The following is a 57,263-nucleotide window of genomic DNA, read 5'->3' as shown; positions in this document are numbered from 1 at the left end:
GACGGTGGCCATGGTCAGGGCGAGGCCGGCGGCGGGCAGGCTGAACGGCACCTCGGAGCCCACGAGCAGTCCGACGCCCGCGGCGAGCGCGGCACCGGCCGCGGTCCCGGCGACGACGACCAGCGCGGCCTGGGCCAGGGTGTGCGCCAGCAGCCGGGGCCGGGAGGCGCCCAGCGCGCGCAGCAGGGCCAGTTCGGGCAGCCGCTGCACGGTCCACACCGCGAAGAAGGCGCCGACGACGAGCGGGGCGATGGCGTACAGGAAGACCTGGATGGAGGTCATGGTCACGCGTTCGCCGGTGTAGCCGGGCGCGGCGGCGTAGGCCCCGGCGGTGGTCAGGGTGCGGGTGCCCAGTGCCGCGTCCCCGGCGGCGAGGTCCGCGCCGGGACCGGCCCGCAGGGCGACGGCGCTGTACTGCCGGGGCGGCGGCGCGGTGGCAGGACCCGCTCCCGGGGTGGCGAAGCGGATCCGCTGCCAGGTCTCGACGGGCAGGTAGGCGACGGCCACATGGCCGTAGGAGGCGCGGCCGGTGGTCCCCCGGACCTTCAGGGTGATGCCGAGGCGGTCCACGGTGAGGGTGTCGCCGACGCGTACACCGTCCTTCACCAGCCGCTGCGAGACGACGATGCCAGCCGGTTCGGCGTCCGACAGCGGGGCGCCGGTGGTGCTGCCGGGGTCGAGGAAGGAGCGGGGTTCGACGCCGAACGCGGCGAAGTCCACCTCCGCCTTCCGGTCGGTGGTGCCGCGCGCGATGGAGACGCCGAGACCGGTGGCCTCGACGCCCCGGCGGGCGCGCCAGCCGTCCAGTTCCGGCGCGCCGACCAGGCTGCGGGCGAACTGGTCGGAGTCGGCGCCGCGGGGCGAAGGCGAGGTGGGTGGCGGGCAGGGCGCGCAGCGCGGAGACGGTGTCGTCGCCGAGTCCGGTGGTGAATCCGCCGACGATGCCGACGAGCGCGGCGACGAGGACCACCACGCTCCCCATGAGGAGGAAGCGGCCGCGGGCCGCCTTCAGTTCGAGCAGGGCCAGGTACACGGGGGGTGCCTTCCAGCGTTCTTCTGTCTTAGGGACACGGTGTCCCCAAGATAGAAGATGGGGACACGGTGTCCCTAAGCGGGGGGGTGGTCAAGTGGGGGGCGGGCGACCAGGGGCCGGGGAGGGACGAGCGGGGGGTGCGGGAGGGGGGCGGCCGGGCGCGGGCTCCTACACTGGCGTCCGTGCCCAAGATCCGTGCCGCCTCCGTCGCCGACCACCGGGCCCAGCAGCGCTCGGCCCTGGTCGCCGCCGCGCGCGAACTGCTCCAGGAGGGCGACGCGGCCGCCGTGACGTTCGCGGCGGTGGCCGCGCGCACGGGCCTGGCCCGCAACAGCGTCTACAAGTACTTCGCCGACCGTCGCGAGCTGCTCGCCGCGGTGGTGCGCGAGACGGCACCCCGCTGGACGGCGCGGATCCGGGCGGAGATGGCGCACGCGCGCTCGCCCGAGGAGCAGGTGGCGGCCTATGTGCGGGCGCAGCTGGCGCTGGTGCGGGACGGCGAGCACCGGATCGCCCAGGCGCTGGCCGCCGACCGGGACGCCGCGGTGCTCCGGGAGGGGCGCCGCCGAGGCGCACGCGGAGATCCTCCAGCCGCTGGTCGCCGCGCTCACCGCGCTCGGCGACGACGCCCCGCGCGTCACCGCGCGCCTGTTGCAGGGGTTCGTCAACGCGGCGACCACGGCCGTCGAGGCGGGCGACGACTTCGAGGCGGTCACCGAACGGGCGGTGCGCCTGGCCACGGCGGCGGTGGGGTCCCTGTCCGGCGGGTGACCGGGGACCGGTTCAGGGCAGGGGTTCAGGGTGTGCCGTGCTGGCGGCGGAGCCGGGCGGCGACCTCGTTGTCCTCGGTCTCCCACCAGGGGCGTACGCGCTCGGTTTCCCGCGGGGCCGCCGTCCCGGACGGCGGCCCGGCCGGGGCCCCCGCAGCACCCGCACCCGCCGCTGCCGCGTCGAGCCGCCGGTCGAGCACCGCGTTGCGCAGGCGCTCGGCGCGGGCCCACTGCGCCAGGACGGCCAGCAGGAAGGGCAGGGCGACCAGTTCGGCGATGGTGAGCATGGCGCCGCCGCCGCCGATCTGCTGGTCGCGGTGGACGTCCGGGGCCCAGGCGGGGGCGTGGTGCAGGTACCAGGCGCCCGCGATCAGGGTGCCGTGGGTCATCACCACGACGCCCGGCACCGCGTCCACCAGCCCGTCCAGGAAGACCAGCGCCGCGCGCACCGGGTGCGAGCACCAGGCGGGCAGCGCCTGTTCGCGGGTGAGCACCGGCACCACGAACAGGCACCCGGCCGCCAGCAGGTGCAGATACATCAGCTCGTGCAGCCAGCCCACACGCAGGGCGGTGGCGAAGTACGGCGTGAAGTAGACGACCAGTTCCGTGGTGAGCACCAGCACCGTGCTGACCAGCGGGAAGGTCAGCACGCGCACCATCGGGCCGGTGACCGCCCGCCGGAGCCGCGCCGCCCGCTCGCCGGGCAGCGCCTCGACGGCCAGCCGCAGCGGGTCGCCGAGGGCGAGGCCGAGCGGCGCGAGCAGGTCGAGCAGGACGTTCTGCACCGCGGCCGGCCAGAACAGGGCGTGGTCGTAGACGGCCAGCGCCGACATCGTGGCCACCACCAGCGCGCCCAGCCCGAGCACCACGAACGCGGCGAGGCGGGCGACCGGCCAGGACCGGCCGGCGCGGCGCAGCCGCAGCACGCCCCAGCCGTACAGGCCGCCCAGGACCGCCACCAGCACCAGCGCGGGGACGTCCGGCTGCCACGAGGTCAGAAGCCGGCCCACGGTCGGTGCGGCGGGGCCGCCCGCGGCCAGTGCCGGGCCGGTCATCGCGTCTGCGCTCACACCCATCGGCTCTCCTCGCCCATCGGCCTATCGGACCCATCGGGTCCATCGGGTCCAACGGACCCATCGGTTGCCGTCACCCACCGGTCTTCTCCACCCAGTGGGGGACGTTTCGGTACAGCTCCCCTGCGGGACGGTAGCGCCCGGCGGAGGCGGGGTCGGCGGCGGGGTGGCAGGTCGGGGAACCGGTGGGGTGCTGACCGGGGAGCCGGTCGGGGCGCGGCGGCCGGCGGCGGTCGGGGCGCGGCGGAGAAGCCACGGCTCCCGGCCGCGGGCGTCTCCCGCAGCCCGTGTCAGGGCGGCGTCTCGCGGCGGGCCGGGCCGTCGCCTCGGCGGGGCGCCGCCCTCGGCCGGGTCCCGGCCGGGACGCGACCCGGCCGCGGTGCGCCGTCGTCCGGCGGGACGCGGCGGCGGCAGCGGAGGGCGAGGCAGAGCGGGGCGGTCCGTCGCCGCCGCGCGCGCCGTGCGATCGGGTCCCGGCTACGGGAGGCCGGCGTCGCCGAGGAGGCGGGTGGTCTGCTCGTGGACGAGGTCCCACGCTTCGGCGGGCAGGTCGCCGAAGGCGGCCGTGGCGCGCAGCGCGTCCAGGGCGGTCGCGGCACCGGTGCCGCAGTCGGCACCGGCGTCGCGTACGTCGTAGCCGTCGCGGACGGCGACATGGAGCTGGTGGTGTCCGGCGCCGTCGGTGTGCAGCGCGGAGGCGACGACCAGGGGCGGCGGGCCGCCCGCGGCGCCGGGCAGCTTGCGGTAGGCGCTCGCGACGGGTGCGTTCCAGCGCAGGGAGAGCAGGACGGCCCCCTTGGCCTCCATCGCCTCCGCCAGGCCGGTCTCCTGGACCCCGTCGGCGTCCAGGACCGTCGCGCGGGCCCGCAGGACCAGGGCGGCGGGCAGCAGGCACCGCAGGCTGCTGCCCACGAGGTTGCCGCCGACCGACGCCGTCCGGCGCACGGCTCCGGTGCCTATCGTGGCGGCGGCCGCGCGCAGCACCTCCGGTACGCGGTCGTCCATCCGGTGCAGCACCACCGCGGCGCCGAGCGTCTCCCGGCCGATGACGTTGGCCTCGGGCAACTCGCGCAGGGACATGGCCTGTTCGGGGAAGCCGTCCCGCTGCCAGGTGGCCCACAGCAGGGTGGCACCGCCTATCGGGACGATCCCTTCGGCCACGCATTCCCGCGCTTCGGACACGGAGGTGGGCAGACGCAACAGCACAGCGGCAGACCTGCTTTCCTGTCGGGGACGGGCGGGACGGGCGGAGGGCGGTCGGGTTTCGGCCGTCCACCCGTCCGGCACGGCGCATTCTCGCCGTACGGAAGGGGGCGCGTACAGGGCTCACACGGACATCGTGCGAGCCGCCGTCCGCCCCCGCTCCGCTGTTCGTTCCGGGTGGTCCGGGACGTCAGGGGCGGGCGCGCGGGACGACGACGGGCGCGGCGTCGCCGGGTGCGCGCAGGATGTCCGCCTCCACCTGGTACAGCTCCTTGACCAGCGCCTCGTCCACCGTCTCGTGGGGCGGGCCCTGGGCGACGACCCGGCCGTCGTGCATGGCGATCAGGGTGTCGGCGTAGCGCGCGGCGGAGGCCAGGTCGTGCTGGACCATGACGACGGTCCGGCCGGCCGCCGCCACCTCGCGGACCAGTTCGAGGACGTCGACGACATGGCCGAGGTCGAGGGCGCTGGTGGGTTCGTCGAGCAGCACGACCGGGGTGTGCTGGGCGAGCACCATGGCGAGCCAGCAGCGCTGGCGCTGGCCGCCGGAGAGGCGGTCCAGCCGTTCGCCCGCCAGCTCCGTGGTGCCGGTGGCCTCCAGCGCGTCGCGTACGGCCCGTTCGTCGTCCCGGGACCACTGGCGCAGCAGCCCCTGGTGCGGGTGGCGGCCGTAGCGGACGAGCCCGGCGACGGTGACGGCCTCCGGGGCGCGCGGCGACTGGGGCAGCAGGGCCACCCGGTGCGCGGCCTGGCGCTGGGTCAGCCGCCAGATGTCGGCACCGTCGGCGTGCACGCTGCCCGCGGTGGGCCGGTGCAGCCGGGCGATGGTGCGCAGCAGGGTGGACTTGCCGCAGCCGTTGGGGCCGACGATCGCGGCCACCTGCCCGGCGGGGACGGTCAGTTCGACGTCCCGGACGACGGGACGGCCGGGGTATCCGGCGTGCAGGCCGGACACGTGCAGGCCGGGGTGGGCGTCGGTCATGGGGGTGGTCATGCCTTTCCGGTGGTCGAGTCCGTACGGAAGAGGGCCCACAGGAGGAAGGGGCCGCCGAGGACACTGGTGACGACGCCGACGGGCAGTTCGACGGGGGCGATGACGCGGCCCAGGGCGTCGGCCGCGGTGATGAGGGCCGCGCCGACCAGCGCGGAGCCCAGCACCGGCACCCGGGTGGGGCCGCTCAGGCGTCCGGCGAGGATCGGTGAGGCGAGCGCGACGAAGGCGATGGGGCCGCCGACGCCGACGGCGAGTCCGGCCAGGGCGACGGCGAGCGCGAGCGCGGCGGCGCGCAGCCGGCGCAGGTCGACGCCGAGGCAGGCGGCCGTGTCGTCGTCGAAGCGCAGCAGTTGCAGCCGGTGCCCGGCGGCGAGCGCGAGCGGCAGCAGGAACAGCAGCGCGATCAGCAGCGGTGTCCCCACGTGCCAGTCGCGGCCGTTGAGGCTGCCGACCGCCCAGAGGAACACGCCGCCCGCCGTGTTGTCGTTCTCCCGGGACATGACGAGGTCGCCGACCGCGCCGACCACGGTGGACACGCCGATCCCGACGACGAGGAGGCGGTAGCCGGCACTGCCCGCGCCGCCCGCGCACAGCACGACGAGGACGGCGGCGGCGACGGCGCCGACCGGGCCGAGCCACCAGTCGCCGACCATGCCGGTGGAGGATCCGGCGGCGGAGGCCACGACCGCCGCGGTGGCGCCCTCGTTGACGCCGATCAGGTCGGGGGTGGCGAGCCGGTTCCCGGCCAGGGTCTGGGTGAGGCAGCCGGCGACGCCGAGGGCGGCGCCGACCATGAGGCCGACGAAGACGCGCGGCAGCCGGAAGTCCCGCACGATCATGACCGTGCCGGGGTCGCCGTTCCCGAGCAGTCCGGACACGGTGTCGTGCAGGCTCATCCCGGTCGAACTGGCCATCACCGCCAGCGCGATGAGCAGGGCGACAAGCGGCAGGAGCAGCGCGGCGGCGAGGGCGCTGCGGCGCGGGAAGAGCCAGGAGAGCGTGCCGGCGCGCAGCACGACGCTGTCCGGCGGGGCGATGCGGGCGGCGGGCGGGCCGGGCGCGCCCGCGTCGCCGTCCGCGGGGGCGGAACCGGTCTCCCGGGCGGAGGACGTCACTCCGCCGTGCACCGCCGTTGCGGGCCCGGCGGCCCCCGCGCCCTCCGGAGCCTCCAGCGCCTCACCGCCCCCCGCCGCGCGGTCCGGTGGGAGGGCGGGCGAGGCGGTCATGAGGCGGCTCCGGCGGTGGAGAGGCGGGAGGAGCGGGCGATCCAGACGAGCAGGGGTCCGCCGACGAAGGCGAGCAGGACGCTCACCGGGGTCTCCCAGGGGCGGATGACCACCCGGGCGAGCAGGTCGGCGAAGATCATCACATCGGCGGCGACGAGTGCCGACAGCAGGAGTTGGGCGGCCATGCGGGCTCCGGCCAGGGCGCGGGCGGCGTAGGGGGCGAGCAGGCCGAGGAAGGCGATCGGCCCGGCGACGGCGACCGCGCAGCCGGCCAGCAGGGAGACGGCCGCCGCGACCACCAGGCGGATCCGGCCGGGGTGGTGGCCGAGCGAGCGGGCGCTGTCGTCGCCGAGGCCGAGCGCGGCCAGCGGCCGGGCGCAGCCGAAGGCGACCAGCACCCCGGCGGCCGCCAGGGGCAGCAGCGGCAGCAGGTCGGCGGTGCGCACCCCGGCGAGCGAGCCGATCGTCCAGTAGCGGTAGACGTCGAAGGTGGACTGCGTGCCCAGCAGGACGTAGGAGGTGAGGCCGTGGAAGGTGGCGCCGAGCGCGGAGCCGGCCAGGACCAGGCGCAGCGGGGAGCCCGCCGCGCGTCCGCCCGCCGCCAGCAGCAGGACCACGGCGCTGGCGGCCATGCCGCCGAGCAGCGCCCACACCAGCAGAGCGGTCGCCGAGGAGGCGCCGAAGAAGGTGAGTCCGACGACGACGGCGAAGGCGGCACCGGAGTTGACGCCGAGCAGTCCGGTCTCGGCGAGCGGATTGCGGGTGGCGGCCTGGAGCAGGCAGCCCGCGGTGCCCAGGCAGACGCCGACGAGAACGGCCGCCAGGGTGCGCGGCAGCCGTACGTCCACGACGGCCAGGCGGAGTTGGGGATCGGCGCGGGCGGTACGGTCGCCCAGGAGGTAGTCCCAGGCGCGACCCGGCGAGCTGGAGCCGGTGCCGATGAGCAGCGACGCCACGCACAGGGCCAGCAGCAGGACGAGAAGGACGGCGGCCACGGGGGCGACGGGACGTTCTCCGGCCGGGTGTTCGTTCCGGTGGCCGGATCCGAACCGTATGGACCACCCTCTCCGCATCAACATATGGTTAGCCTAACCTAAGCAGGTATCCGCCCAGGTGGCGGGGCGCTCGTGCATCCGTATGTCCGGATGTGCCCCGATCCGCACGCCTTCACGACGCCTTCACGACGTACCGCACGCCGGAGTGCGACTCCCGTCCTCGGGCACACGACAGTCGAACAACGGAGATTTCAGGCCATGATGCCGTCGACCCGTATCCCTTCCCGCCTCTCCCGCCGTACCGCGGCGGTGGCCCTCGCCATCGCCTGTGGGGTCGTCCTCAGTGCCTGTGGTTCCTCGGACGACGACTCTCCCAAGAGCGGTGCCGCCGGCACAAGTGGCGGGGGGCGGACCTCGGTCACGGACGCGTCCGGCACCAAGGTGGAGATCCCGAAGACGCCCGAACGGGTCGTGGCGCTCAGCGAGATGGACCTCGACTCCGCGCTGGCCCTCGGCGTCAAGCCGGTCGGTCTGAGCGCGGGCCGCGGCCAGAAGGGCGCCCCCGAGTACCTGGCCCAGCAGGCCCAGGGCATCCCGGTGGTCGGCGCGGTCACCGGCCCGGACATCGAGAAGGTCGTCCAGGCCAAGCCCGACGTGATCCTCGCCGGGCAGACCGCCGACGCGCAGGTGCTCGCCCAACTCCGCAAGATCGCCCCCACCGTGGTCACCATCGACAACACCAAGAGCTGGAAGAAGTCGCTGGAACTCACCGGTCAGGTGCTCGGCAAGGCCGACGCGGCCAAGAAGTTCCTGGCCGACTACGACACCAAGGCCGCCGCGCTGAAGAAGGACCTCGGCGCCAAGGCCGGCGCCACAGTCTCGGTGGCCCGCTACTCCGCCAAGGGCACCGCCGTCATGCAGCAGGGCGTCTTCATCAGCGACGTCCTCAAGGACCTCGGCTTCAAGCGCCCCGGCATCCAGAACGAGAAGGGCCAGGGCCACTCGACGCCGCTGAGCGACGAGAACCTCAAGGAGATCGACGGCGACTGGCTGTTCATCGGCACGCTGTCCTCGGCCGGCCCGGACAAGGGCCTGCTGGACCAGTTGCAGAAGAAGCCCGCCTACCGCGAGTTGAACTCCGTGCGCGAGGGCCACGCCACGCTGATCGACGGCTCCAAGTGGACCAGCCTGGGCGGTGCCGAGGCCGCCGACTCCGTGCTCGGCGACATCCGTAAGGCCATGGTCAAGTGAGCGCCGGACGGGAACTGGCGGGCCGGCTCGCCCTCGTGACGGGGGCGGGCCGGGGCATCGGCGCGGCCGTGGTGAGCGCGCTCGCCGAGCAGGGCGCCCGCGTGCTCGCCACCGACGTGGACGCCGGCGCGGTGCGGGCCACGGCCGCCGCCGCGCCGGAGCGGGTGACCGCCCGCGCCCTGGACGTCACCGACGCCGCCGCCGTGGACCGGCTCGTCGCCGAGGCCGAGGACACGCTCGGTCCGCTGGACATCGCGGTCAACGTCGCCGGGATCCTGCGGGGCGCGCCCGTGGTGGACCTCGACGACGCCGACTGGGCGGCCGTGTTCGCCGTCAACACCCAAGGTGTGATGCATGTCTCACGGGCCGTCGCCCGCCGGATGACCGCCCGCGGCCGGGGCAGCATCGTCACCGTCGCCTCCAACGCGGCCGGCGTCCCACGCAGCGGCATGGCCGCCTACGCCGCCTCCAAGGCGGCGGCGGTGATGTTCACCAAGTGCCTGGGCCTGGAGGTCGCGGGCCGCGGGGTGCGCTGCAACACCGTCTCCCCCGGCTCCACCCTCACCGACATGCAGCGCGCCATGTGGGCCGACTCCCCCGAGGGCGCCGAACGCGGCCGGCGCGCCGTCATCGAGGGCGACCTCGCCACGTACCGCACCGGCATCCCGCTCGGCCGCGTCGCCGAACCGTCCGACGTGGCCGACGCCGTGGCCTTCCTCGTCTCCGACCGCGCCCGCCACATCACCCTGCACGACCTCTACGTCGACGGCGGCGCCACCCTCGTCGCCTGACGCACCGGCACCGCCCGCATCCTCCGTGGTGCCCCCACTGCCTGGAGACCCCATGACTGCCTCCCTGCGCGAACCCGGCCTCGGCGCCGTGGAGTCCGCGCCCGCCGACCCCGCTCCCGGGGCGGCGGTCGCCCTGCTCGACGCCTACCGGGCCGGATCCGACCGCTTCCTCGCCACTCCGCACCGCACCCTCCTCGGCACCGGCACGGCCGCCGAAGTACCGCACGGCGGCGACCCGTTGCCCGGCCGGGTGGGTGAACTCCTGCACTCCCTGCGGCGGCCGGGCGAGAGCGCCCCGCTGGTCCTCGGCTCGGTGCCGTTCGCCCCGGACGGCCCGCTCGCGCTCGCCGTGCCCGAGTCGGTGCGCCGCGCGCCCGCGCTGCGCCACGACCCGCTCGTCGCGCTGCCCGCGCCCGAGCCGGCCGACGGCGCCGGCTGGCAGGTGCGCGAGCGGCCCGCGCCCGAGGAGTACGCGGCGGCCGTGGCCGCGGCGGTACGGCGGATGCGGGACGGCGAGTTCGACAAGGTCGTTCTCGCCCGCACCCTGGAACTCACCGCTGCGCACGAGCCGGACCTGCCCGCCATGCTCAACCGGCTGGCCCGCCGCGACCCCGCCGGCTACACCTTCGCGCTGCCCGGCGGCGGCGGCCGCACCCTGGTCGGGGCCAGCCCGGAACTCCTCGTCGCCCGCCGAGGCGCCCTGCTGACCGCCAACCCGCTGGCCGGCTCCGCGCCGCGCAGCGCCGACCTCGCCGAGGACGTACGCCGGGCGGTGGCGCTGCTGGAGTCGCCGAAGGACCTGCACGAGCACGCCGTCGTCGTGGACGCCGTCCGGCGCGCCCTGGAACCGCTGTGCGGGCAGCTCCAGGTGCCCGAACGGCCCACGCTGGTACGGACGGCGGCCATGTGGCACCTGTCGACCACGGTCACCGGCGAGGTCACCGACCCGGCCGTCACCGCGCTCGACCTGGCCTGCGCGCTGCACCCGACCCCGGCGGTGTGCGGGTCGCCCACCGACGCCGCCCGCGCGGTCATCGCCGCGTCCGAGCCCTTCGACCGGGGCGCGTACACCGGCATGGTCGGCTGGCAGGACGCGGACGGCGACGGCGAGTGGGTCGTGACCATCCGCTGCGCCGAGGCCGAGGGCCGTACGCTGCGGCTGTTCGCGGGCGCGGGCGTGGTCGCGGACTCCTCGCCGCAGGCCGAGACGGCGGAGACCGCCGCGAAGTTCCGCACCTTCCTGGACGCCGTGGGGGCCGCGCTGTGACCGGCTCCGCCCTCACCCCGGGACTCGACGCGCCCACCTGGCCCGAGGAGTTCGCCGCGCGCTACCGGGCGGCCGGGTACTGGCGCGGCGAGACCTTCGGCGGCATGCTGCGCGAGCGGGCCGCCGCCCACCCCGACCGGGTCGCCCTCGTCGACCCGGCACCCGAGCGCCGCACCTGGACCTACCGCGAACTGGACCGGGCCGCCGACCGGCTGGCCGCCGGGTTCACGGCGCGCGGCATCGGCCGCGGCGACCGCGTGGTGGTCCACCTGCCCAACCGGGGCGAGTTCGTGGAGGTCGTCTTCGCGCTGTTCCGGATCGGCGCGCTGCCGGTGTACGCGCTGCCCGCGCACCGGGAGACGGAGATCGCGCACTTCTGCTCCTTCTCCGAGGCCGTCGCCTATGTGATCCCGGACGTGCACGGCGGCTTCGACCACCGGGAGCTGGCGACCCGGATCCAGGAGCGCACGCCCGGCCTCAAGCATGTGTTCGTGGCGGGCGAGGCGGGCGCGCACACCCCGCTGGCCGACGTCCCGTGCGAACCGGCCGCCGAGCCCGAGGGCCCGCGCCCGCACGAGCTGGCGTTCCTCCAGCTGTCCGGCGGGACGACCGGGGTGTCCAAGCTGATCCCGCGCACCCACGACGACTACCTCTACTCGCTGCGCGGCTCCAACGAGATCTGCGGCGTCGACGCGGACACCCGCTTCCTCGTGGTGCTGCCCGCCGCCCACAACTTCCCGATGAGTTCGCCGGGCTGGCTCGGCGTGCTGTACGCGGGCGGCACGGCCGTGCTGTGCCCGGCGCCCGACCCGGGCACCGCCTTCCCGCTGATCGAGCGGGAGCGGATCACCATGACCGGCCTGGTGCCGCCGCTGGCCCTGGTGTGGACCGACGCCGCGCCCGCGAGCGCGTACGACCTGTCGAGCCTGGAACTGGTCCTGGTCGGCGGCGCCAAGTACAGCGAGCAGGCGGCCCGCCGACTGGAACCCGCGCTCGGCTGCCGGCTGATGCAGGTCTTCGGCATGGCCGAGGGCCTGGTCAACTACACCCGGCTGGACGACGACCCGGAGACGGTCGTCACCACGCAGGGGCGGCCCATCTCCCCCGACGACGAGATCCGGATCGCCGACGACGAGGGACGCGAGGTGCCCGAGGGCGCCTTCGGGCATCTCCTCACCCGCGGCCCCTACACGATCCGCGGCTACTGGCGGGCGCCCGAGCACAACCGCACCGCGTTCACCGAGGACGGCTTCTACCGCACCGGTGACATCGTGCGCCGCACGCCGAGCGGGCACCTCGTCGTGGAGGGCCGGGCCAAGGACCAGATCAACCGGGGCGGTGAAAAGGTCGCCGCCGAGGAGATCGAGAACATCATCCTCGGCCATCCGTCCGTGCACGACGTGTCCCTGGTCGCCGTGCCGGACGAGTTCCTGGGCGAACGCACCCTGGCCTATGTGATCCTGCGCGCGGGCGCCGAGCCGCTGCGGCCCGCCGCCGTCAAACGGTTCGTCCGCGAACGCGGTGTCGCCGCCTACAAGGTCCCCGACCTCGTCGAGTTCGTCGACACCTTCCCGCAGACCGGCATCGGCAAGGTCAGCAAGAAGCACCAGCGGTCGACCGCCGAGCAGCGCTGAGAGGCCCCACCCATGGCACTTCCCTCCATCCCCTCCTATCCCCTGCCCACCGCGGACGAGCTGCCCGAGGGCCGGGTGTCCTGGTCCGCGGACCCGGCGCGCGCCGTCCTGCTGGTGCACGACCTCCAGCAGCACTTCCTGTCCGCGTTCCCGGCCGGCGCGCAGCCGCTGACGGGCATGCTGGACAACAGCGCCCGGGTGCTGAAGCGGGCCCGCGGGCTCGGTGTGCCGGTGGTCTACTCGGTCCAGCGCGGCGGGCAGAGCGCCGAGGAGCGCGGTCTCCAGCTGGACTTCTGGGGCCCCGGGGTCGCCGACGACCCCGAGGCGCTCGCGGTGCCCGGCGCCGTGGCGCCCGAGCCCGCCGACACGCTGCTCACCAAGTGGAAGTACAGCGCGTTCGCCCGCACCGACCTGGAGGCCCGCATGCGCGGGTGGGGGCGCGACCAGCTGCTGATCGTCGGCGTGTACGCGCACATCGGCGTGCTGATGACGGCGTGCGACGCGTGGATGCGCGACATCCAGGCGTTCGTCGTCGCCGACGCGGTCGCCGACTTCTCCCGCGCCGACCACGAGATGGCCCTGCGCTGGGCCGCCGGCCGCTGCGCGGTCGTGACCACCACCGACGCGCTCTTCGAGGAGGTGTGAGCGGCATGGCCCTCACCCTGGACCAGATCCGCAACGACATCGCCGACAGCCTCGGCGAGGACCCGGCGGACATCCCCGTCGACGAGGACCTCCTCGACCACGGCCTGGACTCGGTGCGCATCATGGCGCTGCTGGAGCGCTGGCGCCGCGAGCACGCCGTCACGGCCGAGTTCACCGACCTCGCCGAGCGGCCCGCCGTCTCGGCCTGGGCCGACCTGCTGGGGGTCGCGTGACCACCACGCTCACCGGCGGGCCCGGCGCCCCGGCGGGAGCGGAGTCCGGCGCCGGGGAGCGGGAACTGCCGCTGACCGCCGCGCAGTCGGGCATGTGGTTCGCGCAGGCGCTGGACCCGCTCAGCCCCGCCCAGAACACCGCCGAGTGCCTGGAGATCGACGGCCCGCTGGACGCGGAGCTGTTCGCGGCGGCGCTGCGGCGGGTCGTCGCGGAGAGCGACGCGCTGCGCATCCGCGTCGAGGACGGCCCGCACGGCCCGCGCCAGTACGTCCGCGCCGCGGTCGGACTCCCGCTCACCGTACGGGATCTGCGCGCCGCCGGTGACATGGAGGAGGCCGCGCGGCAGGCCGAGGCGTGGATGCGCGCCGATCTGGCCGAGCCCTGCGACCTGGCCGCCGGAGAGCTGTTCGGGCACGCCCTGTTCCGGCTCGGCGAGCACCGCTGGCTGTGGTACCAGCGCATCCACCATCTGGCCATGGACGGCTTCGGCTACTCGCTGCTGGTGCGCCGCACCGCCGAGGTGTACTCGGCGCTCGCCCGCGGCGAGGAGGTGCCGCCGGGGCGGTTCGGGCACCTGGCCGACCTGGTCCGGGACGACGCCGCCTACCGGGCCTCCGAGGCGTTCGCCGCGGACCGCGCGTACTGGACGGCCGCGTTCGCGGACCGTCCGGAGGTGCCGCGGCTCGCGGGCCGTGGCGCGCTGGCCGCGCGGACCTTCCACCGGCGCCGGGCCCGGCTCTCGCCCGCCGCCACCGAGCGGCTGCGCGAGCAGGCCGCCGGGCTGCGGGCCACCTGGCCGGACGTGCTGATCGCCGCGCAGGCGCTGTACGTCTCGCGGGCGACCGGACGGCCCGACGTGGTGCTCGGTCTGCCCATGATGGGCCGGATGGGCTCGGCCGCGCTGCGTGTGCCCGGCATGGTGATGAACGTGCTGCCGCTGCGCCTTGCCGTCACGCCGGGCGCCACCTTCGCCGCGCTGGTGCGGCAGGTCGTGCTCGGCGTCCGCGAGGTGCGCAGGCACCAGCGCTACCGCTACGAGGACATCCGGCGCGATCTCGGACTGCTCGGCGAGCAGCGCGCCCTGGTGGGTCCGCTGGTCAACGTCATGCCGTTCGACTACGGCGTGGACTTCGCGGGCGCCCCGGTCCGCGCCCGCAACCTGTCCGCCGGACCGGTCGAGGACCTCACCGTCAACGTCTACGACCGCGCCGACGGGCGGGGTCTGGCCATCGACCACGACGGCAACCCGGCCCTGTACGACGACGAGGCGCTGGCCACGCACCAGGAGCGGCTGCTGCATCTGCTCGAACAGGTCGCGCAGTGCGATCCGCACGCGCCCACGGCCGCCCTCGGCATCGCCGGAGCCGCCGAACTCCCGCTCGTGCTGGAGGAGTTCAACCGCACCGCCCGCGCCGTCCCGCCGACCACACTGGTCGGCCCGATCGAGGCGCAGGCCGCCCGCACCCCGGACGCCGTCGCCGTCACCGACGGCACGCTCTCGCTGACGTACGCCGAACTGGACGTACGGGCCAACCGGCTGGCGCACCACCTCCAGGGGCTGGGCGCCGGGCCGGGAGCCGTGGTGGCCGTGTCGGTGCCGCGTTCGGTGGAGCTGGTGGTCGCCCTGCTCGCGGTGGTCAAGGCGGGCGCCGCCTGTCTGCCGCTGGACCCGGACTACCCGGAGCAGCGGCTGGCGTACATGCTCGGCGACGCGGTGCCGGTGTGCGCCGTCACCGACCGCGCCGGACGGCTGCCGCGCGAGGCGGACGTGCCGCTGGTGGTCCTGGACGGGCTGGGCCTGCCGGACTCGCCGTGGGTGACCCCGGCACGCGCGCTGACGCCCGCGCATCCGGCGTACGTCATCTACACCTCCGGTTCGACGGGCCGGCCCAAGGGCGTGGTGGTGTCGCACGGGGCGATCGACAACCGGCTGCGCTGGATGCAGCACGCCTACGGGCTGACCCCGGCCGACCGGGTGCTCCAGAAGACGCCGTCGTCGTTCGACGTGTCGGTGTGGGAGTTCTTCTGGCCGCTGCGCGAGGGCGCCACCCTGGTCGTCGCCGGTCCCGGTGTGCACAAGGACCCGGTGGAGCTGGCCCGGCTGATCGCCGGACAGGCCGTCACCACCTGCCACTTCGTGCCCTCCATGCTCCAGGTCTTCCTGGCCGGGCCGCGGGCCGGCGACTGCCGGGCGGCGCTGCGGCGGGTGTTCTGCAGCGGCGAGGCGCTGCCCCGGGAGACCGCGCACGCCTTCGCGCGCGTCCTGCCGGGCGTGGAACTGCACAATCTGTACGGGCCCACCGAGGCCGCCGTCGACGTCACCCACCACGCCTGCGACCCGGCGGACGAGGGCCCGGTGCCGATCGGGCGGCCGGTGTGGAACACCCGCCTGCACGTCCTGGACGCGGCGCTGCGGCCCTGCCCGCCCGGGGTGCCCGGTGAACTGTTCCTGGCCGGACGGCAGTTGGCCGACGGCTATCTGGGCCGCCCGGGGCTGACGGCGGCCCGTTTCGTCGCCGACCCGTTCGGGCCGCCCGGCGGCCGCATGTACCGCACCGGCGACCTGGCCCGCTGGACGGACCGGGGCGAGGTCGAGTACCTGGGCCGCACCGACCACCAGGTCAAGCTGCGCGGCCAGCGCATCGAACTCGGCGAGATCGAGGCGGCGCTCACCGCCCAGGACGGGGTGGACGGGGCGTGCGCGCTGGTGCGCGAGGACCGGCCCGGCGAGCAACTGCTCGTCGGCTACGTCACCGGGGACGCCGATCCGGTGGCGGTGCGGACCGGAGTGGGCCGCACGCTGCCCGAGCACATGGTGCCGAACGCGGTCGTCGTGCTCGACGCCTTCCCGCTGAGCCCCAGCGGCAAGCTGGACCGGCGCGAGCTGCCCGCCCCGGTGTTCGCCGGGACGTCCCGGGACCGGGAGCCGGCCGACGCCCGGGAGGCGGCGCTCACCCGGCTCTTCGCCGAGGTGCTCGGCGTGGAGCGGATCGGGCCCGACGACACGTTCTTCGACCTGGGCGGCACCTCGCTGCTCGCGGTGCGCCTGGTGGCCCGGGTCCGGGAGGAGTTCGGCACCGAGCTGACCATCGGCTCGCTGTTCGAGGCCCCGACCCCGGCGGCGCTCGCCGCCCGGCTGGACGGTGCCGCACCGGCCGCCCGCGACGCGCTCGGCGTCGTCCTGCCGCTGCGTGCCGGCGGCGAGCGGCCCCCGCTGTTCGCCGTGCACCCGGCCGGCGGCCTCGCCTGGTGCTACGCGGGTCTCGCGGCCCGGCTCGGCCCCGACCAGCCGCTGTACGGCATCCAGGCGCGCGGGCTCGGCGACGACAGCCCGCTGCCGCGCACCCTGGAGGAGCAGGCGGCGGACTACGCCGAGCGGATCCGCGAGGTCCAGCCGCACGGCCCCTACCGGCTGCTGGGCTGGTCGGTGGGCGGGGTCCTCGCGCACACCGTGGCCGTACGGCTGCGGGAGGCCGGTGAGCGGGTGGACCTGCTGGCGCTGCTCGACGCCTTCCCCGCCGAGCAGTGGCGGGAGCGGCCCGCGCCCGAGGAGGGCGACGCGCTCACCGCCGTACTGCGCATGGCGGGCTTCGAGCGGGCGGGCGAGCGGACCCGTGAGGACGTGCTGGCCACCCTGCGCCGGGCAGGCAGCCCGCTCGCCGGGCTGAGCGGGCACACCCTGTCCAGGATCGTCGACATCGTGCCCAACCACGCGCGCATGATGCGCGAGCACCACCACCGGCACTTCGACGGCGACCTGCTGTTCTTCACCGCGGCGGCGCCGCGCGCCGAGGACTGGCTGACCCGGGAGGCGTGGCGCCCGCACATCGGCGGCGCCCTCGACAACCACGACCTGGACTGCACGCATCCGCAGCTGCTGCGCGAGCACCACCTCGACACGGTGGCGTCCGTGCTGTCGGCCCGGCTGAAGGAGATCACCGCGTGAGCGCCGCGGACGGATCATGAACGGGGGCCCCGCGGCGGGGCCGCGGCTGCGGCCGCGCACCTGGACCTGGCCGCCCCGGATGCCGCTGCCCGACCCGGCCGACGGCCCGCACACCTGGCTGGTGCGGGCCCCCACGACCGGCGTCTCCCCCGTCCGGGAGACGCCTCCCTCGGCCCTGTCCGTGCTGGACGCCGGGGAACGGCGCAGGGCGGCGGCCCTGCGCCGCCCCGGCGCGCGGGCGGCGTACGTGACCGCCCATGCCGCGCTGCGCCGGCTGCTCGGCGTCTATCTGGGCGTCCCGGGGGCACGGGTGCCGCTGATCCGGCTGCCGTGCCCCGGCTGCGGGGAGCCGCGCGGGCGTCCCGCGCTCGCCGGTCCGGACGGCGCCTGGCTGCACTTCTCGCTGTCGCACACCGGACCGGTCGCCATGCTCGCGGTCGCCGGTGCTCCGGTCGGCGTGGACGTGGAGCGGGTGCCCTCGGCACGGCTCGCGGCCGACGCGGCGGCGGCGCTGCACCCCGCCGACCGCGCGGAGCTGGCCGCCCTGCCCGACGAGGCCCGGCCGGCCGCCTTCGCGCGCTGCTGGACCCGTACGGAGGCGATGGTGAAGGCCACCGGAGAGGGACTCTCGGGCCCCGGCCTCGCGGCGTTCCGCCGGGGGACCGCCGAGCTGCCCGCGCGGGTGGCCGGGTGGCGGCTCCTGGACGTGGCGGCACCGCCCGGCCACGCGGCGGCGTGCGCACTGCCGGTCAGCCGTGCGGAGGGTACGGGAGCGGATCAGGAGCGGCCGTCGACACGGGCACGGTGAGTCACGGCCGTACGGCCGCTCGGTCGGCCGGTCGTTCGGTGGCCCAGCGGTGTGCCGGTGGCGATGGCCCGGTGGCCCGGTGGCGGTGGCCCGGTGGCCCGCCGGTGCGTGGCTGGACCGCGCTCGTCCCACCGGCGCACGGCCACGGCCGGCCGGTGGACGGACAACCGCCGTGCGGTGGCCGGACGGACCGGCGACGGGCACGACGACCCGGTGCACGGCCGTGCCGAACCGCCCCGCCGCCCGGAGCGGAGCGGTCCGGCGGACGGGCGACGGGGAGGCGCGGCGGCGGCCCGGTACGCCGGGCGTCCGAGGACGGCTGCCCGGAACCTGGCCGGGCCGCGAACGCACGCCCGGAGCGGAGCAGTCCGGCGGGCGACCGACCGGGGACACGGCGGCGCCAAGTCCCCCGGCCGGGCCCCGGCCGCGTGCCCGCCGCCCCGCACCGCCGCCCCGGCACCGCCGCACGGCCGCCGGGCACGCGCCCGCGCTCCGGTGGACGGCGGACCGGTACACGGCCGAACCGCCGTGCCGCGGCCGCCCCCGCCACCCGGCCCCCGCACGGCGGTCGGCGGACGGGCGGCCGGGGCACGGCGGCGGTCCGACGCATGGGGCGCCGGTGCGCGACGGACCCGTGCGCGGCCGGATCACGGACGTGTCGGCAGGCCGGTTGTCGTGCATCGGTTCGCCGGGCGGCGGGGGGCGCGTGGCGGCGGTCCGGGGCGGGCGTCCGGCGGCGCTGCGGGTGGCCTTCGTGCGAACCGGGGGGGCCGGGAGCCGGAGTCCGGGGCTCCGGGGTATCCGGCGGCGCGTTGGGCCGTCACCGTGCGAACCGCGCGCCCCGGAGCCGGAGTTCCGGTTCCCGGGCGTGCCGGGTCAGTGGCCGGTGAGTCAGCGGTCGGTGAGCAGGGCCGTCAGGCCCTCGGAGAGTTCGGTGCGCCAGCACAGGTAGTCGTGGCCGCCGTTGAACTCGCGGTAGACGGCGTCGTCGTAGCCCGCGGCGGCCAGGGTCTCGCGCAGCCGCCGGGCGGCGGGCAGGGCCACCCACTCCTGTTCGCCGAAGGAGAGCCGGAACCGGACGGGAAGCCGTGCGCTGGAGGCGAGTTGTCCGGTCAGCCACTCGGCCCCGGGACCGTCCGGCCACCAGAACGAGCCGGACTGCGCGAGGACGTTGCCGAACCGGTGCGGGCTGCGGAAGGCCGCGTAGGCGGCGGTGAGGCCGCCGAGGCTCTGCCCGGCGACGACGGTGCGCGCGGGGTCCGCGGTGAGCGGCAGCCGGGTCCCGGCCCAGGGCAGCAACTCCTCCTCCAGGAAGGCCACGAACTCCGGGCGGCAGGTCAGTTCGGCCCACCGGGTGGCGGCGTCCACGGAGTCCGGCAGCAGGGCCGCGACGGGCGGGATGCGGCCGTCGGCGATCAGGTTGTCCAGGAGGTGGGCGATGCCGAGGCCCGGGTGCCAGTGCTCACCGTCCAGCAGGACCAGGACGGGGAGTTCGGCCGGTGCGGCGGCCGTGGGCGGCGGCGTGTAGAGCCACACCCGCCGGTGGTCGCCGAGGTGGCGGCTCGGCACCCGGTGCTCGCTCACCGTGCCGCGCGGCACGTCCGGCCGGGGCCGCCAGTCGGCCGCGCGCGGCGCGTGCGGGAGTTCCGCGCAGGCGATCGGCTCACCGCCCCAGCGGCGGGGCAGCCGACGGGTGTTGTACGGGTCGGCGCGGCGGTTGCGGCGCAGCCACTGCCAGTACTCCGGGTGGCCGGGCGCGGGCCCGTCGCCCTCGTCGACGAAGAAGTCGTACGTGCCGCGCCAGTCGGTGCGCAGCCGGACGGTCCAGTGCCATACGTCGGTGCCGGGCGCGCGGCACATCACGTTGCCCTCCGGGGCGCGCGGGTCGCCGAGCTTGTTGGGCATGACCTGGACCGCGCGGGTGCCGGGCCCGCCGCGCCACAGGAAGGTGACGGCGCGGTGGTCGGCGCTGCCGAGCGGATCGGGGCCGATCAGCGGGGTGCCGCTGCGGCTCACGTCCGCCCAGAACCGGGTCAGGCCGGCCGGTCCGGGCAGCGCGCAGGCGGGTTCGGCGAGCAGGGGGAGCGCGCTCGGGCGGGCCAGGCGCGGCGGGTGCTGCGGGGCGCCCTTGGGCGGTGCGGTCACAGTCATGCGATGCGGCTCCGGTGCGGGGACACGAGGGATCGGCTGATCGACTTAGGTTCACCTTACCGCTGTCTCCCGCTCAGGGAACCGGTCGGTCGGGGCCGGACCGGAGACCGGCTTGACCTCTGATCAACTTAGGTTAGGCTAACCTTTGTTTCCGGCACCGGTCCCTGCGGTGCCGTACACGCCCGAACACGGAAGTGGGAAAAGATGTCCTCAGTCACCCGCCGGATCCGCCGCACCGCCGCGATCGCCGTGGCGCTCGCCGCGGGCAGCGCGCCGCTCCTGGCCGGTACGGCCTCCGCCCACACCGCCCACGCCGGGCACGGCTCGACCGTCGCCTCGGCCGCCCTCGCCAAGGGCCTGTACCAGTCGGCGTACTCCGAGCGGAACCACGTCCTGTGGGCCACCACCGCCGTCGGCCGCCCGCCGGTCACCTCCTCGGCGCTGCTGAAGGTCGACCCGCGCACCCTGTCCGTGCGGGCCGCCTACACGCCGCCGGTCACCGACGCGGCCACCGGCGCGGTCGAGGCGGTCTACGGCGTCGCCGTGGACGACGAGCACGACACCGTCTGGACCACCAACACCCGCGACAACTCCGTCGCCGTCTACAGCCAGCGCACCGGCAGGCACCTGGCCACCCTCCCGAACGTGGCGCACGCCCGCGAGATCGTCGTGGACGAGCGCCACGACCTCGCCTGGGCGAGCGGATTCGGCGACGGCAGCGTGGTCGCGTTCGACACCCGCACCTTCAAGGAGAAGAAGCGCGTCACGGTGGACGGCGCCGCCCCGACCGGCCTCGCGGTCAACGAGCGCACGGGCACGGTGTACGCCGCCGACCTGAACGGCGACCGGCTCATCGCCGTCTCCCCCTACGCGAAGGACCCCTCCTTCATACCGGCCGGTGACGGCCCGATCTCCGTGGCCCTGTCCGCCGACGGCCGCACCGCCTACGCGGCCGACCAGACCGCGGGCGGCGTCTCGGTGGTCGACCTGCGCGGGAAGACCGTCACCAGGAGCATCCCGACCGGCGCGGGCGCACTGTCCGTCGCGGCCGACGCGCGCACCGGCCGCGTGCTCGTGGCCAACCGCACGGACGGCGACGTCACGGTCGTCGACCCCCGCCGGGGCGCCGTCGTGGAGACCCTGGCCACCGGCGCGAACCCCAACCATGTGACCGTGGACCGCGGGACGGCCTACGTGGTCGACAAGTCCGGCGCCGGTCCGGAGGGCCAGGACCAGGTGCACCGCATCCGCATCGGCCGCTGACCCGCCCGGCGCGGTCCCGTACGGCCGGCGGCACGGCCGCCGGACCGGCCCGCCGACCGGTCACACCGGGCGGCGGGCCGGCCGTGTCACCTGCGCCGTGGGCGCCGACAGCGCCGCGCGGGCCGGGCTTTCCGTCCGCACCGTCGCGTCCTCCGGCGCGGCCGGGTCCGGGTCCGTCGCCAGCCGGGCGTGTGTCTCCACGTCGTGCCGGACGCCGTCCCAGGCGAGCTTCTGCCGCTGGACGCCCTCGGCGGCAAAGCCCGCGGCGCGCGCCACCCGGCAGGAGGCCGGGTTGTCGACACGGTGCCCCGACTCCAGGCGGAAGAGTCCGAGTTCGCCGAAGCACCAGTCGGCCAGTGCCCGGCAGCCGCCGGTCGCCACCCCCCGGCCGCGAGCCGCCGAGGTGGTCCAGTAGGAGATCCAGCCGGTGCGGTGCCGCTCGTCGACACGGCCGACCGCGACCCCGCCCAGCGCCATGCCGTCACGGTCGGCGACGGCGAAGGCGTGGGCGGTGCCCCGCTCCCCCTGCTCGCGCCGCCGCGCGATCCACTGCCCGGCCTGGGCGACCGTGCCGACGGGCGCGTCGGCCTGCCGCTCCATCAGCGGCTCGGCGAAGGCCCGCAGCACCGCCGGGGCGTCAAAGAACTCCCAGGGCCGCAGCACCAGACCGCCCGGCACCTCGATGTGCCCCCGCATTCCGTACCCCCGTACGCCGTCCCCGCCCGCGTGCCCGCGCCACCGCTCGCGCCGCACGGCTCACATCGTACGGTCCGGCCGGGCGCCAGGGGGACGGTCCGGGGTGCGCGGTCAGGGCGCGAGGAGCAGGACGTTGGTGCGTTCCTTGGCGGCGGCGTAGCGCCTGGCGACGTCCTGCCAGTTGACGACGGCCCACATGGCGTCGATGAAGTCGACCTTCTGGTTCTTGTACTGGAGGTAGAAGGCGTGCTCCCAGGCGTCGAAGACGAGGATGGGGGTGGAGCCCTGTCCGACGTTGCCCTGGTGGTCGTAGACCTGTTCGACGACGAGGCGTCCGCTGAGGGGTTCGTGGGCCAGGACGCCCCAGCCGGAGCCCTGGGTGGTGGCCGCGGCCTTGGTGAGCTGGGCCTTGAACCCGGCGAAGGAGCCGAAGGACTCGGTGATCGCGTCGGCCAGCTCGCCCACGCCGTCCTGGGCCAGCGGCTCGCCGCCGCCGTCGCCCGTCATGTTCTGCCAGTAGATCGAGTGCAGGATGTGCCCGGACAGATGGAAGGCCAGGTTCTTCTCCAGGCCGTTGATCGAGCCCCAGGTCTCCTTGTCACGCGCCTCGGCGAGCTGCTCCAGCGTGTCGTTGGCGCCCTTCACGTAGGCCGCGTGGTGCTTGTCGTGGTGCAGCTCGATGATCTCGGGGCTGATGACCGGCGCGAGCGCCGAGTAGTCGTACGGCAGTTCAGGCAGCGTGTAGATCGGCATGTCCGACGCCCTTCGTGTTATTGCGAACCATGTGCATCTGCACGCTAACAGCAGAAGGCCCGGGGCGCCGATCATGCCTTGGACCTAGGTCCGGCGACGGGGGACGGCGTCGGTATGCTCGCCGCGATGTCCAGCGACAAGAACACCCCGGCACCCCGCTCCCCCCGGCACGTCTACGAGAAGGACGGCGCGGCCATCTACCGCCAGTCCTTCGCCACCATCCGCGCCGAGGCGGACCTGACCGGTCTGCCCGCCGACGTCGCCCAGGTGGCGGTCCGGATGATCCATGCCTGCGGGATGACCGACCTCGTCCGGGACATCGCGTACTCGCCCGGCGTGGTGGCCCGCGCGCGCGAGGCGCTGCGCGCCGGGGCGCCCATCCTGTGCGACGTGCGGATGGTGGCCAGCGGCATCACCCGTGCCCGGCTGCCCGCGGACAACGAGGTGCTGTGCACCCTCTCCGACCCGGCCGTGCCCGCGCTCGCCGCCGAGCTGGGCACCACGCGCAGCGCCGCCGCGCTGGAGCTGTGGCGGGAGCGGCTGGCGGGCTCCGTGGTCGTGGTCGGCAACGCGCCCACGGCCCTGTTCCGGCTGCTGGAGCTGGTCGAGGAGGGCGCGGGGCGGCCCGCCGCCGTCATCGGGGTGCCGGTGGGGTTCGTCGGGGCCGCCGAGTCCAAGGAGGCGCTGGCCGCGCACCCGTCGGGCCTGGAGCACCTGGTGGTGCGCGGGCGCCGGGGCGGCAGCGCGATCGCCGCCGCCGCGGTCAACGCGATCGCGAGCGAGACCGAGTGACCCGCGCCCGACGGGCGTACGGGCGTGCCGCCGCCCTCAGCGGCCGGTGCCCGCGTCACCGCCGCGGCCTGCGGCGCGGGCGGACAGCTCCCCGATCCAGCGGACGGCCTCCTCCGGTCCCGGCACGGCCGGGACGCCCTCGGGCGCGGCCGGCCGCCGGACGACGACCACCGGCAGACCGGCTTCGCGGGCGGCCGTGAGCTTGGGCGCGGTGGCCGCTCCCCCGCTGTCCTTCGTCACGACGACGTCGACGCGGTGACGGCGCAGCAGGGCGCGCTCCCCCTCCAGGGTGAAGGGTCCGCGGTCGAGCAGGACGTCCATGCGCGCCGGGTACGGGGACTCGGGCGCGTCGACGGAGCGTACGAGGAACCACAGGCCGTCCAGGTGCGCGAAGGCCGCGAGGCCCAGCCGTCCGGTGGTGAGGAACACCCGTCGGCCGAGCGCGGGCAGCAGTGCCGCCGCCGCCTCCAGCGAGGCGGCGTCGTGCCAGCGGTCGTCCGCGCCGGGGCGCCAGCCGGGGCGGCGCAGCGCGAGCAGGGGGACGGCGGCGTCGGCCGCGGCACGGGCGGCGTGGCGGCTGATCGTCCCGGCGAAGGGGTGGGTGGCGTCGACGAGCGCGCCGACCGCGTGTGCGCGCAGCCAGGCCGTCAGCCCCCCGGGTCCCCCGAAGCCGCCGAGGCGGACCTCCCCCGGCGGCAGCCGGGGCGCGGCGACCCGCCCGGCCAGGGAGCTGGTCGTGCGCACCCCGGGGGTGCCGTGCAGCAGTTCGGCCAGGCGGCGGGCCTCGGCGGTGCCGCCGAGGATCAGTACGTGCATGGCATCGCAGGCTATCGGCCGCCCGGGGCGCGGGCCGCCGCGCGTCACCCCGGTCCTCTCGGCACGGCCGCGTCACGACTTCCGCGCGACGGTCCGCAGATACGCGCCGAGCCGGGCCACGGCGGACGGGTTGCGCGGGCTCTCCACCAGGTCGACGTAGTCGAGGACGAAGATCCGCCGGTTCCTCACGGCGGACACGTCGCGCAGCGGGGCGTAGGAGAGCAGGAACTTCTTCTTCTGCTCGGCGCTGACGTCGCCGTAGTCGCAGATGACGATGACGTCGGGGTCGCGGTCTACGACGCTCTCCCAGCCGACGGTGGTCCAGGAGTCCGCGGCGTCGTGCATGACGTTGACGCCGCCGGCCTCGGTGATGATCTGTTCCGGCGCGGCGTAGCGGCCCGCGGTGAACGGCTGGTCCTGGCCGCTGTCGTAGAGGAAGACCTTGGGCTTGCCGGTGCCCCGCGGGGCCTTGGCGCGGACGTCGGCGATCTGCTTCCTGTAGTCGGCGATCAGCTTCGCCGCGCGCTGTTCGACGCCGAAGAGCCGGCCGAGGTTCGTGAGGTCGGCGTAGAGGGCGTCGAGCGGCGGCATGATGCCGCGGGAGGTCTTGGAGCGGCCGTTGTGGCAGGACTCGGTGAGGATGTAGGAGGGGATGCCGAGTTTCTTCAGGGAGTCGGGGGTGAAGCCGCCGTCCTCGCGGAAGCCGTAGTTCCAGCCCGCGAAGACGAGGTCGGCGCGGGCGTCGAGGACGTTCTCCTTGGTGAGCTGGTCCTTGGAGAGCCACTTCACCTTGCGGTAGGCGTCCTTGTAGGGCACGGCGTCCAGGTCGCCCTTGTCGTCGGGCATGGCGTAGCCGGCCATGCGGTCCTCCAGGCCGAGGGCGAACATCAGCTCGGTGATGCCGACGTCGTTGGTGACGACGCGCTCGGGGACCTTGTCGTAGGTGACGGGCGTACCGCAGTTGGTGAGGGTGACGGCCGTGGCGGACGCGGAGGCCCCGGCGGCCGGGGACTTCTCGACGTGGGCGCCGCAGCCGGTGGCGGTGGCGGTGAGCGCCGCGGCGAGGCACAGGGCGGTGGCGGGCAGGGTGCGCATGGGCGGGGGTCCTCAGGTGGTGGGCGGGAGCAGGTCGAACAGGAGCTGGACGGCGCCGGTCTCCGGGTGCCGCACGCGGTGGGCGCGCACCCCGAACACCTCGGCGAGCAGGCCGGGGCGCAGGACGTCGTACGGTGGGCCGTCGGCGACGATCCGGCCCCGGGAGATCACATAGAGGACGTCGCAGTGGGCGGCGGCGAGGTTGAGGTCGTGCAGCGCGGCCAGCACGGTCAGGCCGCTCTCCCTGACCTGGGCGAGCAGGTCGAGCTGGTGGGCGATGTCGAGGTGGTTGGTGGGTTCGTCAAGGACCAGCACCCGGGGCTGCTGGGCGAGGGCGCGGGCCATCAGGACGCGCTGCCGTTCGCCGCCGGACAGGGCGAGGAAGCCGCGGTCGGCGAGGTCCGCGACGCCGGTGCGGGCCATGGCGTGCGCGCAGATCTCGCGGTCGCCCGCGCCGGTGCGGTCGCGGTGCGGGGTGCGGCCCATGGCGACGACCTCGGCCACCGTGTAGTCGAACTCGGCGCTCGACTCCTGGGGCAGGGCGGCCAGTACGCGCGCGGCGGCCGGCGGGCTCATCGCGTGCAGGTCCGCGCCGTCGAGCCGGACGGTGCCCGAGGCGGGCCGCAGCGCCCGGTACACGGTGCGCAGCAGGGTCGACTTGCCGCTGCCGTTGGGTCCGACGAGCCCGACGAACGCCCCGTCCGGCGCGGTGAGCCGGATGTCCTCGACCAGCCGGACACCGGCGGCCTCGACCGTCACGTCCTCGATGTCGACTCGCATGCTCAGCGGCCTCCGAACGCGTAGCCGCCCCGCCGCATCAGCAGCAGGAACACGGGGACCCCGACCACGGCGGTGATCACTCCGACGGGGAGTTCGGCGGGGGCGAGCAGCATCCGGGAGACCACGTCGGCCCAGACGAGCAGGACGGCTCCGGCCAGCGGCGCGACCACCAGCACCCTGCGGTGGTCGGCGCCGACCACCATGCGCACCACGTGCGGCACCATGAGGCCGACGAAGCCGATGGCGCCGCTGACGGCGACCACGGTCCCGGTGACGGCCGCGGTGACCAAGAAGATCTCCCGGCGCAGCCGGCCGGGCGGGACGCCGAGCGCGGCGGCGGTCTCGTCGCCCATGGCCAGGGCGTTGAGCGCCTCGGCCCGCGCCCGCAGCCAGAGCCAGCCGGCCGTGACGGTGACGGCGGCCAGCGGCACCTGTGCCCAGGTGGCGCCGCCCAGGCTGCCCAGCAGCCACATCACGGCGGAGCGGGCCGCCTCGCCCCGGGCCGCGCCGAACACCATGACCGTGGTGATCGCCTCGAAGCCGTACGCCAGGGCGGTTCCGGTCAGGACCAGTCGCAGCGGGGAGAGTCCGCGCGGTGAGCGGGCGACCGCGTAGACCAGGACCATGGCCGCCAGCGCGGAGCCGAAGGCGGACACCGACAGGGCCCAGACGCCGAGCCCGGCGAACGCGCCGAGCAGGATCACGGCGTTGGCGCCCACCGCCGCGCCCGAGGAGATGCCCAGCACGAACGGGTCGGCCAGTGCGTTGCGGACCATGGCCTGGACGGCGACGCCGACCGTGGCGAGTCCGGCGCCGACGACCGCGCCGAGCACGACGCGCGGCAGCCGGATCTCCCAGACGATGGTGTACGCGGCGGCGTCCCGGGCGGGCACGGTGCCGCCGGTGAGACCGGCCCACAGATGGCGGAAGACGTCGGGCCAGGTGACCTGTGCGGCGCCGAGGCCGACGCCGCACACCAGGGAGACGATCAGGAGCAGCCCGAGGCCGAGGGCGAGCGGGGGCAGGGGTATCCGGCCGGGGGTCGTCCTTCGGCGCACGGTGCGGGCCGTCCTTCGGCTGGGCCGCCTGCCGGACGTCGAGCAGGAGACAGCCCTGCGGCCGGCCGGCCGCGGCCCCCCTCTCGCAGTCCGCGGCGAGCAGTCATCGGGTCGCGCCACCCCCGGGCGATCGGGCTCGCGCGGCGGACCGCGAGGCCGTCGCGCACACCGTTGCGGGTCAGCGCCGGACTCTCACCGGACTTCCCCCGCGGGAGGCGAGGGGAGCCTAACAAACGGGTCACTGCGCTCCGGCAGCCGCCCCGGCCCGCGCCCGTGCCGCCGGCCGCGGCTCCGATCGGGCGAATGCGGCGCGCCGGGCGACAACCCGGCAGCCGGTAAGGGGAGACGTACTGGCATGACTGTTACCGTGCAGGTCGACACCCGGTGTCCCGTGGCGACCCTCATCAACGTCTTCACCGTCTCCCCCGACCGCCAGGACGAGCTGATCGCGCTGCTCGTCCGCGCCACCGAGGACACGATGCGGCACCAGCCCGGCTTCCTCCACGCGAACTTCCACGCCTCGCTCGACGGCGAACGCGTCGTCAACTACGCCCAGTGGGAGACCGAGGAGCACTACCGGGCCATGCTCGCCAACCCCGAGGCCCGCTTCCACATGGACCAGGCCGCGAAGATCGCCACGGACGTGCAGCCGCGGCTCTTCCAGGTCCGCTCGGCGCACTCGGCGGGCTGAGGGCCGGGGAGGGCCGGCGTCATCCGTGCGCGGTGTCCGGCTCGTAGACCGCCAGGGCCCAGATGACGAACACGTCGATCGCCATCATGATCACGGACCAGACGGGCGCGTGCGGCAGGAAGAGGAACTGCGCCACCAGGCCCAGTGAGGCGAGCACGATGCCGATGGCGCGGGACCAGGCCGACCCGGCGAGGATGCCGCAGCCCGCGAGGGCGGCGACGGCACCGAGGACCACCAGGAGCCAGCCCCAGCCGGTGAGGCTGAACTCGTAGATGTAGTCGCCGACTTGGGCGTACACATCGTTCTTGGCGATCGCCGCGATGCCCTGGAGGATCGCCAGGACGCCGTTGAGCAGCAGCAGGATGCCCGCGAAGGCGGCACCTCCGGCGGCCCAGGCGGCGCGGCGGTCCGGGGGCGGTCCGTAGCCGCCCCCGGTCGGGGCGGAGTGGGGCTGGGCGGTCATGGTCGCGCTCCGTTCTCGGGGGGCGGGGCGGGTCCGGCTGCGGCGCCCGGGGGCTGCCCGCACTCCTTCACGCCACTGCCACCCTCGCCCGGCACCCGCGTCCCGCACGAGCGGATGTAGCCCGTTGGAGGGAACACCGCCGGGGGCGGGCGGGATGGGCCGAACGGGCGAGGCGGGTGCGCGGGGCGCCCGCACGGCGGCCGGCGCACTTCCGGCGCCCTCGGAGCGCGGCCCGCGCCGGAAAACAGGTCGTCGGGCCGCTTGTCGCCAGGGCATACGGCCCGACCGCCGCCTCACGGGTCACTTGACTGGTAATCACCGCTCCAACCTGCGCACATGACAGGTCACTTGACTTGATATGACACACGCTGTTGAATCTGATTCATCGACAAGTCGGCCTGGAGGGCGGAACACGCGATGGGGGACGACAGCACGGTCGGCATCATTCTGGCCGGTGGGCGGGGTGAACGGGCGAAGCCCATCACCCTCCAGTCCGCCGACTACATCCGCAGCAAGGCACTCATCCCGTTCGCCGGCAGGCCGCTCATCGAGTGGATCGTCGAGGCCTGCCGCGATCAGGGCATACGCCGTTTCTACGTAGTGGCGCAGGGGGTGGAGAACCGCAGCCAGATCAAGCTGGTGCTCGGGCACGGCGAGCGCTACGGAGTGGAGATCGACTACTCCCGGGCCCGCTTCGACCCGTACAACGTGGGCTCCGGCGCGGCCACCCTGCACAATCTGGAGCAGTGGAACCTCACGGGCACCGCGCTCGTCCTCCCCGTCGACTCGCTCTTCGAGTTCTCGCTGGACAAGCTGCTCGCCGCCCAGCGCGACTCCGACGCGGTGGTCACCGTGGCCGCCGTCTCCCGCACCCCCGAGGAGATCGCCGGCAAGTACGGCGTCATGCGCACCACCGCCGAGCGCCTGGTGTGCGGCTTCCTGGAGAAGCCCCGACTCCCCGTCATCGAGCGGGAGTTCCCCGAGATCACCCAGCCGCAGGGACCGCGCACCCTGGCCACCAACGCCGGGATGTACCTCATCGACTGCGCCCGGCTCCGCCTCGCCGCGCGCACCCCCGAACTCATCCGGCTCGCCCAGCAGCGCCTGGACTGGGGCAACGACCTGCTGCCGCGCCTGGTCGGCCTCGGCCACCGGGTGGCCGTCGAACCGATCGCGCGCCTGGGCGACCTCGGCAACATCCGCGACTACCTGGGCACCATCGGCGACGCCCTCGGCGGCCTGTACCCGCAGATGGACCGCGCCCTGGGCACCCCGGCCAGCACCGAGCCCCGGTACTGGATCCACGAGTCCAGCCTGCGCTCCAAGGACCACATCACCGGCACCACGCTCGCCCAGAAGATCGCCGAGGGCAGTGTCGCCATCGGCCCCGGCGTGCGCATCGGCCGGCACGTCGAGATCGGCGCGGGCGTCCGGCTGCGCGGCACGGACGTCGGCGACGGCGTCGACCTGCACGAGGGCGCCCAGGTGGAGGGCAGTGTGCTCGGCGACTCCGCCGTCATCGGCGCGTACGCGCACATCAGCGACTCCTACGTCGGCCCGATGGTGCAGGTGCGCTCCGACGCCCGCACCCCGGTGCGCCTCGAAGCCCTCTCCGCCGTGGGCGACGGCGCCCAGCTCTGGTCGGGCACGCGGCTGTCGGGCGTCAGCGTCTATCCGCGGCTGCGCGTGCCGGCCGTCTCGGGAGTGCCCAGCGGCACCCAGCTCACCAGCTCGGACGACATCTTGCAGTGGGTGTGAACCACACCCCTGCTCCCCCCTCAGGAGAGCCCACGTGAACACTGCCATCGCCGTGATCGGCGGCACCGGCCGGGTCGGCCGGATCGTCACCCGCAAGCTGCTCGACCGCGGGGAGAGCGTCCGGGTCATCGGCCGCAGCAAGCAGCGCGCCCAGCGCCATCTGCCGCCCCGTGCCCAGTTCTTCCTCGGTGACGTCCGCGACCCCGAGTCCCTGACCGTCCCGCTGCGCGACTGCTCGGCCGTCGTCTACACCGTGGAGCCCGGCACCGACACCACCGGCCCCGACAGCCCGCAGAGCACCCTGCACTCCGGGGTGCTCAACACCCTGGACGCGCTGCTGCGCCAGGACGGTTTCGGACGCGCCCAGTTCGTGCTGGTCAGCCAGCGGCACGTGACCCGCCCCGAGCATCCGATGAACGCCTACGGGCGGATGCTCGACTGGCGGCTGGCCGGGGAGAACGCGGTCCGCGCCTCCGGCCTCGACTACACGATCGTGCGTCCCGGCTGGCTGACCGACCGCTCCGAGCTGGCCGACGACGGCCGCGTGCATCTGGAGCAGGGCGACCGCAGGGACGGCTACGTCGCCCTCCAGGACGTCGCCGAGGCCTGCGTCCAGGCCCTGTACTGCCCGTCCGCGAAGGGACTCACCTTCGAGATGCGCAATGGCGCGGGCAGCGCCCCCGGCGACTGGGAGGAACTGTTCGCCGGGCTCAGCGTGGACGAGACCGCCCCGCTGCGCGCCCTGGCCTGAGCCCGCTCACCGACCCGGCCCCCGTACGCCCCACCTGTCACGAAAACGGAGACCACCATGACCGAGGCGCCGCAGATCTCCGCGGGACGTCCCCAGCCTCTGGGTTCCACCGTCGTCGACGGCGGAGTGAACTTCTCCGTCTTCTCGGAACACGCCACCCGCGTCGACCTGCTGCTCTTCGACAAGTGCGACGACCCGCAGCCCTCGCGGACCATCCACCTGCACCCGGACAAGCACCGCAGCTTCCACTTCTGGCACTGCCATGTCGCCGGGATCGGCGCCGGACAGGTCTACGCGTACCGGATGGACGGGCCGCGCGACACCAAGCGCACCGGCGCCCGCTTCGACCACCGCAAGGTGCTGCTCGACCCGTACGCCCGCGCCAACATCAACTCCCGCTGGAACCGCACCCTCGCGATCGGCCTCCAGGACAACGTCGAGACGTGCATGCGCAGCCTGGTCGTCGATCTGGACGACTACGACTGGGAGGGCGACCAGCCGCTGCGCACGCCGATGGAGGACACGGTCATCTACGAGATGCACGTGCGGGGTCTGACGGCGTCGCCCACGTCACGGGCGGCCGCCCCGGGGACGTTCTCCGCGGTCGTCGAGAAGATCCCGCACCTCAAGCGCCTCGGGGTGACGGCCGTGGAGCTGCTGCCCGTCTTCGACTTCGACGAGACGCACGTCCTGCGCACCGGGCCGGACGGCACCCCGCTGCACAACTACTGGGGCTACGACCCGTACGGCTTCTTCGCGCCGCACACCGGCTACTGCACCTCGCCCCATCTGAACACCCACATAGCGGAGTTCAGGGACATGGTGAAGGCGCTGCACCGGGCCGGCATCGAGGTGATCCTCGACGTCGTCTTCAACCACACCAGCGAGGGCAACGAGTTCGGCCCGACCATCAGCTTCCGCGGCCAGGCCAACGAGGCGTACTACCACCTGTGGCCGCAGGACCGCACCCACTACATGGACTTCACCGGGTGCGGCAACGCGGTCAACGCCAACCACCCCTTCGTCGCCAAGTTCATCATCGAGTCCCTGGAGTACTGGGTCACCGAGCACCACATCGACGGCTTCCGCTTCGACCTCGCCTCCGAGCTGTCGCGCGGCGACCAGGGCTACGAGATGGCGGTGCCGCCGGTGCTGTGGGCGATCGAGCTGTCCAAGGTGCTCGCCGAGACGAAGATCATCGCCGAGCCGTGGGACGGTGGCGGCCTCTACCAGGTGGGCCGCTTCCCCGGGAAGCGCTGGGCCCAGTGGAACGGCCCGTTCCGTGACGACGTGCGGCGCTTCGTGCGCGGCGACGCCGGGGTCGTCGGCGACCTCGCCAAGCGGCTCGGCGGCTCCGAGGACCTGTTCGGGCCGCAGAAGGAACTGCCCACCAACAGCATCAACTTCGTCACCTGCCACGACGGCTTCACCCTCAACGACCTGGTGAGCTACGACCACAAGCACAACTACGCCAACGGCGAGGCCGACACCGACGGGGCGGGCGAGAACTTCAGCTGGAACTGCGGGGCCGAGGGCCCCAGCGACGACCCCGAGGTGGAGCGCCTGCGGGTGCGGCAGATCAAGAACCTGCTGTCCGTGCTGATGCTCAGCAGGGGCGTGCCGATGCTGCTCGCGGGCGACGAGTTCCGCAACAGCCAGAACGGCAACAACAACGCGTACTGCCAGGACAACCCGACGTCCTGGCTCGACTGGGACCAGGCCGAGAAGGAGGAGGAGACCTTCGAGTTCGTGCGGCGGCTGATCGGGCTGCGCCGCCGCTACCGCACCTTCCGCGCGCCCCACTTCTACACCGGGCGGCTCAACTCCCGTCGGCTGCCGGACATCACCTGGCACGGCACCCGGCTGGAGCAGCCCGGCTGGGAGGACACCAACGCCCGCGTCCTGGCCTGCACGCTCGGCGGGTTCGACGGCGATCCCGACCTGCATCTCATCCTGAACATGTACCACTTGGGCCTTGACTTCGAACTGCCGCGGATTCGCGGCCACCGCTGGCACCGCGTCCTGGACACCGCCCAGGCCGGCCCGCGCGACCTGCTTCCGGCCGGCCATGAGGAGCCCCACGACGACCACACCTTCCATGCCCACGGCCGCAGCGTCGTGCTGCTCGCGGCCCTGTCTGACGCGAAGGACTATCCCCGATGAGTGGATCCGCAGCACGTCGCCGCACGTTCTCCGACACGCTCGCCGGTTACGTCACCTACTTCAGCCCCACCGGCCGCCGGTTCGGTCTGCGCACCTCGGACGACCGTGAGTTCACCGTCCACCTGCCCCGCAACGTCGCCTCGCGCATCGTGCGCAACCTCGGCGACCCCTACCGCGACACCACCGAAGCCACCCTGGACATGCTCGCCGAGGGCCGCTACGTCTTCGCGTACGGCATCTGCTACGAGTGGGAGAACGGCGAGCGGTTCGAGGCCAAGGAGATCACCTTCCCCGAGGAGCACCGCGGCGCCTATGTCTTCGAGCACCCGGCGTGGTGGGTGCAGCAGGCGGCGGCCATCGCCGACTTCTATCTGCGCGGCCACTTCCCCGACGGCGTCTTCGACTGGCGCAGGTTCCGCACCAACCTGACCCTGCACGGCACGCACCTGCCCGACTTCGACGGCGCGGACGTGCGCCAGGAGACCGACACCATCTCCCGGCTGGTCTACGGGCTGTCGACCGCGTATCTGCTGACCGGCGAGGACCGGTTCCTGGACGCGGCCGAGTCGGGCACGGAGTATCTGCGCGAGCACATGCGGGTCGCCGACGCCCGGGACGGGTTCGCCTACTGGTACCACGGCATCGACGTCACCCCGGGCGGCCAGCGCAAGGTCTACGCCTCGGAGTTCGGCGACGACGTCGACGCGATCCCGATGTACGAGCAGATCTACGCGCTCGCCGGCCCGACCCAGACGTACCGGATCACCGGCGACCCGCGGATCCTGGAGGACATCGACCGCACGGTCGCCCTGTTCGAGCAGTTCTTCCGGGACCGGGAGCAGGGCGGGTTCTTCTCGCACCTGGACCCGATCACGCTGGACCCGCACGCCGACGCGCTCGGCCCCAACCGGTCGCGCAAGAACTGGAACTCGATCGGCGACCACGCCCCGGCCTACCTGATCAACGCCTATCTGGCCACCGGGCGCGAGGACTTCGCGCGGCTGCTGGAGGAGACCGCCGACACCATCGTCGAGCGCTTCCCCGACGAGCCGAACAGCCCGTTCGTGCAGGAGCGGTTCCACGCCGACTGGTCGCCCGACCGCACCTGGGGCTGGCAGCAGGACCGGGCCGTCGTCGGCCACAACCTCAAGATCGCCTGGAACCTGACCCGGATCAAGGCCCTGTTCGACAAGGACAGTTACGGGGCGCTCGCCGAGCGCATCGGCCAGATCATGCCCGCGGTCGGCAGCGACCAGCTGCGCGGCGGCTGGTACGACGTGGTCGAGCGCAAGGCCGACCCGGACAGCGGGATGCACCGCATGGTGTGGCACGACCGCAAGGCGTGGTGGCAGCAGGAGCAGGCGATCCTCGCCTATCTGATCCTGGCCGGCACCACCAGCGACCCGGAGCATCTGCGCCTGGCCCGTGAGGCCGCCTCGTTCCACAACGCCTTCTTCCTCGACAACGACGACGGCGGCGTGTACTTCAACGTGCAGGCCAACGGCATCCCGTACCTGCTCGGCACCGAACGCCTCAAGGGCAGCCACTCCATGGCCGGCTACCACTCGCTGGAGCTGTGCTACCTGGCCGCGACCTACACCGGCCTGCTCATCACCAACGACACGCTCACCCTGCACTTCCGGCCGCGCCCGGACGACCTGCCCGAGCGGGTCCTGCGAGTGGCGCCCGATCTGCTGCCCGCCGGTTCGGTGGAGCTGACCGGGGTGTGGGTGGACGGCGTCCCGCACCACAACTTCGACGCCAAGGAGCTGACCGTCCGGCTGCCCGAGGGCGCCGCACCGGTGCGGGTGCGCGTCGAGCTGGAGGCCGCGCAGATGCGGCTGCGGATGCGCACCGAGTTCGACGGCGACACCGCGCACGTGCGCTGCTCCGGCGTGATCGACACCGCGGAGCTGGAGAAGTTCCGCCGCATCCTGGCCGAGGTGATGGCCGCCGAGCCGCAGCGCGTGGAGTTCCATCTGTGCGAGGTCACCGCGATGAGCCGGCCCGCCATCAACGAACTCCTCTTCCAGCGCACCAAGGCCGGGCTCGACGCCGACTTCGTCATCGTCGGCTGCGCCCTGCCCGATGTCGCGGACGCGCTGCTCGCCACCGACGCCTTCCTCCTGGAGGGCGGGGACGCGTGCGCCCATGACTGAATCCCCGACCATCCGACCTGTTCCGCACCACCCCGGGAGCACTGTGTCCTCTCCGACTCCCCTCGATTCGCCCGCCGCCCTGTCCTTCCAGGCGTACTGCGGCGATCTCTTCCGTGAACTGGCCCGCTCCGACCAGCGGCGCTGGGGCGAGGTCTATCTGCGCGGCCTGCTGTCCGTGCCGGGCCGCAAGACCCCCACCCGGATCTCCGAGCACGTGCTCGGGCGGCCCGCCGTGCAGCAGCTCCAGCAGTTCGTGCACCAGAGCCCGTGGGAGTGCGCCCCGGTGCGGCGCCGGACGGCGCTGCGCCTGGCCAACGCGTTCGCCGTGGACGCCTGGTCGGTGGACGAGGTCGTCTTCGTCAAGAACGGCGACCGCTCGGTGGGCGTGGCCCGGCAGTACGCCCCGTCCCAGGAGCGCACCGTCAACTGCCAGCTCGCCTGCGCCGTCTCGCTGGTCGGCGCCGGCGGCGGCCTGCCGGTGAACTGGCGGCTGCTGCTCCCGCCCCGCTGGGACCGGGACGAGCAGTTACGCCGGGCCGCGCACCTGCCCGCGCACGAGCAGTCCAGGCCGCGCTGGCGCTATGTGCTGGAGGCCGTCGACGAGATGACCGAGGAGTGGCTGCTGGACCCGCGGCCGGTGCTCGCTGACTGGCGCCACGAGTCCGAGACCGATCCGTTGCTGAGCGGTCTGGAGGCGCGCGGCCTCGGCTATCTCGTCCAGGTCTCCCCGCGCACCGCCGTCACCATGCCGCGCCCGCACTCGGCGCTGCCCGCGGTGCGCGGCACGCTCGCCGACCTGGCCGCGCACGTGGCCCGGCGCACCGAGCGCACCCCGGTGAGCTGGCAGGACCGTACGAGCGAGCGCCGGTACCGCACGCAGTTCCTGTCCACGCCCGCGCTGCTGTGCGGGCGGCCGGCCACCGGCAGGACCGCTCCCGCGCACCGGCCGGGACCGCGCCATCTGGTCACGGACTGGCCGTTCGGGCGGCCCGAGCCGCGCGCGTACTGGCTGACGAACCTGCCGGCCCGGCGGCTGGCGGAGGCGCTGCCGCTGGCGCAGCTGCGCTCCCTGGCCGGTACGGGCCTGCGGCGGCTGCACGAGGACTTCGGGCTCGGTGACTTCGAGGGCCGTTCGTTCCGCGGCTGGCACCACCATGTGACGCTGGCGTCGGCCGCGCTCGGCTACGCGTCGCTGCGGGCGGCGGCGCCGCGGCCCGCGCGGGTGCTCAGCGGCGCCGTGGTCTGAGCGGCCCGAGCGGTCCGCGAGCGCTGCTCCGCGCGGCACACAGACCCTGTCCGGTGGCGGTCCGACCGCCACCGGACAGGCGTGCGCGGAGCTACGGCGTCGCTCGCGGCGCCGGGGGCGTGGCCGCCGCGCCGGCCTTGGAGCTGCTCCTGGCCCAGCCGACCTTGGTCCAGTCGAGGTCGCCGAGTCCGGGGATCCCGTAGTTGGCCAGGCCCGCGCGGACCGCCATCAGCTGCGGGCGCTGGTACAGCTCGATGTCATGGCCGAGGCGCCAGATCTCGGCGTCCGCCCGGTTGTACAGCTCGGTGGCGCGCCGTGTGTCGAGGGTGCCGGCGGCCTGGCGCAGCAGCGTGTCGACGGTGGCGTCTCCGACCCTGCCGTAGTTGAGCAACGAGGCGCCGTCGTGCGGCTGTTCGTAGATCGACAGGACGCCGCTCGGGTAGGTGAGGCCGACGAAGCGGAACATGGCCAGGTCGAAGTTGCCGTGGTTCAGGTACTTCGCGGTGTAGTCGTTCGCGGGCACCTTGACGATGTCCACCTTGATCCCGGCCTGGCCGAGCATCGACTGGACGAGCTGCGAGAGGTCGAGGCCGAGGCGGGTGGTGGCCGTGCTGACGACGAACCGGAGCCGCAGCGTCCTGCCGTCCTTGGTGCGCGGCTCGCCCGGCCCGTGCTGCTTCCAGCCGGCCCGGTCCAGGAGGCGGCGGGCCTCGGCGAGGTCGTGGGTGCCCCAGGTGGCGGAGTGGTCGGCGTAGCCGGGCTGGTTGACCATGAAGATGTGGTTGCCGAGCAGCGGGACGCCCACCGGAAGTCCCTTGGCGGCGACGTCCGCGAGCGCCTGCCGGTCGACGGCCCGCTGGACGGCGTGCCGGACGTCGATGTCGGTCAGCGGCCCGGCGGCGCCGTTGAGCGCCACATGCACCTCGTCCCAGGAGGAGCCGATGCGGATCTCGCTGTCCCCGGCGTCCTTCAGCTGCGCGTAGTCCTCGGCGGTGCCGGCGTTGACGGCGTCGATCTCGCCGTTGCGGTATGCCTGGAGGGCGGCGCCGGGCAGCAGGGTGCGCAGCACGATCCTGTCGAGCCGGGGCCGGGTGCCCCACCACGCGGGGTCGCGCACGACGGTGGCGGTCTCGGTGGTGTCGTCGAGCGAGGCGACCTTGAACGGTCCGGCGCTGACCGGGATCCGGTCGATCCAGCCCTGGTTGAACCGGTCGGGGGTGCCGATGGCGGAGGCCGGGTACAGCGGGGTGAACAGCCGCTGCCAGTCGGTGTAGGGGGTGCGGAAGACGACCTTCACCTCGTGCGCGCCGTCGCCGCCCGCGCCCGCGCCCACCGAGGCGATCTGGTCGTAGCCGGTCGGGTCGGCGATGTGGTAGCGGCTGTCGCCGCGGCCGATGGCCCGCCACTGGGCGGCGAAGTCCGCCGCTCCCACGGGCCGGCCGTCGGACCAGCGGGCCTTGGGGTTGAGCCGGTAGAGCACGGTCTGCGGCGAGGTGTCGGTGATCTTCGCCGACAGGAGGTAGTCGGTGTCGGGGTGCGGTACTCCCCTGGCGTCGCGCCGGAAGAGGCCGGGCTCCACGAGCTGGGCGAGCTGTGAGACGCCGTCGGTGGCGCCGTCGACCTGGTGGTAGTTGAGCTGGGTGGGCCAGGCGGAGATGCCGAGGGTGAGCGTTCCGCCGTCACGCAGTCCGGTCACGGGTGCGGCGCCGATGCTCTGGGAGCCGTAGGCCGCCGCCGCGGAGCGCTGTCCGTCGGGTGGGCCGCCGGATCCGCTGCATCCCGCGAGCACGGTCGTCACGAGCAGTCCGAGAACGGCTCCGATGCTGCGTAATCGGCTCACATGTCCCCCCTGGACAAGGCAAAAGATCACCAAAAGATGCGAACTGACCTACGAATAGAGCGCGTTGAATCTACCATCGACGTGTATCGCGCTCATGAACTGTGACCGCCGCCCGCCCCCACCGAGGAGACTCATGGCCGGCCGTGCGCTCTGGCGCATCACCCACAGCGCGGCCCTCCTCCTCGTCTCGGTTCTCGTGTCGTACGTGGTGGCCTCGGCCGCGCTCAGTCCGCGCGCCCACTTCGAGAACCGCACCCCCCGCCCGCCCGCCTCGGCGGTCGACCACCAGCTCGCCTCGCTCGGCCTGGACGACGGCACTCCGGTCCTGCTCCGGTTCGGGCACTGGTCCTGGCGGGCGCTCCACGGCGATCTGGGGCGGACCATCGACGGGGAGCCGGTGAACGCGGAGTTCGGGCGGCGCGTCGGTGTCTCGGTGCGGCTGCTGCTGGCCGGGACGGTGGTGGGGACCGGGCTCGGGGTGCTCGCGGGTGTGTGGGCCGCGGTCCGCAGGGGCCGCCTGTCCGACCGGGTGCTGACGGTCTTCTCCTTCCTCGTCCTGTCCGTCCCCACGTTCGTGCTGGCACTGCTCCTCAAGGACGGCGCGCTCTCCTTCAACAACAGCGTCGGGCACACGGTGATCCGTTACACCGGCGAGACGACGCCCGGCCGCCGGGGCGCCTGGCCGTCGGGGCTGGCCGACCGGGCGTCCCATCTGGTGCTGCCGGCCGCCACGGTGGCGCTCGGCGCCATCGCCTCCTACAGCCGCTACCAGCGGGCGGCGACCCTGGACGTGCTCGCCGCCGACCATCTGCGCACCGCGCAGGCCAAGGGCCTCACGCCCGGCCGCGCGCTGCTGCGCCACGGGCTGCGGGTGTCGCTGGTCCCGATGACGACGTTCTTCTCGTTCGGCTTCCTGGCCCTGTTCACCGGTTCGGTCTTCGCGGAGCAGATCTTCTGCTGGCCGGGCGTGGGCAGCTGGTTCCTGGCGGCGGCGCAGGAGGGCGACGTCAACTCGGTCGTCGCGGTCTGCCTGTTCTCGGCCGTGACGGTGCTGCTCGCCGGGCTGCTCGCCGACGCGCTGCTGCTGGTGCTCGACCCGCGGGTGCGCCGGTGAGAATCCTCCCGTCGCGGCACGGGCCGGGCGCGCTGCTGGGTCTCGTACTGATCGCGCTGCTGTGCGTGTACGCGGCGGCCGGGCCGTACGTGTCCCCGTCCTCGCCCACCGACATCGACTACGGGGCGCTCAGCGCGCCGCCGGGCGCCCGGCACTGGTTCGGCACCAATCGGATCGGCCAGGACGTGTTCGCGCAGACCGCGCGCGGGCTCCAGAAGTCGCTGCTGATCGGCCTGTTCGTCGCGCTGGCGGGCACGGCCTTCGCGGCGGTGGCCGGCACCTGCGCCGGGTACTTCGGCGGCTGGACCGACCGGGCCGTCACCTTCCTGGTGGACCTGTTCCTGGTGGTCCCGGGCTTTCTCGTGCTGGTCGTGGTGGCGCCCGCGCTGCGCGGGGCGGGCTGGGTGGCCTACGCGGGGGCGCTGGCCGCGCTCGGCTGGATGCTCACGGCGCGGGCGGTCCGCGCGACGGCGCTCTCCTTGCGCGAGCGGCCCTATGTGACGGCGGCCCGGCACATGGGCGTCCGCCCCCTGCGCATCGTCCGCCGGCACATCCTGCCGCACATGACCTCGTTCCTGATCACCCACGCGACGATCGCCACGGCCGGGGCGGTGATCAGTGAGGCGGGCCTGTCGTACTTCGGCTTCGGCGTCCAGCCGCCCGACGTGTCCCTGGGCACGCTGATCGCCGACAGCACGGAGGTCGCGCTCACCTATCCGTGGATGTTCTTCTTCCCCACCGGCATGCTGCTCTGCTTCGTCCTGGCGGTGAACCTGGTCGGCGAGGGGCTGCGCGACGCGCTCGACCCGAGGACCGCGCGCACCGAGGTCCCGGCATGAGTACGGTGCTCGAACTGAGCGGACTGCACGTGGAGTTCGGGCCGGGCCGCGCCGCCCTGCGCGGTGTCGACCTGACCCTGGACCGCGGCGAGGTGCTCGGCCTCGTCGGCGAGTCCGGCGCGGGCAAGACCCTCACCGCGCTCGCGGCGCTCGGGCTGCTGCCGCGCGAGGCGGCGGTGCGCGGTTCGGTGCGGCTGCTCGGCACCGAACTGGTCGGCCTCCCGGTGCGCGACCTGGCGCGGCTGCGCGGCCGGCGGATCGCCATGGTGTTCCAGGACCCGCTGGCCGCGTTCACCCCGGTGCACCGGATCGGCGACCAGATCGGCGAGGTGCTGCGCATCCACGAACGGCCGCGCCCCACCCGGCGCTCGGCACGGCGGCGGGCCGTGGAACTGCTCACCGGGCTGCGCGTGCCCGAGCCGGAGCGGGTGGCGCGCGCCTATCCGCACGAACTCTCCGGCGGGCTGCGCCAGCGCGCCATGATCGCGATGGCGGTCGCGGGCCGGCCGGACGTCATCGTCGCCGACGAACCGACCAGTTCCCTGGACGTCAGTGTGCAGGCGGAGATCCTGACCGCGCTCCAGGACGCGCGGGCGGCGACCGGTGCGGCGCTGCTGCTGGTCAGCCATGACCTCGGGGTGGTGGCGGGCGCCGCCGACCGGGTGGCGGTGATGTACGCGGGGCGGGTGGTGGAGACGGCGCCCACGCGCGAGCTGTTCGCCGCGCCCCGGATGCCGTACACCGTGGGGCTGCTCGCCGCGGCCCCGCGGCTGGACGCGGCCCACGCGCTGACCCAGATACCGGGGACGCCCCCGGCGCCGGGGGAAGCCGTCGCGGGCTGCGCGTTCGCGCCGCGCTGCCCGGTGGCCGGGCCCGAGTGCGCGCGCACCGCGCCCGCGCTGGAACCGCTGGTGGAACAACGTGGTTCGGCCACGCATCTGGTGGCCTGTCTGCGCCCGCGTGTCACGGCCTCCCGCGGCGCGGCCGACCTCTATCCCGCCTCGCCCCCGCCCGCGCCCCGGCCCCGCTCCACCGTCCCGGCCCTGCGGGTCACGGCCCTGCGCGCCGACCACCGCTCCCACCGCGCGGTCCACCACGTCGATCTGGAGGTCCGGCGCAGCGAGACCGTCGCGCTGGTCGGCGAGTCCGGCGCGGGCAAGTCGACGACGCTGGACCGGATCATCGCGCTCACCGCACCCGACTCGGGCCGCGTCGAGGTCCTTGGCCAGGACACGGCGGCGCTGACCCGGGCGGCGGCGCGGGGGCTGCGCGGCCGGGTGCAGCTCGTGCTCCAGGACTGCGCGGCGAGCCTGGACCCGCGGATGACGGTCGCGCGGATCGTCGCCGAGCCGATGGAGGCGCTGCGCACCCCGGCGGAGCGGGTGGCCGCCCGCACCCGTGAGCTGCTGGCCCAGGTGGAGCTGGACCCGGCGACCGCCGGACGCCGTCCGCACCAGCTCTCCGGCGGACAGCTCCAGCGGGTCGCCCTGGCCCGCGCGCTCGCGGTCCGTCCCGAACTGCTGCTGCTGGACGAGCCGGTGTCGGCGCTGGACGTGTCGGTGCAGGCCGGGATCATCGCCCTGCTGCGCCGGGTGACGTCGGCGCCGGGGAGTCCGGCCTGTCTGCTGGTCTCGCACGACCTCGCGGTCGTACGGCAGCTCGCGGACCGGGTGGTGGTGATGTACGGCGGGCGCACGGTGGAGTCCGGGACCGTCGGCGCGGTGTTCGACCGGCCCCGGCACCCGTACACCCGCGCGCTGCTGTCGGCCGTGCCCGCGTCCGTGCCGCGCGCGGGGCACGGCCGGACCGAGGGACCGGAGCCGCCGGAGCCGCCGGGGCTGCCGGAGCTGCCGGTGGTGGACGGCGATGTGTCGGCCGGCTGCGCCTTCCGAGCCCGCTGCCCCGTCCACCGCCGGCTCCCGCCGGAGCACCGCCTGCTGTGCGAGCGCGATCTGCCGGCGCCCGCGGAGGACGGCGCGGCCTGCCACTTCCCCCACCCGGACGAGGGAGCGCCCCTCCACGGCCGTACGGCCTCGAAGGGGCGCCCCCCGGCGCAGTGAGCCGTGCGGGCGCTCAGCGCGCCGCCACGGCCTCCGCGTAGACCTCCATGGTGCGTTCGGCGGCCCGGTGCCACGAGAAGTGCTCCACGGCCCGCCGCCGGCCGGCGGCGCCGAACCGCTCGGCGCGCGCCGGGTCGGCGATCAGCTCGCCGATCGCGAGGCCGAGCCGCCCGGCGAACTTCTCCGGGTCGGCCGGTTCGCCGGTGGCGTCGGGCCGGGCCTCGAAGGGGACCAGCGTGCCGGTCTCCGCGTCGGCGACGACCTCGGGGATGCCCCCGACGGCCGACGCCACGACCGCCGTGCCGCAGGCCATCGCCTCCAGGTTCACGATGCCCATCGGCTCGTACACCGAGGGGCACACGAACACACGCGCGTGGGTGAGCAGTTGGCGTACGGACGTGGGGTCCAGCATCCCGTCGACGCGGAACACCCCGTCGCGCACGGTGCGCAGTTCCTCGACGAGGGCCGCCACCTCGGCGGCGATACGCGGGGTGTCCGGCTGCCCGCAGCACAGCACGAGCTGCGCCTCGGGCGGCAGGCCGAACGCGGCGCGCAGCAGGTGCGGCAGCCCCTTCTGCCGGGTGACACGGCCGACGAACAGCGCATAGGGCCGCTCGGGGTCGATGCCGTGGCGGTGCAGCGCGTCGGTGCGGGGGTCGGCGCGGTACGCGTCCGCGTCGATGCCGTTGTGGATGACCCGCACCCGGTCCGGCGAGACCTCCGGGTAGACCCGCAGGATGTCCTCGCGCATCGCCGCCGAGACGGCGACGACGCGGTCGGCGGCGGTGACGGCCGTGCGCTCCATCCAGCTCGACAGCGCGTATCCGCCCCCCAGTTGCTCGGCCTTCCAGGGCCGCAGCGGTTCCAGGCTGTGCATCGTCATGACATGGGCCGGCCCGTGCAGGGTCCGGGCGAGGTGACCCGCCATGTTGGCGTACCAGGTGTGACTGTGCACGACTCCCGCACCGGCACAGTCCCGCGCCATGGCCAGGTCCGCGCCGAGGAACCCGAGGGCCGCGTCGGCGGCGGCGAGCCGGGTGTCGGTCGCGTAGGCCGTGACGTCGTTCTCCTGCCGGGGCTCCCCCAGGCAGCGCACTCGTACGTCCGTGAGCCGCCGCAGGCTGCGGGACAGCTCGGCCACATGGACCCCCGCGCCGCCGTAGACGGCGGGCGGGTATTCGCGGGTGAGCAGGTCCACCCGGAGAGGGACCGGGCGGTCAGCAGCAGGTGCCCTCAATGGTCGCCTCCTTGCTGATCGGTACCGACCGTCCGGGTCCGGCCGCCTCGGCGAAGCAGCCGACGGCCGCGACTCCCCCCACGCACAGGACAAGGAGGAGTGACAAAAGACTCTTCCGCATCTCGTAGCCCCCCAATCGTCACGCTCTCAGTCGAGTTGACACCCTGAGTCAAGTCTGGGTCACTTTTTTAGTCAAGTAATAAGACGGCAAAGCCCGCTGGCCTTTACCGGCCATCTCCGGACTTGCCTAAGAAGCGGAGGACTTCTCAAAGAGCACTGGGCTTCGCAGAGTCACGCTGGTAACTTTGCGTTGTCACACACATAGTCATGAACTCCGGAAGGAGTCCCCATGGATCACACCAAGGCGGAACGGGCAGAGGGCCTTGGGGGCCGCATAAGGACCCTTCGGACACGGCGCGGGCTCAAGCAGCAGGATCTGGCCTCGGCGGAAGCCTCCACGAGCTACATCTCGCTGATCGAGTCGGGCAAGCGGGTGCCGTCCTCTCCGGTGCTGGCCACCATCGCGGAGAAGCTCGGCACCTCCCCCGAGTACCTGCTGACCGGTATCGACGACCACCGCGCCGAGGAGTACCGGCTGAAGCTCGCCTTCGCCGAGATGGCGCTGCGCAACGGAGACAACGGTGAGGCCCTCCAGTCCTTCGGTGAACTGCTCTCCAACCGCTCCGTGCTGGACGGCTCCATGATCCGGCGCGCCCTCATCGGCCAGGCCGCCGCACTGGAGAAGACGGGCCGGCTGGAGGCCGCCATCTCCGTCCTGGACGACCTACACCGCGACCCCGCCATCGCCGTCGGCTCCGACGAGTGGTGCCGTATCGCGGTCGCCCTGTGCCGCTGCTACCGCGACGCCGGGGACATCGCGCTCAGCATCGACATCGGGGAACGGGCCGTGGCCCAGCTCGACGGGCTCGGCCTGGAGACCACGATGGACCACATCCAGCTCGGCGTCACCCTCATGGGCTCGTACCACACCCGGGGCGACCTGACCCGGGCCCAGCTCCTCGGCGAGCGGCTGCTGCCCGCCGCCGAGACCCAGGGCTCCCACGGGGCCCGGGGCGCCGTCTACTGGAACGCGGGCCTGGTGGCCGGCTCCCAGGGCCGGCTGAGCGAGGCCATCGCGCTGACCGAACGGGCGCTCGCGATGATGGCCGAGGGCGACAACGCGCGCCACGCGGCCATGCTCCGGATGAACTACGGCTCCATGCTGCTCCAGTTGGACCCACCCCATCCCGAACGCGCCCTGGAACTGCTGGAGTCGGCGCAGGAGGCGCTGGCCGAGGTCGGCAGCGCCAGCGAGCTGTCCCGCTGCGAGCTGAACCTGGCCAACGCGGAGAAGCAGCTCGGCCACTGGGACGCGGCCGCCGCCCACGCCGAGCGCGCGCTCGGGCTGCTCGGCGCCGACTCCCGGGTGCTGTCCGCGCTGGCCCGGACGTACCTCGCCGAGATCCACCTGCTGCGCAACTCCCCCGACGAGGCCGTGCAGCACCTCCACTCGGCCGCCCGCCAGCTGCGGCAGCAGCCCGCCTCGCACGACGCCGCGCAGACCTGGCGCCACATCGGGGACCTGTGGCGCCAGGGCGGTGCGCAGGACGAGGCCCTGAAAGCCTACGACATGGCGCTCACCGCCGCGGGACTGGCCCGCACCCGCGCCCCGGAGGCCGCGCTCATCGACCGGCGCTGACCACCACGTCCACCACCCGGTCCCGCAGCCGCCCCATCGCCGCGACCGTCCCCGCCTCCACGTTCACCCGGACGACGGGGCCGGTCCCCGGGGCGCGCACGTTGAACCACGAGCCGTCGGGCAGTTCGCCGGTCACCCCGTCGAGGTGGTCGAGCGCCGTGCCCTGCGCGGCGAAGTGCCGCACCACACGCTGCAGGGCGGCCAGCGGATCGGGCACCCGGACTTCGACCGGCCCCGAGGAGGCGTACCGGTCGTGCCGGGCCGCCAGCTCGGACAGCTCGCAGGCCGTGTCGCCGAGTTCGGCCAGCAGGTGCAGCGCGGCCAGCATGCCCGTGTCGGCGTACCAGAAGTCACGGAAGTAGTAGTGGCCGCAGTGCGCACCGCCGAACGCCGCGTCCTGCTCGGCCATCAGCGCCTTGATGGCCGCCGGGCCGGTGCGCGAGCGCACCGGGATGCCGCCCGCCTCCTTGATGGCATCGATGGCGGAGGTGGCGGTGACCAGGTCGTGGACCACGGCGGCGCCCGGCCGGCGGGCCAGCTCGCGCCCGGCCACCAGCGCGATCACCGCGGCGGGCGGCACCACGGCGCCGCGTTCGTCGACGGCGAGCATCCGGTCGCCGTCCCCGTCGAAGGCGAGACCCACGTCGGCGCCCGACTCCCGTACCGCGTCCCGCAGCGCGCTCACGTCCGCCAGGTCCGGCGCACCGAAGGGGAAGGTCCCGTCCAGCTCGAAGCGCAGCGGCACCAGTTCGACCGAGGGATGGCCGAGGACCAGGGGCGCCGTCAGCCCCGCCATCCCGTTCCCGGCGTCGACGACGACCTTCAGCGGGCGGATGTCCGAGAGGTCCACGAGCGAGCGCAGATGCGCGGCGTAGTCGTCCACGGCGCGGCCGGGCAGCACCGAGCCGGGGCGGTCGGTCAGCGGCGGGCGCGGCTCGCGCAGCCGGCGGCGCAGCAGTTCCAGGCCGGTGCCCTCGTCGAGGTCGGCGGCCCCGGCCCGGCACAGCCGGATCCCGTTGTACGCGGCGGGAGCACGGCCCGCCGTGATCATGGCGCCGGGGATGTCCAGGCGGCCCGAGACGTGGTACAGGCAGTCGGTGGAGCCCAGGCCCGCGTCCAGGACGTCGGCGCCCTGGTCGAGGACGCCCTGGGCGAACGCGTCAGCGAGCACCGGCGAGGACTGCCGCGCGTCGTGCGCGACGGCGACGGTGTCCGCGCCGGTCAGCTCGGTGAAGGCGGCACCGACCCGGTAGGCGAGGCCGGGGTCGACCTCGGCCCGGAACAGGCCCTTGATGTCGTACGGGGTGACGATCCGGTCGTACAGGTCGTCCTCGGTTTCATCGGGTCCAGTGGTCATCGAGGTCGTCCTCCTCAAGGTCGTGAGCGGCTCCCCCGGCCGGCTCCAGCCACACCACCGCGAGCGGCGGCAGGGTGAGGGCGGCACTGCGCGTGCGCCCGTGCCAGGGGGTCCGCTCGGCCCGGATCACCGGCTCGTTGCGCACCCCGCTGCCGCCGTACGTCTCGTCGTCGGTGTTCAGGACCTCGCGCCACGCCGGCGCGTCCGGCAGCCCGACGCGGTAGCCGGTGCGGACGACGGGCGAGAAGTTGGCGACCACGACGAGCGGGTGGCCCGCCGTGTCCCGGCGGACGAAGGACAGCACGTTGGCCTCGGCGTGCGAGGCGTCGATCCAGGAGAATCCGGCCGGGTCGGAGTCCAGCTCCCACAGGGCGGGCGTGGCGCGGTAGCGGGCGTTGAGGTCGCCGACCAGGGTGCGCACGCCCCGGTGGTCGGCGTGCGAGGGCCAGCCCTCGTCGAGCACCCACCACTGCGGGCCCGCGTCGTGGTCGAACTCGTCGCCCTGGGCGAACTCCTGCCCCATGAAGAGGAGTTGCTTGCCGGGGTGGGCCCACATGTAGGCGTACAGGGCGCGCAGGGTCGCGCGCCGCCGCCACCAGTCGCCCGGCAGCTTCGACACCAGGGCGCCCTTGCCGTGCACGACCTCGTCGTGGGACAGCGGCAGCAGATAGTGCTCGCTGCGGGCGTACACCAGGGAGAAGGTGATCTCGTCGTGGTGCCAGGCGCGGTGGACCGGGTCGCGGGCGAGGTAGTCCAGCGTGTCGTGCATCCAGCCCAGGTTCCACTTGAGGTCGAAGCCGAGGCCGCCGAAGCCGTCGTCGCCGGTCTCGTAGGTGGGCCGGGTCACGCCGGGCCAGGCGGTGGACTCCTCGGCGATCGTCAGCGCGCCGGGCGCGGCGCGGCGCACGGTGTCGGTCAGTTCCTGGAGGAAGGCGACCGCGTCCAGATTCTGGTGGCCGCCGTGCTCGTTGGGGCTCCAGGCGCCGTCCGGGCGGGAGTAGTCGAGGTAGAGCATGGAGGCGACGGCGTCCACGCGCAGCGCGTCCACATGGAACTCCGTGCACCAGTGGACGGCGCTGGCGACGAGGAAGTTGCGCACCTCGCGGCGCCCGTGGTCGAACTCCAGGGTGCCCCAGTCGGGGTGGTGCGCGCGGCGCGGGTCGGCCGGTTCGTACAGCGGTTCGCCGTCGAAGCGGGCGAGCGCGAAGTCGTCCTTCGGGAAGTGCGCGGGCACCCAGTCGAGGATCACACCGATGCCCGCCGCGTGCAGGCGGTCGATCAGGTACCGGAAGTCGTCGGGTCCGCCCAGCCGGGAGGTGGGCGCGAAGAACCCGGTGACCTGGTAGCCCCAGGAGCCGCCGAAGGGGTACTCCATGACGGGCATGAACTCGACGTGGGTGAAGCCCAGTTCTGTCACGTACTCGGGCAGTTCCTCGGCGAGCTGCCGGTAGCCGAGGCCGGGCCGCCAGGACGGCAGGTGCACCTCGTACACGGACATCGGACGGCCGTGGCAGTCCTCGCCGCCGCGGGTCGCCATCCAGGCGGCGTCGCCCCAGGCGTAGGCCGAGGTGTGCACGACGGAGGCGGTGGCGGGCGGCGTCTCGGCGGCGCGGGCCAGCGGGTCCGCCTTCTGGAGCAGGCGCCCGTCGCGGGTGTGGATCTCGTACTTGTAGCGGGTGCCCGCGCCGACGTCCGGCACGAACAGCTCCCACACGCCGCTGGCGCCGAGCGAGCGCATCGGGTGCTCGGCGCTCCAGCCGTTGAAGTCGCCGATGACGCGCACGCCTTGGGCGTTGGGCGCCCACACGGCGAAGGAGGTGCCGGTGACGCCGTCCAGGGTGCGCACATGGGAGCCGAGGACCCGCCACAGCAGTTCATGGCGGCCCTCGGAGACGAGGTGCAGGTCGATGGCGCCGAGGGTGGGCGGGAAGCGGTAGCCGTCGTGGTGGATCCGCTCGACGCCGTCGTCGTACGTGACCAGGAGGTGGTGGCCGGCCGCCGTGCCGGGGAGGGTGCCGGTGAACAACCCGTCGCGCTCGTGGGTCAGCCGGGTCCGCTCGCCCGAGGGGCGGACGGCCACGACGGCGCGCGCCAGGGGCTTCAGGGCGCGCACGACGGTGTGGCCGTCGGCTGTGGGGTGGGCGCCGAGGAAGCTGTGCGGGTCGTGGTGGGCGCCGACGAGGATGCGGTCCAGGTCGGCGTCCGGGTGGGGGGCGGTCACGGGCAACGTAGCGGTCCTCTCGTGCGGGGTCCCGGCCCGCGCCGGGAGACGGTCCGGCGCGGGCGGGCACGGTTCGGGGGTGGTGCGGTCGAAGTGGCGGCGGGCGTGGATGCCGCGCGCCCCCGTCGCGCGCGGCCGGCCACTGCGGCGCCCTGCGGCGCTTCTCGGCGCCCTTCGGTCAGGTACGGGCCAGCCGGTGCACCGCCTCCAGGGGGATCGGCAGCCAGCTGGGTCGGTGCCGGGACTCGTAGACGGCCTCGTAGACGGCCTTGTCCGCCTCGAAGGCCCGCAGCGGGAGCGGGTGGCAGTGCGGGTCCGTGCCGCCCGTCTCCGCGTAGCCCGCGACGAACGCGCGCCGGTTGCGCACGGCCCACGCCCGCGCCCGGCGGGCCCGGCGCAGCCGCGCGCCGGGCGCCTCGTCCAGGTCGCGTTCCCGCAGGGTCCGCAGGCCCGCCTGGGCGGCGTAGTCGAAGGAGCGGAGCATCCCGGCCACGTCCCGCAGCACCGGTTGCGGCGCGGCGCGTTCGGCGGCCGGGCGGGCCGGTTCGCCCTCGAAGTCGATCAGGTGCCAGCCGCCCGGGGTGGGCAGTGCCTGGCCCAGGTGCAGATCGCCGTGGACCCGCTGGGCGAGGACCGCGCAGCCGCGCGCGCCCGCCCGCGCGTAGTCCTCGTAGAGCCGGACGAGCCCGCCGCGGTGCCGGGCCAGACCCGGCACCTCCAGGACGGCCGTCTCCAGGCGCTCGGTCATCTCGGCGGCCTGGCGCGCGATGTCCTCCGCGGTGAGCCGCACCCGCGGGAAGGCGTCGGCGAGCGCCGTGTGCACCTCGGCGACGGCCGTGCCCAGGGCGCGGGCGTGCGCGGTGAAACCGCCGGTGGCCGGGACGGCGGGGCAGGTGCCGTCCACGCAGTCGGCGACCTGGCGCACGGCGGCCTGCCAGCCGTCGCCCTCGGCCGGCAGCAGGTCCTCCATCAGCCCGAGGACCAGCCCGCTGCCGCCGCTGAGCAGGGTGCCGTGCAGCCGCGGGGTGCGGGCGCAGCGCGCGTCGGTGAGCGCGCGCAGCGTCTCGACCTCCAGGTGCGGGCCGGGTTCGGGCCGTCGGTAGAGCTTGAGCAGCAGCCGGTCCCCGTAGGCGACGGCGCTGTTGCTCTGCTCGGCGGTCAGCGGCCGGGGCACGAGGCCCACCGGCAGCGGCAGCGGCGTGGTCCGCTCCATGCGCAGCCCGTCGCCGCCGCCCTGCGCGAGGTGGCGCAGCAGGACGCCCATGAGCGCGGCGTCCTCGGTGGCCTCGTACAGCGTCCAGCCGTGCCACTCCCCCTGTGGCACCCGGCCGATGGCGGCGTCCGCGAGCCGCCGGGGCAGTTCGGGGCGCAGCCCGAGCAGGACCTGGTACAGCTGTCCGGCGGCGGTGCGCAGGACGGCGTGCACCAGGGCGGGCGCCTGCTCGCGTACGACGTCGGCCACGACCGGCGTGAGCGGGCCGGCGGGACCGGCTCCCGCCGCGTACCAGCGGCGGGTGCGCAGCCAGGGGTCGAGCAGTCCGAGCAGCGGGTCGACGGGCCGGCGCTGCCCGACGTCCACCCAGGCGACCGTCATGGCTCCTCCTCGACGGGCACCAGCAGATGGGCCGGGGAACGGCCCGGCACCAGATGGAAGTACGTCTCCGGGCGCCAGGAGTGGACCTCGCCGGTCAGCACGTCGCGCAGCTTCAGCGAGCCGTCCTCGGGCAGGCCGAGGGCGGCCAGGTCGAAGGTGACGGTGCCCTCGGCCGGCAGGTGCGCGTCGAGGTTGACGACGGCGAGGACCGTGTCGAGGGAGCCGTCGGGCAGCCGCACCTGCTTGGAGTAGGCGATGACCTGGGGGTGCGGGACGCTGTGGAAGCGGAGGTTGCGCAGCTCCTGGAGGGCGGGGTGGGCGCGGCGCAGCTCGTTGAGGCGGGTCAGCAGCGGGGCGATGGAGCGGCCCTCGGCCTCGGCGGCGGCCCAGTCGCGCGGGCGCAGCTCGTACTTCTCGGAGTTCTTGTAGTCCTCGGTGCCCGGTTCCAGGACCTCGTTCTCGCACAGTTCGTAGCCGGCGTACACGCCCCAGGTCGGGGCGAGCGTCGCGGCCAGCACGGCGCGGGTCTCGAAGGCGGGCCGGTCGCCCTCCTGGAGGTAGGCGTGCAGGATGTCCGGGGTGTTCACAAAGAGGTTGGGCCGCAGGAAGTCGGCGCTCTCGTGCGCGAGTTCGCTCGCGTACTCGGTCAGCTCCTCCTTCTCGTTCTTCCAGGTGAAGTAGGTGTACGACTGCTGGAAGCCGGCCTGGGCGAGGGCGTGCACCATGGCGCGCCGGGTGAACGCCTCGGCGAGGAACACCACGTCGGGGTCGCGTCCGTTGATCTCCGCGATCACCCGCTGCCAGAAGCCGACCGGCTTGGTGTGCGGGTTGTCGACGCGGAAGATCCGCACGCCCTGGTCCATCCAGAAGCGCAGCAGCCGCACGCTCTCGGCGACCAGTCCCTCGAAGTCCCGGTCGAAGGCGAGGGGGTGGATGTCCTCGTACTTCTTGGGCGGATTCTCGGCGGTGGCGACGGAGCCGTCGGCGCGCCGGGTGAACCACTCGGGGTGCTCGGTCAGCCAGGGGTGGTCGGGCGAGCACTGGAGGGCGAAGTCCAGGGCGACGTCGAGGCCGAGCTCCCCGGCGCGGGCCACGAAGCGGCGGAAGTCGTCGAGGGTGCCCAGGTCGGGGTGGACGGCGTCGTGTCCGCCCTCGGCGGAGCCGATCGCCCAGGGCGAGCCGACGTCGTGCTCGGCGGCGGTGAGCGCGTTGTCCGGGCCCTTGCGGTGGGTGCGGCCGATGGGGTGGATCGGCGGCAGGTACACCACGTCGAAGCCCATCGCGGCGATCGCGGGCAGCCGCAGCGCCGCCGTCTCGAAGGTCCCGCTGACCGGCGGCGCGCCGTCGGCGGTGCGGGCGCCCTCGGAGCGCGGGAACATCTCGTACCAGGCGCCGACCAGGGCCCGGCGCCCCTCGACGAGCAGGGGCAGCGGCCAGGAGACGGTGACCAGTTCGCGCAGCGGGTGCCGGCGCAGCGCGGCGAGGGCCTCGGGGGACTCGGCCGCGGCGAGCCGGCAGGCGAGCGGGTTCGTCTCGTCGCGCAGGGCCCGCGCCACCGCGGTCACCGCCTCGCGGCGGGCGGTGTCCGGGATGCCGAAGGCGGCCCGCTCGTACAGCAGCGCGCCTTCGGCGAGCGTCAGTTCGACGTCGACCCCGGCGGGGAGCTTCAGCGCGGCGTCGCGGCGCCAGGTGGCGACGGGGTCGGCCCACGCCTCGACGGTGTACGTCCACCGGCCGGGCTCGCCGAGTACGACGGTGGCCTCCCAACGGTCGGCGTCCGCGTCGGCCAGGGTCATCGGCGTCCAGGCTCCGGGCCGCCCCCGCGAGTCCCGCAGCACGACGTTGGCGCCGATCTCGCCCGAGCCCTCGCGGAACACGGTGGCGCTGACGGTGAGCGTCTCCCCCGCGACGCCCTTGGCGGCGACGGCGCCGCCGCGCACCTGGGGGCGGACGTCGCGGATCGGGATGCGGTCGGCGACGGGCACCCGGGCGCCCGGGTCCATGACGGCGGTCATCGGGCACCTCCGAGGGCCGCGGTCCGCACGCCGCGCGAGCGGGCGGCCCGGTCCCGGTCCCGGTCGGCGATCAGGTCGATGATCGTCCGGGCGAACAGGTGGCAGTGTGCCCCGGTGCGCCCGGTGACCAGGTCGTCGTCGACGACGACGTCCTCGTCCACGTACAGGCCGCCCATGTTGCGCAGGTCGCCCAGCAGGTTGTTGTGGACGACGGCCCGGCGCCCGCGCACCAGGTGGGGCACCGGGGCGGTGAGCCACATGCCGTGGCAGATGATGCCCTTGACGATGGCCGGGTCCTGGAAGGCGCGGCGCAGGAACCGTACGGCGGGCGGGAGTTCGGCCGGGTCCTCGGTGTAGCGCAGCCGGTCGGAGACCATCCCGGAGGGGACGATCACCGCGGAGTACTCCTTGAGCGCGAACTCGTCGACGTCCTCGAAGGACTCGCGCACGACGAACGGCATCCGGTGCTCGTGCCCCTGGAAGGTGATCTCGTCCTGGCCCCACATCCGGGTCAGGAAGTGCACCTCGGCGCCTTCCTCGGGGAAGCGGTGCTGGTAGTAGAGGATCTCGGGCTCGTAGAAGTCGCTCTCCAGCAGGATCGCGATCTTGTGTCCGGTCAGTCGCACGGCTCACTCCTGCCTTCCGCGTCCGGTGACCAGGTCGATCAGGAAGGGGCCGGGGGTGGCGAGCGCCTGCTCGACGGCCGCCTTCGCCTGGTCGGGCTTCTCGACCCGGACGCCCGGCACGCCCAGGGAGCGGGCCAGGCCCGTGAAGTCGATGGCCGGCCTGGACAGGTCGAACATCTCCGGCTGCTCGTGCGCGGCGACGCCGACCGTCCGCCAGTACTCCTCGATGTTGAGTTCGAGGAGCTTGTAGCTGCTGTTGTTGCAGATGACGAACTTGGCGCCGATGTCGTGGCGGGCCGCCGTCCACAGCGCCTGCACCGTGTACATGGAGCCGCCGTCGCCGGTGAAGCCGACCACCGTGCGCTCCGGATGGGCCAGTCGGGCGGCGATGGCGCCGGGGATGCCGACGCCGAGCGAGCCGCCCCGGGTCTGGTGCCAGTGGCCGGGCCGGGTCGGCGGGAGGTGGCGGGTGAGGTCGGGGGAGGCGGTGAGCGCCTCGTCGAACACCACGGCGTCCTCGGGGAGCCGGCGGGCCAGTTCCTGGAGGAAGGCCGTGGTCGGCAGGGCGTCCGGGTCGAGTGCGGCGGCCTCGTCGGCGCGGCGGGCGGCGGCGCGGGCGGCGGACTGCTCGGCCGAGCGCCGGGTGAACCACTCCCCCGCGCGGGCGCGGGCGGCCGGGCTCATCCGGCGTTCCAGGGCGCGGGCGAGGCCGCCCAGGGCGCGCCGCGGGTCGGCGGCGATGCCCAGGTCCACCGGGAAGTTCTTGGCGATGGCGCCGGTGTCCAGGTCGATGTGGACGACCGGCGCGCCGTCGGCGAAGACCCCGTCGAGGGCCGGGTACACCTCGGGGAGCGCGTAGGTGCCGGTGATCAGCACCGCGTCGGCGGCCGCGGTGACCTTCCGGCTGCTCTCGCCGAACATGTGGCCCAACTGACCGCCGTAGGCGGGGTGTTCCACCGACAGGTTGACCTCGGCCCAGTCCGCCCCCCACACCTCGGCGCCCCAGACGCGGGCGAGCCGGCCCAGCTCCTCCTGGGCGCCCGCGAAGTGCACGCCGTCGCCCGCGATCACGAGCGGCCGTTCGGCCCCGGCGAGCAGAGCGGCGGCCCGGTCGAGCACCTCGGCGTCGGGCGTGGCGGAGAAGTCGACGTAGGAGGTGGGCACGGCGGGTTCGCTGGTGTCCCGGTCCATGACGTCGGCGGGCAGGACGACGAGCACCGGCCCGTACGGCGGGGTCGCCGCCACCTTGAAGGCGCGGCGCAGCACTCGCAGCGTCGACTCCGGGTCGACCACCCGGGTCGCCCACTTGGTGACGGGCTCGGCCATGGCGACCAGGTCGACCGCCATCTGGGCCTCCATGGCGTCGTAGCGCAGGCCCGCCTCGCCGGCGACGGCGACCAGCGGGGCGTGCCCGCGGGCCGCCTGGTAGAGCATGCCGACCGCGTTGCCGACGCCGACGCCGGTGTGCAGCTGCATCACGGCCGGGGTGCGCGTGGCCCGCGCGTAGCCGTCGGCGAGGCCGACGACACTGGATTCCTGGAGCGCGAGGATGTACTCGATGTCCGGGAAGTTGCGCAATTCGTCGAGGAAACCCTGCTCGACCGTGCCGGGGTTGCCGAACATGTGCCGCACCCCGTCGGCGCGCAGCTGTTCGAGGATCGCGACCCGCGCGGGCCTGCTGACCATGACGTGCACCTTTCTGCGAAGGTTACGCGGCTGCCGTGCGGGCGGGGATCAGGCGGCTTCCTTGAAGCCCCACCGGCGCAGGCCGTCCTCCAGGACCTCGACGAGCTTCTGGCCCGTCAGATAGGAGTCGGGGGTGGAACGGCCTGTGATGAACGGGTAGTCGACGATGACGGAGGTCTCCTTGCCGAAGTTGCCGTGGAAGGCCCCGCCGGGCGCGGTGGCGTCGCGCAGGATGTACTCCAGCGGGTACGGCGGCGGGCCGATGACGAAGTCGGTGCCCATGAAGCCGGTGCCGTCCTTGTAGTCGTACTCGATGCAGTGCCCGGTGACGTGCTTGCCCCGGATGATCGAGACGCGGTCCTCCTGGTCGCGGGCGAAGGCCAGCGGCGCGACGCCGTAGCACTCAGCGGCGATCGGCATGTCCAGGGCGTGGAAGGCGAGGATCAGGTCGTGCACCCGCCAGTTGTTGGCGAGGTCGACGATGGGTCCGGAGCCGCCGACGATGAGCAGGGCGTCGTAGCGGTCGGCGATCTGGTCGCGGATCTGCTCAAGACGCGTGTTGTACGCCTCCCAGTCGCGCAGGAAGTACGGCTTGGAGCGGTAGGGCCGGTCGGGCAGCCAGGACGACAGGTCCAGCGGGCCGTCCAGGCGCGGGGAGCTGTCGATGGCCCGGACCTTGGCAGCCATCTCGGGGGTGGTGACGGAGCGGCCGAGCGGCGGGTCCACGTAGTCGGGGTCCATGCTCGGCGGCAGCGCGACGGGGCGCTTGCCGGTCGGCGTGGCGAAGGTGACCTGGTAGCCGGCCTTGTCGAAGGTCTCCAGCGGGCCGATCAACTCCTCGCCCCAGTAGCCGTATTCGGACAGGACGACGAGGATGCGCTTGCTCATGGGGTGCCCTCTCGTGCGACGCGGGTCGGATGGGACCGGTCGAACTCATGTCTACGGTCTGCCGCCCGGACCGGCCAGAAGCCGCCCGTGCCGGTGGCCCGACATGCCCAAGTGGGCCGCCGTACTACGGCAATTGGCCCTGCGACGTCGGCAAGAGCACCGCCCGACCTGACGCAATCCGGCCGCCGGACGTCCCGGCCGGGGCACGGCCGGCGCGGTCGTGGCGGAATCGACCGGGACAGCCGTCCGGACCAGCTTCGGACCCGCCCTTCACCGAGAGGGACTTGGCATGACGACCGCACAGAGCCCGCTGACCGCGCACGGCCAGGACGTCGCCGTGTTCGTCCAGCACTGGTACGACATCCTGAGCAGCCACGAGCCCGTCGAGGACCTGCTGCCGTACGTGATCGACGACGGTCTGGAGATGGCGTTCCCCGAGCGCACCCTGCGCGGCCACGCCGACTTCCGCGACTGGTACGCGGCGGTGGGCGAGAGCTTCGGGCCGCAGAGCCACATCGTGGAGAAGCTGCGCACCGACGAGCACGACGGTCTCGTCGACGTCGAGGTGACCGTGGTGTGGACCGCGAAGAACCTCTCCGACGGCGGCGTGTCGGCCCTGCGCATCGACCAGACCTGGCAGCTGGTGCGCGATCCTGCGGACGGGACGCTGCGCATCCGCACGTACCACGTCGGCGACCTGAACCCGGCCTGAGCACCGATGCGGGAGGTTCCCATGTCGTACGACTACGTCGTCGTCGGCGCCGGCAGCGCGGGCTGCGCCGTGGCGAGCCGGCTCAGCGAGGACCCGGACGTGAGCGTGCTGCTCCTGGAGGCCGGCGGGTGGGACGAGCGGCCGGAGATCCACCGCACCGACGCCGCCTCCCTGCTGGCCCTGCTGACCAGCGAGTGGAGCCCCACGATCGACTGGGGGTACGCCACCGAGCCGGAGGCCGCTCTCGACGGCCGCCGCGTTCCGGTGGCCCGCGGCAAGGTGGCCGGCGGATGCAGCTCCGTGAACGCCCTGATGTGGGTGCGCGGCAGCCGCCACGACTACGACGGCTGGGCGGCGGCGGGCAACCCCGGCTGGTCGTACGCGGACGTGCTGCCCGCGTTCCGCCGCGCCGAGGACTACGACCGCGGCGGCGACGCGCTGCGCGGCAAGGGCGGCCCGGTCCGGGTGCGGGACCACACCGATCCCTCGCCGGTCGCCAGGGCCTTCGTGGCGGCCGCGCGGCAGCTCGGCTTCGACGCGCCCGGCGACGACTACAACGGCGAACGGCAGGACGGCTACGGCTTCCTGTACCAGACCACGCGCACCGACGAGGGCACCCGCTCCTCGACGGCCACCGCCTATCTGCGCCCGGTGCTTGACCGCCCCAACCTGACGGTGGCCACCGGGGCGCACGCCACCCGGCTGCTGACCGAGGGCACCCGGGTCACCGGGGTCGCCTATGTGCACGGCGGGCAGCGGCAGCAGGCGTGGGCGGACGAGGAGGTGGTGGTCAGCGCCGGCGCCTTCGAGACGCCGAAACTGCTCATGCTCTCCGGGATCGGCCCGGCCGCGCACCTGCGGGCGCACGGC

The 57,263-nt window shown here is 74.2% G+C and carries 45 protein-coding genes and 2 pseudogenes (2 of these 47 only partly in view); 24 read left to right on the top strand and 23 right to left on the bottom strand.

The window, feature by feature from the left end; translation table 11 throughout:
* Positions 1 to 720: the 5' portion of an FtsX-like permease family protein gene (locus tag R4Z62_RS30945; RefSeq protein ID WP_491521530.1), read on the bottom strand. It extends 87 nt beyond the left edge of the window; the window shows 720 of its 807 coding nt (coding positions 1-720); its start codon is at positions 718 to 720; its stop codon lies beyond the left edge, outside the window.
* A 381-nt stretch (positions 721 to 1,101) separates the two neighbouring features.
* Between R4Z62_RS30945 and R4Z62_RS30940 the strand changes: the two are divergent.
* Positions 1,102 to 1,353: pseudogene (locus R4Z62_RS30940) on the top strand (hypothetical protein); the annotation flags it as partial.
* Between the two features lie 145 nt (positions 1,354 to 1,498).
* Positions 1,499 to 1,804 carry a hypothetical protein gene (locus tag R4Z62_RS30935; protein WP_491521529.1) on the top strand — a complete coding sequence of 102 codons (306 nt, stop codon included), beginning with the start codon at positions 1,499 to 1,501 and terminating at the stop codon, positions 1,802 to 1,804.
* A gap of 25 nt (positions 1,805 to 1,829) precedes the next feature.
* On the opposite strand, the gene R4Z62_RS30930 is transcribed toward R4Z62_RS30935, so the two are convergent.
* The 5 genes from R4Z62_RS30930 to R4Z62_RS30910 all read right to left on the bottom strand — a co-directional run bounded on the left by R4Z62_RS30930 (position 1,830) and on the right by R4Z62_RS30910 (position 7,294).
* The gene (locus tag R4Z62_RS30930) at positions 1,830 to 2,879 is read right to left on the bottom strand and encodes a cytochrome c oxidase assembly protein (RefSeq protein WP_491521528.1); all 1,050 of its coding nucleotides are present in this window, start codon (positions 2,877 to 2,879) and stop codon (positions 1,830 to 1,832) included.
* A gap of 474 nt (positions 2,880 to 3,353) precedes the next feature.
* Positions 3,354 to 4,082 (bottom strand): FAD binding domain-containing protein, encoded by a 729-nt coding sequence (locus tag R4Z62_RS30925; RefSeq protein WP_491521527.1) that lies wholly within the window; start codon positions 4,080 to 4,082, stop codon positions 3,354 to 3,356.
* A 187-nt stretch (positions 4,083 to 4,269) separates the two neighbouring features.
* Positions 4,270 to 5,073 carry an ABC transporter ATP-binding protein gene (locus tag R4Z62_RS30920; RefSeq protein ID WP_491521526.1) on the bottom strand — a complete coding sequence of 268 codons (804 nt, stop codon included), beginning with the start codon at positions 5,071 to 5,073 and terminating at the stop codon, positions 4,270 to 4,272.
* A complete protein-coding gene (locus R4Z62_RS30915) occupies positions 5,070 to 6,299 on the bottom strand; it encodes a FecCD family ABC transporter permease (RefSeq protein WP_491521525.1) in 1,230 nt (409 codons plus the stop codon). Before R4Z62_RS30915 ends, R4Z62_RS30920 begins: the two co-directional genes overlap by 4 nt.
* Positions 6,296 to 7,294: a FecCD family ABC transporter permease gene (locus R4Z62_RS30910; RefSeq protein ID WP_491521524.1), complete on the bottom strand. Its 999-nt coding sequence runs from the start codon at positions 7,292 to 7,294 to the stop codon at positions 6,296 to 6,298. The genes R4Z62_RS30915 and R4Z62_RS30910 overlap by 4 nt, the downstream gene beginning before the upstream one ends.
* 258 nt (positions 7,295 to 7,552) lie before the next feature.
* Here R4Z62_RS30910 and R4Z62_RS30905 point away from each other — a divergent pair, with 258 nt between their 5' ends.
* From R4Z62_RS30905 to R4Z62_RS30870, 8 genes are read left to right on the top strand one after another with little or no spacing between them, the layout of a single operon-like run.
* On the top strand, positions 7,553 to 8,545 hold the full coding sequence (locus tag R4Z62_RS30905) for an ABC transporter substrate-binding protein (protein ID WP_491521523.1): 993 nt from the start codon (positions 7,553 to 7,555) through the stop codon (positions 8,543 to 8,545).
* Entirely contained in the window at positions 8,542 to 9,336 is a 795-nt protein-coding gene (locus R4Z62_RS30900; RefSeq protein ID WP_491521522.1) for a 2,3-dihydro-2,3-dihydroxybenzoate dehydrogenase, read from the top strand. The genes R4Z62_RS30905 and R4Z62_RS30900 overlap by 4 nt, the downstream gene beginning before the upstream one ends.
* Before the next feature lie 52 nt (positions 9,337 to 9,388).
* Complete coding sequence (locus tag R4Z62_RS30895) at positions 9,389 to 10,603, top strand: isochorismate synthase (protein WP_491521521.1); 1,215 nt, start codon at positions 9,389 to 9,391, stop codon at positions 10,601 to 10,603.
* A complete protein-coding gene (locus R4Z62_RS30890; protein ID WP_491521520.1) occupies positions 10,600 to 12,237 on the top strand; it encodes a (2,3-dihydroxybenzoyl)adenylate synthase in 1,638 nt (545 codons plus the stop codon). The genes R4Z62_RS30895 and R4Z62_RS30890 overlap by 4 nt, the downstream gene beginning before the upstream one ends.
* A 12-nt stretch (positions 12,238 to 12,249) precedes the next feature.
* Positions 12,250 to 12,882 carry an isochorismatase family protein gene (locus R4Z62_RS30885; protein ID WP_064536700.1) on the top strand — a complete coding sequence of 211 codons (633 nt, stop codon included), beginning with the start codon at positions 12,250 to 12,252 and terminating at the stop codon, positions 12,880 to 12,882.
* Between the two features lie 5 nt (positions 12,883 to 12,887).
* Positions 12,888 to 13,115: a phosphopantetheine-binding protein gene (locus R4Z62_RS30880; protein ID WP_355479121.1), complete on the top strand. Its 228-nt coding sequence runs from the start codon at positions 12,888 to 12,890 to the stop codon at positions 13,113 to 13,115.
* Positions 13,112 to 17,062 carry an amino acid adenylation domain-containing protein gene (locus tag R4Z62_RS30875; RefSeq protein WP_491521519.1) on the top strand — a complete coding sequence of 1,317 codons (3,951 nt, stop codon included), beginning with the start codon at positions 13,112 to 13,114 and terminating at the stop codon, positions 17,060 to 17,062. The genes R4Z62_RS30880 and R4Z62_RS30875 overlap by 4 nt, the downstream gene beginning before the upstream one ends.
* Before the next feature lie 16 nt (positions 17,063 to 17,078).
* Positions 17,079 to 17,870, top strand: coding sequence for a 4'-phosphopantetheinyl transferase family protein (locus R4Z62_RS30870; RefSeq protein WP_355479125.1), 792 nt, complete (start codon positions 17,079 to 17,081; stop codon positions 17,868 to 17,870).
* 891 nt (positions 17,871 to 18,761) lie between these two features.
* On the opposite strand, the gene fes is transcribed toward R4Z62_RS30870, so the two are convergent.
* A complete protein-coding gene (gene fes, locus R4Z62_RS30865) occupies positions 18,762 to 20,021 on the bottom strand; it encodes an enterochelin esterase (RefSeq protein WP_355479127.1) in 1,260 nt (419 codons plus the stop codon).
* Positions 20,022 to 20,225: 204 nt separating this feature from the next.
* Here fes and R4Z62_RS30860 point away from each other — a divergent pair, with 204 nt between their 5' ends.
* Positions 20,226 to 21,284: a YncE family protein gene (locus R4Z62_RS30860; protein WP_491521518.1), complete on the top strand. Its 1,059-nt coding sequence runs from the start codon at positions 20,226 to 20,228 to the stop codon at positions 21,282 to 21,284.
* Between the two features lie 168 nt (positions 21,285 to 21,452).
* Here the strand turns inward: R4Z62_RS30860 and R4Z62_RS30855 are convergent.
* Positions 21,453 to 21,980, bottom strand: a pseudogene (locus R4Z62_RS30855) (GNAT family N-acetyltransferase); the annotation flags it as partial.
* Positions 21,981 to 22,091: 111 nt separating this feature from the next.
* Complete coding sequence (locus R4Z62_RS30850) at positions 22,092 to 22,733, bottom strand: superoxide dismutase (protein ID WP_064536683.1); 642 nt, start codon at positions 22,731 to 22,733, stop codon at positions 22,092 to 22,094.
* 126 nt (positions 22,734 to 22,859) lie between these two features.
* On the opposite strand from R4Z62_RS30850, the gene R4Z62_RS30845 reads away from it, so the two are divergent.
* The gene (locus R4Z62_RS30845) at positions 22,860 to 23,525 is read left to right on the top strand and encodes a precorrin-8X methylmutase (RefSeq protein ID WP_491521517.1); all 666 of its coding nucleotides are present in this window, start codon (positions 22,860 to 22,862) and stop codon (positions 23,523 to 23,525) included.
* Between the two features lie 36 nt (positions 23,526 to 23,561).
* Here R4Z62_RS30845 and R4Z62_RS30840 read toward each other — a convergent pair whose 3' ends face one another.
* From R4Z62_RS30840 to R4Z62_RS30825, 4 genes are all read right to left on the bottom strand, one after another.
* Positions 23,562 to 24,341, bottom strand: a complete 780-nt coding sequence (locus R4Z62_RS30840; RefSeq protein ID WP_491521516.1) for a cobalt-precorrin-6A reductase — start codon at positions 24,339 to 24,341, stop codon at positions 23,562 to 23,564.
* 72 nt (positions 24,342 to 24,413) lie between these two features.
* Positions 24,414 to 25,436, bottom strand: a complete 1,023-nt coding sequence (locus R4Z62_RS30835; protein WP_491521515.1) for an ABC transporter substrate-binding protein — start codon at positions 25,434 to 25,436, stop codon at positions 24,414 to 24,416.
* A gap of 12 nt (positions 25,437 to 25,448) precedes the next feature.
* A complete protein-coding gene (locus tag R4Z62_RS30830; RefSeq protein WP_491521514.1) occupies positions 25,449 to 26,216 on the bottom strand; it encodes an ABC transporter ATP-binding protein in 768 nt (255 codons plus the stop codon).
* A 2-nt stretch (positions 26,217 to 26,218) separates the two neighbouring features.
* Positions 26,219 to 27,274: a FecCD family ABC transporter permease gene (locus R4Z62_RS30825; RefSeq protein ID WP_064536677.1), complete on the bottom strand. Its 1,056-nt coding sequence runs from the start codon at positions 27,272 to 27,274 to the stop codon at positions 26,219 to 26,221.
* 355 nt (positions 27,275 to 27,629) lie between these two features.
* On the opposite strand from R4Z62_RS30825, the gene R4Z62_RS30820 reads away from it, so the two are divergent.
* Positions 27,630 to 27,965, top strand: a complete 336-nt coding sequence (locus R4Z62_RS30820; protein WP_491521513.1) for an antibiotic biosynthesis monooxygenase family protein — start codon at positions 27,630 to 27,632, stop codon at positions 27,963 to 27,965.
* A 19-nt stretch (positions 27,966 to 27,984) separates the two neighbouring features.
* On the opposite strand, the gene R4Z62_RS30815 is transcribed toward R4Z62_RS30820, so the two are convergent.
* A complete protein-coding gene (locus R4Z62_RS30815; protein WP_355478509.1) occupies positions 27,985 to 28,428 on the bottom strand; it encodes a DUF7144 family membrane protein in 444 nt (147 codons plus the stop codon).
* Positions 28,429 to 28,845: 417 nt separating this feature from the next.
* Between R4Z62_RS30815 and R4Z62_RS30810 the strand changes: the two genes are divergently transcribed.
* Genes R4Z62_RS30810 through R4Z62_RS30790 form a run of 5 tightly spaced genes read left to right on the top strand, consistent with a single transcriptional unit; the run spans position 28,846 to position 36,505 of the window.
* Positions 28,846 to 30,186 carry a sugar phosphate nucleotidyltransferase gene (locus R4Z62_RS30810; protein ID WP_064536671.1) on the top strand — a complete coding sequence of 447 codons (1,341 nt, stop codon included), beginning with the start codon at positions 28,846 to 28,848 and terminating at the stop codon, positions 30,184 to 30,186.
* 34 nt (positions 30,187 to 30,220) lie between these two features.
* Positions 30,221 to 30,937: an SDR family oxidoreductase gene (locus R4Z62_RS30805; protein WP_064536669.1), complete on the top strand. Its 717-nt coding sequence runs from the start codon at positions 30,221 to 30,223 to the stop codon at positions 30,935 to 30,937.
* A gap of 57 nt (positions 30,938 to 30,994) precedes the next feature.
* Positions 30,995 to 33,100, top strand: coding sequence for a glycogen debranching protein GlgX (glgX, locus tag R4Z62_RS30800; RefSeq protein WP_064536667.1), 2,106 nt, complete (start codon positions 30,995 to 30,997; stop codon positions 33,098 to 33,100).
* Complete coding sequence (locus R4Z62_RS30795) at positions 33,097 to 35,259, top strand: AGE family epimerase/isomerase (RefSeq protein ID WP_064536665.1); 2,163 nt, start codon at positions 33,097 to 33,099, stop codon at positions 35,257 to 35,259. Before glgX ends, R4Z62_RS30795 begins: the two co-directional genes overlap by 4 nt.
* Positions 35,260 to 35,302: 43 nt before the next feature.
* Positions 35,303 to 36,505 (top strand): IS701 family transposase, encoded by a 1,203-nt coding sequence (locus tag R4Z62_RS30790; protein ID WP_491521512.1) that lies wholly within the window; start codon positions 35,303 to 35,305, stop codon positions 36,503 to 36,505.
* Between the two features lie 91 nt (positions 36,506 to 36,596).
* Here the strand turns inward: R4Z62_RS30790 and R4Z62_RS30785 are convergent, their stop codons facing one another.
* Positions 36,597 to 38,303 (bottom strand): ABC transporter family substrate-binding protein, encoded by a 1,707-nt coding sequence (locus R4Z62_RS30785; RefSeq protein WP_491521511.1) that lies wholly within the window; start codon positions 38,301 to 38,303, stop codon positions 36,597 to 36,599.
* A gap of 175 nt (positions 38,304 to 38,478) precedes the next feature.
* Between R4Z62_RS30785 and R4Z62_RS30780 the strand changes: the two genes are divergently transcribed.
* From R4Z62_RS30780 to R4Z62_RS30770, 3 genes are read left to right on the top strand one after another with little or no spacing between them, the layout of a single operon-like run.
* Positions 38,479 to 39,459 (top strand): ABC transporter permease, encoded by a 981-nt coding sequence (locus R4Z62_RS30780; protein WP_491521510.1) that lies wholly within the window; start codon positions 38,479 to 38,481, stop codon positions 39,457 to 39,459.
* Positions 39,456 to 40,298, top strand: coding sequence for an ABC transporter permease (locus tag R4Z62_RS30775; protein WP_491521509.1), 843 nt, complete (start codon positions 39,456 to 39,458; stop codon positions 40,296 to 40,298). The genes R4Z62_RS30780 and R4Z62_RS30775 overlap by 4 nt, the downstream gene beginning before the upstream one ends.
* Positions 40,295 to 42,358 carry a dipeptide ABC transporter ATP-binding protein gene (locus R4Z62_RS30770; RefSeq protein WP_491521508.1) on the top strand — a complete coding sequence of 688 codons (2,064 nt, stop codon included), beginning with the start codon at positions 40,295 to 40,297 and terminating at the stop codon, positions 42,356 to 42,358. The genes R4Z62_RS30775 and R4Z62_RS30770 overlap by 4 nt, the downstream gene beginning before the upstream one ends.
* Positions 42,359 to 42,371: 13 nt before the next feature.
* Here the strand turns inward: R4Z62_RS30770 and glgA are convergent, their stop codons facing one another.
* Positions 42,372 to 43,556, bottom strand: coding sequence for a glycogen synthase (gene glgA, locus R4Z62_RS30765; RefSeq protein WP_491521507.1), 1,185 nt, complete (start codon positions 43,554 to 43,556; stop codon positions 42,372 to 42,374).
* Positions 43,557 to 43,944: 388 nt separating this feature from the next.
* Here glgA and R4Z62_RS30760 point away from each other — a divergent pair, with 388 nt between their 5' ends.
* The gene (locus R4Z62_RS30760) at positions 43,945 to 45,294 is read left to right on the top strand and encodes a helix-turn-helix domain-containing protein (RefSeq protein ID WP_064536653.1); all 1,350 of its coding nucleotides are present in this window, start codon (positions 43,945 to 43,947) and stop codon (positions 45,292 to 45,294) included.
* On the opposite strand, the gene R4Z62_RS30755 is transcribed toward R4Z62_RS30760, so the two are convergent.
* From R4Z62_RS30755 to R4Z62_RS30725, 7 genes are all read right to left on the bottom strand, one after another.
* Positions 45,278 to 46,651 carry a phosphohexomutase domain-containing protein gene (locus R4Z62_RS30755; RefSeq protein WP_491521506.1) on the bottom strand — a complete coding sequence of 458 codons (1,374 nt, stop codon included), beginning with the start codon at positions 46,649 to 46,651 and terminating at the stop codon, positions 45,278 to 45,280. The two genes, R4Z62_RS30760 and R4Z62_RS30755, sit on opposite strands and share 17 nt — an antisense overlap.
* Positions 46,632 to 48,872, bottom strand: coding sequence for a 1,4-alpha-glucan branching protein GlgB (gene glgB, locus R4Z62_RS30750; protein WP_491521505.1), 2,241 nt, complete (start codon positions 48,870 to 48,872; stop codon positions 46,632 to 46,634). The genes R4Z62_RS30755 and glgB overlap by 20 nt, the downstream gene beginning before the upstream one ends.
* Positions 48,873 to 49,050: 178 nt before the next feature.
* Entirely contained in the window at positions 49,051 to 50,466 is a 1,416-nt protein-coding gene (locus R4Z62_RS30745; protein ID WP_491521504.1) for a maltokinase N-terminal cap-like domain-containing protein, read from the bottom strand.
* Positions 50,463 to 52,481, bottom strand: coding sequence for a maltotransferase domain-containing protein (locus R4Z62_RS30740; protein WP_491521503.1), 2,019 nt, complete (start codon positions 52,479 to 52,481; stop codon positions 50,463 to 50,465). The genes R4Z62_RS30745 and R4Z62_RS30740 overlap by 4 nt, the downstream gene beginning before the upstream one ends.
* Positions 52,478 to 53,107: a DJ-1/PfpI family protein gene (locus R4Z62_RS30735; RefSeq protein ID WP_064536644.1), complete on the bottom strand. Its 630-nt coding sequence runs from the start codon at positions 53,105 to 53,107 to the stop codon at positions 52,478 to 52,480. Before R4Z62_RS30735 ends, R4Z62_RS30740 begins: the two co-directional genes overlap by 4 nt.
* 3 nt (positions 53,108 to 53,110) lie before the next feature.
* Positions 53,111 to 54,793 carry a thiamine pyrophosphate-binding protein gene (locus R4Z62_RS30730; RefSeq protein WP_491521502.1) on the bottom strand — a complete coding sequence of 561 codons (1,683 nt, stop codon included), beginning with the start codon at positions 54,791 to 54,793 and terminating at the stop codon, positions 53,111 to 53,113.
* Positions 54,794 to 54,841: 48 nt separating this feature from the next.
* Positions 54,842 to 55,681 carry a type 1 glutamine amidotransferase domain-containing protein gene (locus R4Z62_RS30725; RefSeq protein ID WP_037890165.1) on the bottom strand — a complete coding sequence of 280 codons (840 nt, stop codon included), beginning with the start codon at positions 55,679 to 55,681 and terminating at the stop codon, positions 54,842 to 54,844.
* Between the two features lie 289 nt (positions 55,682 to 55,970).
* Between R4Z62_RS30725 and R4Z62_RS30720 the strand changes: the two genes are divergently transcribed.
* Entirely contained in the window at positions 55,971 to 56,393 is a 423-nt protein-coding gene (locus R4Z62_RS30720) for a nuclear transport factor 2 family protein (protein ID WP_355478485.1), read from the top strand.
* A 21-nt stretch (positions 56,394 to 56,414) separates the two neighbouring features.
* Positions 56,415 to 57,263, top strand: partial view of a GMC family oxidoreductase gene (locus R4Z62_RS30715; RefSeq protein ID WP_491521501.1) — the 5' portion only. It continues 738 nt past the right edge of the window; 849 of the gene's 1,587 nt are visible here — the first part of the coding sequence; the start codon lies at positions 56,415 to 56,417; its stop codon lies beyond the right edge, outside the window.

This window comes from Streptomyces sp. PL-25, from assembly GCF_058344915.1.
Note: the sequence above shows the minus strand (reverse complement) of the source record. Positions and strands in the feature narration are given on the sequence as shown.

Coding starts and splice junctions, on each gene's coding strand:
- R4Z62_RS30935 (WP_491521529.1), top strand. CDS start 1,499: ATGTGCGGGCGCAGCTGGCGCTGGTGCGGGACGGCGAGCACCGGATCG.
- R4Z62_RS30930 (WP_491521528.1), bottom strand. CDS start 2,879: ATGGGTGTGAGCGCAGACGCGATGACCGGCCCGGCACTGGCCGCGGGC.
- R4Z62_RS30920 (WP_491521526.1), bottom strand. CDS start 5,073: ATGACCACCCCCATGACCGACGCCCACCCCGGCCTGCACGTGTCCGGC.
- R4Z62_RS30915 (WP_491521525.1), bottom strand. CDS start 6,299: ATGACCGCCTCGCCCGCCCTCCCACCGGACCGCGCGGCGGGGGGCGGT.
- R4Z62_RS30905 (WP_491521523.1), top strand. CDS start 7,553: ATGATGCCGTCGACCCGTATCCCTTCCCGCCTCTCCCGCCGTACCGCG.
- R4Z62_RS30895 (WP_491521521.1), top strand. CDS start 9,389: ATGACTGCCTCCCTGCGCGAACCCGGCCTCGGCGCCGTGGAGTCCGCG.
- R4Z62_RS30885 (WP_064536700.1), top strand. CDS start 12,250: ATGGCACTTCCCTCCATCCCCTCCTATCCCCTGCCCACCGCGGACGAG.
- R4Z62_RS30880 (WP_355479121.1), top strand. CDS start 12,888: ATGGCCCTCACCCTGGACCAGATCCGCAACGACATCGCCGACAGCCTC.
- R4Z62_RS30870 (WP_355479125.1), top strand. CDS start 17,079: ATGAACGGGGGCCCCGCGGCGGGGCCGCGGCTGCGGCCGCGCACCTGG.
- fes (WP_355479127.1), bottom strand. CDS start 20,021: ATGACTGTGACCGCACCGCCCAAGGGCGCCCCGCAGCACCCGCCGCGC.
- R4Z62_RS30860 (WP_491521518.1), top strand. CDS start 20,226: ATGTCCTCAGTCACCCGCCGGATCCGCCGCACCGCCGCGATCGCCGTG.
- R4Z62_RS30850 (WP_064536683.1), bottom strand. CDS start 22,733: ATGCCGATCTACACGCTGCCTGAACTGCCGTACGACTACTCGGCGCTC.
- R4Z62_RS30845 (WP_491521517.1), top strand. CDS start 22,860: ATGTCCAGCGACAAGAACACCCCGGCACCCCGCTCCCCCCGGCACGTC.
- R4Z62_RS30840 (WP_491521516.1), bottom strand. CDS start 24,341: ATGCACGTACTGATCCTCGGCGGCACCGCCGAGGCCCGCCGCCTGGCC.
- R4Z62_RS30835 (WP_491521515.1), bottom strand. CDS start 25,436: ATGCGCACCCTGCCCGCCACCGCCCTGTGCCTCGCCGCGGCGCTCACC.
- R4Z62_RS30830 (WP_491521514.1), bottom strand. CDS start 26,216: ATGCGAGTCGACATCGAGGACGTGACGGTCGAGGCCGCCGGTGTCCGG.
- R4Z62_RS30820 (WP_491521513.1), top strand. CDS start 27,630: ATGACTGTTACCGTGCAGGTCGACACCCGGTGTCCCGTGGCGACCCTC.
- R4Z62_RS30815 (WP_355478509.1), bottom strand. CDS start 28,428: ATGACCGCCCAGCCCCACTCCGCCCCGACCGGGGGCGGCTACGGACCG.
- R4Z62_RS30810 (WP_064536671.1), top strand. CDS start 28,846: ATGGGGGACGACAGCACGGTCGGCATCATTCTGGCCGGTGGGCGGGGT.
- glgX (WP_064536667.1), top strand. CDS start 30,995: ATGACCGAGGCGCCGCAGATCTCCGCGGGACGTCCCCAGCCTCTGGGT.
- R4Z62_RS30795 (WP_064536665.1), top strand. CDS start 33,097: ATGAGTGGATCCGCAGCACGTCGCCGCACGTTCTCCGACACGCTCGCC.
- R4Z62_RS30780 (WP_491521510.1), top strand. CDS start 38,479: ATGGCCGGCCGTGCGCTCTGGCGCATCACCCACAGCGCGGCCCTCCTC.
- R4Z62_RS30770 (WP_491521508.1), top strand. CDS start 40,295: ATGAGTACGGTGCTCGAACTGAGCGGACTGCACGTGGAGTTCGGGCCG.
- R4Z62_RS30760 (WP_064536653.1), top strand. CDS start 43,945: ATGGATCACACCAAGGCGGAACGGGCAGAGGGCCTTGGGGGCCGCATA.
- R4Z62_RS30755 (WP_491521506.1), bottom strand. CDS start 46,651: ATGACCACTGGACCCGATGAAACCGAGGACGACCTGTACGACCGGATC.
- R4Z62_RS30745 (WP_491521504.1), bottom strand. CDS start 50,466: ATGACGGTCGCCTGGGTGGACGTCGGGCAGCGCCGGCCCGTCGACCCG.
- R4Z62_RS30740 (WP_491521503.1), bottom strand. CDS start 52,481: ATGACCGCCGTCATGGACCCGGGCGCCCGGGTGCCCGTCGCCGACCGC.
- R4Z62_RS30730 (WP_491521502.1), bottom strand. CDS start 54,793: ATGGTCAGCAGGCCCGCGCGGGTCGCGATCCTCGAACAGCTGCGCGCC.
- R4Z62_RS30725 (WP_037890165.1), bottom strand. CDS start 55,681: ATGAGCAAGCGCATCCTCGTCGTCCTGTCCGAATACGGCTACTGGGGC.
- R4Z62_RS30720 (WP_355478485.1), top strand. CDS start 55,971: ATGACGACCGCACAGAGCCCGCTGACCGCGCACGGCCAGGACGTCGCC.